The 57671-nt window shown below is 53.7% G+C and carries 57 protein-coding genes (2 of these 57 only partly in view); 17 read left to right on the forward strand and 40 right to left on the reverse strand.

Features of this window, described 5'->3' with window-relative positions:
- The 13 genes from J4377_RS15585 to J4377_RS15645 all read right to left on the reverse strand — a co-directional run.
- Positions 1–400, reverse strand: partial view of a PilW family protein gene (locus J4377_RS15585; RefSeq protein ID WP_193060809.1) — the 5' portion only. 74 nt of this gene lie to the left of the window's left edge; the window shows 400 of its 474 coding nt (coding positions 1–400); it begins with the start codon at positions 398–400; its stop codon lies beyond the left edge, outside the window.
- Between the two features lie 13 nt (positions 401–413).
- Positions 414–818 (reverse strand): prepilin-type N-terminal cleavage/methylation domain-containing protein, encoded by a 405-nt coding sequence (locus tag J4377_RS15590; RefSeq protein WP_253486104.1) that lies wholly within the window; start codon positions 816–818, stop codon positions 414–416.
- On the reverse strand, positions 819–1220 hold the full coding sequence (locus tag J4377_RS15595; protein WP_301271686.1) for a type IV pilin protein: 402 nt from the start codon (positions 1218–1220) through the stop codon (positions 819–821).
- A gap of 63 nt (positions 1221–1283) precedes the next feature.
- Positions 1284–2264: a 4-hydroxy-3-methylbut-2-enyl diphosphate reductase gene (ispH, locus tag J4377_RS15600; protein WP_038478382.1), complete on the reverse strand. Its 981-nt coding sequence runs from the start codon at positions 2262–2264 to the stop codon at positions 1284–1286.
- A 55-nt stretch (positions 2265–2319) separates the two neighbouring features.
- Positions 2320–2763: an FKBP-type peptidyl-prolyl cis-trans isomerase gene (fkpB, locus tag J4377_RS15605; protein ID WP_038478384.1), complete on the reverse strand. Its 444-nt coding sequence runs from the start codon at positions 2761–2763 to the stop codon at positions 2320–2322.
- A 27-nt stretch (positions 2764–2790) separates the two neighbouring features.
- Positions 2791–3339 (reverse strand): signal peptidase II, encoded by a 549-nt coding sequence (lspA, locus tag J4377_RS15610; protein WP_253486105.1) that lies wholly within the window; start codon positions 3337–3339, stop codon positions 2791–2793.
- Positions 3332–6163, reverse strand: a complete 2832-nt coding sequence (gene ileS / locus J4377_RS15615; protein ID WP_198361417.1) for an isoleucine--tRNA ligase — start codon at positions 6161–6163, stop codon at positions 3332–3334. The genes lspA and ileS overlap by 8 nt, the downstream gene beginning before the upstream one ends.
- Before the next feature lie 7 nt (positions 6164–6170).
- On the reverse strand, positions 6171–7208 hold the full coding sequence (ribF, locus tag J4377_RS15620) for a bifunctional riboflavin kinase/FAD synthetase (protein ID WP_120386314.1): 1038 nt from the start codon (positions 7206–7208) through the stop codon (positions 6171–6173).
- Between the two features lie 146 nt (positions 7209–7354).
- On the reverse strand, positions 7355–8932 hold the full coding sequence (gene murJ, locus J4377_RS15625) for a murein biosynthesis integral membrane protein MurJ (RefSeq protein ID WP_253486106.1): 1578 nt from the start codon (positions 8930–8932) through the stop codon (positions 7355–7357).
- Between the two features lie 109 nt (positions 8933–9041).
- Positions 9042–9308, reverse strand: a complete 267-nt coding sequence (gene rpsT, locus J4377_RS15630) for a 30S ribosomal protein S20 (RefSeq protein ID WP_009722795.1) — start codon at positions 9306–9308, stop codon at positions 9042–9044.
- A gap of 273 nt (positions 9309–9581) precedes the next feature.
- Positions 9582–10337: an amino acid ABC transporter ATP-binding protein gene (locus tag J4377_RS15635; RefSeq protein ID WP_231658054.1), complete on the reverse strand. Its 756-nt coding sequence runs from the start codon at positions 10335–10337 to the stop codon at positions 9582–9584.
- Positions 10334–11002 (reverse strand): amino acid ABC transporter permease, encoded by a 669-nt coding sequence (locus J4377_RS15640; RefSeq protein WP_232482853.1) that lies wholly within the window; start codon positions 11000–11002, stop codon positions 10334–10336. Before J4377_RS15640 ends, J4377_RS15635 begins: the two co-directional genes overlap by 4 nt.
- A 96-nt stretch (positions 11003–11098) precedes the next feature.
- Entirely contained in the window at positions 11099–11869 is a 771-nt protein-coding gene (locus tag J4377_RS15645) for an amino acid ABC transporter substrate-binding protein (RefSeq protein ID WP_253486107.1), read from the reverse strand.
- Between the two features lie 302 nt (positions 11870–12171).
- Between J4377_RS15645 and J4377_RS15650 the strand changes: the two genes are divergently transcribed.
- Positions 12172–12387 (forward strand): hypothetical protein, encoded by a 216-nt coding sequence (locus tag J4377_RS15650; RefSeq protein WP_193060803.1) that lies wholly within the window; start codon positions 12172–12174, stop codon positions 12385–12387.
- Positions 12387–13127 (forward strand): zeta toxin family protein, encoded by a 741-nt coding sequence (locus J4377_RS15655; RefSeq protein ID WP_253486108.1) that lies wholly within the window; start codon positions 12387–12389, stop codon positions 13125–13127. Before J4377_RS15650 ends, J4377_RS15655 begins: the two co-directional genes overlap by 1 nt.
- A 95-nt stretch (positions 13128–13222) precedes the next feature.
- Here J4377_RS15655 and J4377_RS15660 read toward each other — a convergent pair whose 3' ends face one another.
- The 6 genes from J4377_RS15660 to fliD (J4377_RS15690) all read right to left on the reverse strand — a co-directional run bounded on the left by J4377_RS15660 (position 13223) and on the right by fliD (J4377_RS15690) (position 20996).
- On the reverse strand, positions 13223–13822 hold the full coding sequence (locus J4377_RS15660) for a hypothetical protein (RefSeq protein ID WP_253486109.1): 600 nt from the start codon (positions 13820–13822) through the stop codon (positions 13223–13225).
- Between the two features lie 477 nt (positions 13823–14299).
- Positions 14300–14491: a hypothetical protein gene (locus J4377_RS15665; RefSeq protein ID WP_193060800.1), complete on the reverse strand. Its 192-nt coding sequence runs from the start codon at positions 14489–14491 to the stop codon at positions 14300–14302.
- Between the two features lie 96 nt (positions 14492–14587).
- Positions 14588–16216 carry a flagellin gene (locus tag J4377_RS18875; RefSeq protein WP_301271687.1) on the reverse strand — a complete coding sequence of 543 codons (1629 nt, stop codon included), beginning with the start codon at positions 16214–16216 and terminating at the stop codon, positions 14588–14590.
- 491 nt (positions 16217–16707) lie between these two features.
- Positions 16708–17895, reverse strand: a complete 1188-nt coding sequence (locus J4377_RS15680) for an IS110 family transposase (protein ID WP_253486110.1) — start codon at positions 17893–17895, stop codon at positions 16708–16710.
- 112 nt (positions 17896–18007) lie between these two features.
- On the reverse strand, positions 18008–19411 hold the full coding sequence (gene fliD / locus J4377_RS15685) for a flagellar filament capping protein FliD (RefSeq protein WP_253486111.1): 1404 nt from the start codon (positions 19409–19411) through the stop codon (positions 18008–18010).
- 232 nt (positions 19412–19643) lie between these two features.
- Complete coding sequence (fliD, locus tag J4377_RS15690; protein WP_253486112.1) at positions 19644–20996, reverse strand: flagellar filament capping protein FliD; 1353 nt, start codon at positions 20994–20996, stop codon at positions 19644–19646.
- Positions 20997–21380: 384 nt separating this feature from the next.
- Between fliD (J4377_RS15690) and J4377_RS15695 the strand changes: the two genes are divergently transcribed.
- Positions 21381–21710: a hypothetical protein gene (locus tag J4377_RS15695; protein WP_095603734.1), complete on the forward strand. Its 330-nt coding sequence runs from the start codon at positions 21381–21383 to the stop codon at positions 21708–21710.
- Between the two features lie 392 nt (positions 21711–22102).
- Here the strand turns inward: J4377_RS15695 and J4377_RS15700 are convergent, their stop codons facing one another.
- The 9 genes from J4377_RS15700 to J4377_RS15740 all read right to left on the reverse strand — a co-directional run bounded on the left by J4377_RS15700 (position 22103) and on the right by J4377_RS15740 (position 29698).
- Entirely contained in the window at positions 22103–22708 is a 606-nt protein-coding gene (locus tag J4377_RS15700; RefSeq protein WP_253486113.1) for a YqhA family protein, read from the reverse strand.
- A gap of 66 nt (positions 22709–22774) precedes the next feature.
- Positions 22775–23368 carry an exopolysaccharide biosynthesis protein gene (locus J4377_RS15705; RefSeq protein ID WP_253486114.1) on the reverse strand — a complete coding sequence of 198 codons (594 nt, stop codon included), beginning with the start codon at positions 23366–23368 and terminating at the stop codon, positions 22775–22777.
- A 49-nt stretch (positions 23369–23417) separates the two neighbouring features.
- On the reverse strand, positions 23418–23873 hold the full coding sequence (locus J4377_RS15710) for a TerB family tellurite resistance protein (RefSeq protein ID WP_095603732.1): 456 nt from the start codon (positions 23871–23873) through the stop codon (positions 23418–23420).
- 129 nt (positions 23874–24002) lie between these two features.
- Positions 24003–25016, reverse strand: coding sequence for a nucleoid-associated protein YejK (gene yejK, locus J4377_RS15715; protein ID WP_038478446.1), 1014 nt, complete (start codon positions 25014–25016; stop codon positions 24003–24005).
- A gap of 129 nt (positions 25017–25145) precedes the next feature.
- A complete protein-coding gene (locus J4377_RS15720) occupies positions 25146–25907 on the reverse strand; it encodes an ABC transporter permease (RefSeq protein ID WP_009722819.1) in 762 nt (253 codons plus the stop codon).
- Positions 25904–26839, reverse strand: a complete 936-nt coding sequence (locus J4377_RS15725; RefSeq protein ID WP_253486115.1) for an ABC transporter ATP-binding protein — start codon at positions 26837–26839, stop codon at positions 25904–25906. Before J4377_RS15725 ends, J4377_RS15720 begins: the two co-directional genes overlap by 4 nt.
- Positions 26840–26897: 58 nt before the next feature.
- Positions 26898–27176, reverse strand: a complete 279-nt coding sequence (locus J4377_RS15730) for a peptidylprolyl isomerase (RefSeq protein ID WP_009722821.1) — start codon at positions 27174–27176, stop codon at positions 26898–26900.
- Positions 27177–27470: 294 nt separating this feature from the next.
- The gene (locus J4377_RS15735; protein ID WP_253488161.1) at positions 27471–28535 is read right to left on the reverse strand and encodes a serine hydrolase; all 1065 of its coding nucleotides are present in this window, start codon (positions 28533–28535) and stop codon (positions 27471–27473) included.
- 56 nt (positions 28536–28591) lie between these two features.
- Positions 28592–29698, reverse strand: coding sequence for a heparan-alpha-glucosaminide N-acetyltransferase domain-containing protein (locus J4377_RS15740; protein WP_253486116.1), 1107 nt, complete (start codon positions 29696–29698; stop codon positions 28592–28594).
- A 92-nt stretch (positions 29699–29790) separates the two neighbouring features.
- Between J4377_RS15740 and J4377_RS15745 the strand changes: the two genes are divergently transcribed.
- Complete coding sequence (locus J4377_RS15745; RefSeq protein ID WP_253485442.1) at positions 29791–30807, forward strand: IS30 family transposase; 1017 nt, start codon at positions 29791–29793, stop codon at positions 30805–30807.
- Between the two features lie 176 nt (positions 30808–30983).
- Here J4377_RS15745 and J4377_RS15750 read toward each other — a convergent pair whose 3' ends face one another.
- The 4 genes from J4377_RS15750 to J4377_RS15765 form a co-directional block, all read right to left on the reverse strand.
- Positions 30984–31283: a hypothetical protein gene (locus J4377_RS15750; RefSeq protein ID WP_095603728.1), complete on the reverse strand. Its 300-nt coding sequence runs from the start codon at positions 31281–31283 to the stop codon at positions 30984–30986.
- Positions 31284–31583: 300 nt separating this feature from the next.
- Positions 31584–32879, reverse strand: coding sequence for a TRAP transporter large permease (locus J4377_RS15755; RefSeq protein WP_038478464.1), 1296 nt, complete (start codon positions 32877–32879; stop codon positions 31584–31586).
- The gene (locus J4377_RS15760) at positions 32876–33406 is read right to left on the reverse strand and encodes a TRAP transporter small permease (protein WP_226912500.1); all 531 of its coding nucleotides are present in this window, start codon (positions 33404–33406) and stop codon (positions 32876–32878) included. Before J4377_RS15760 ends, J4377_RS15755 begins: the two co-directional genes overlap by 4 nt.
- 108 nt (positions 33407–33514) lie before the next feature.
- Positions 33515–34495, reverse strand: coding sequence for a TRAP transporter substrate-binding protein (locus J4377_RS15765; RefSeq protein ID WP_253486117.1), 981 nt, complete (start codon positions 34493–34495; stop codon positions 33515–33517).
- 308 nt (positions 34496–34803) lie between these two features.
- Between J4377_RS15765 and J4377_RS15770 the strand changes: the two genes are divergently transcribed.
- Positions 34804–35571 carry an SDR family NAD(P)-dependent oxidoreductase gene (locus J4377_RS15770; RefSeq protein WP_253486118.1) on the forward strand — a complete coding sequence of 256 codons (768 nt, stop codon included), beginning with the start codon at positions 34804–34806 and terminating at the stop codon, positions 35569–35571.
- Between the two features lie 18 nt (positions 35572–35589).
- Here J4377_RS15770 and J4377_RS15775 read toward each other — a convergent pair whose 3' ends face one another.
- Complete coding sequence (locus J4377_RS15775; RefSeq protein WP_038478477.1) at positions 35590–36492, reverse strand: LysR family transcriptional regulator; 903 nt, start codon at positions 36490–36492, stop codon at positions 35590–35592.
- A 151-nt stretch (positions 36493–36643) separates the two neighbouring features.
- Here J4377_RS15775 and J4377_RS15780 point away from each other — a divergent pair, with 151 nt between their 5' ends.
- Entirely contained in the window at positions 36644–37849 is a 1206-nt protein-coding gene (locus J4377_RS15780; protein ID WP_095603724.1) for a CaiB/BaiF CoA-transferase family protein, read from the forward strand.
- Between the two features lie 10 nt (positions 37850–37859).
- Positions 37860–38822 carry a hydroxymethylglutaryl-CoA lyase gene (locus J4377_RS15785; RefSeq protein WP_231658032.1) on the forward strand — a complete coding sequence of 321 codons (963 nt, stop codon included), beginning with the start codon at positions 37860–37862 and terminating at the stop codon, positions 38820–38822.
- A gap of 2 nt (positions 38823–38824) precedes the next feature.
- Here the strand turns inward: J4377_RS15785 and J4377_RS15790 are convergent, their stop codons facing one another.
- The 4 genes from J4377_RS15790 to speB form a co-directional block, all read right to left on the reverse strand.
- The gene (locus J4377_RS15790) at positions 38825–40285 is read right to left on the reverse strand and encodes an aldehyde dehydrogenase family protein (RefSeq protein ID WP_253486119.1); all 1461 of its coding nucleotides are present in this window, start codon (positions 40283–40285) and stop codon (positions 38825–38827) included.
- Positions 40286–41938, reverse strand: a complete 1653-nt coding sequence (locus J4377_RS15795) for a 5-guanidino-2-oxopentanoate decarboxylase (protein WP_253486120.1) — start codon at positions 41936–41938, stop codon at positions 40286–40288.
- Between the two features lie 11 nt (positions 41939–41949).
- A complete protein-coding gene (locus J4377_RS15800; protein ID WP_253486121.1) occupies positions 41950–43332 on the reverse strand; it encodes a YjiH family protein in 1383 nt (460 codons plus the stop codon).
- Positions 43333–43467: 135 nt separating this feature from the next.
- Positions 43468–44418, reverse strand: coding sequence for an agmatinase (gene speB, locus J4377_RS15805; protein ID WP_095603720.1), 951 nt, complete (start codon positions 44416–44418; stop codon positions 43468–43470).
- A gap of 199 nt (positions 44419–44617) precedes the next feature.
- Between speB and J4377_RS15810 the strand changes: the two genes are divergently transcribed.
- The 5 genes from J4377_RS15810 to J4377_RS15830 all read left to right on the forward strand — a co-directional run bounded on the left by J4377_RS15810 (position 44618) and on the right by J4377_RS15830 (position 50378).
- Positions 44618–46036 carry a sigma-54-dependent Fis family transcriptional regulator gene (locus J4377_RS15810; protein WP_253486122.1) on the forward strand — a complete coding sequence of 473 codons (1419 nt, stop codon included), beginning with the start codon at positions 44618–44620 and terminating at the stop codon, positions 46034–46036.
- Positions 46037–46150: 114 nt separating this feature from the next.
- Complete coding sequence (locus J4377_RS15815; protein ID WP_253486123.1) at positions 46151–47281, forward strand: ABC transporter ATP-binding protein; 1131 nt, start codon at positions 46151–46153, stop codon at positions 47279–47281.
- A gap of 29 nt (positions 47282–47310) precedes the next feature.
- A complete protein-coding gene (locus J4377_RS15820) occupies positions 47311–48591 on the forward strand; it encodes an ABC transporter substrate-binding protein (RefSeq protein WP_253486124.1) in 1281 nt (426 codons plus the stop codon).
- A gap of 63 nt (positions 48592–48654) precedes the next feature.
- Positions 48655–49539, forward strand: coding sequence for a carbohydrate ABC transporter permease (locus J4377_RS15825; RefSeq protein WP_038478503.1), 885 nt, complete (start codon positions 48655–48657; stop codon positions 49537–49539).
- Complete coding sequence (locus J4377_RS15830; RefSeq protein ID WP_253486125.1) at positions 49536–50378, forward strand: carbohydrate ABC transporter permease; 843 nt, start codon at positions 49536–49538, stop codon at positions 50376–50378. The genes J4377_RS15825 and J4377_RS15830 overlap by 4 nt, the downstream gene beginning before the upstream one ends.
- Before the next feature lie 5 nt (positions 50379–50383).
- On the opposite strand, the gene mtnA is transcribed toward J4377_RS15830, so the two are convergent.
- Positions 50384–51409 (reverse strand): S-methyl-5-thioribose-1-phosphate isomerase, encoded by a 1026-nt coding sequence (gene mtnA, locus J4377_RS15835; RefSeq protein WP_095603714.1) that lies wholly within the window; start codon positions 51407–51409, stop codon positions 50384–50386.
- A 111-nt stretch (positions 51410–51520) separates the two neighbouring features.
- Between mtnA and mtnB the strand changes: the two genes are divergently transcribed.
- From mtnB to J4377_RS15850, 3 genes are read left to right on the forward strand one after another with little or no spacing between them, the layout of a single operon-like run.
- Positions 51521–52111 (forward strand): methylthioribulose 1-phosphate dehydratase, encoded by a 591-nt coding sequence (mtnB, locus tag J4377_RS15840; RefSeq protein WP_038478512.1) that lies wholly within the window; start codon positions 51521–51523, stop codon positions 52109–52111.
- Positions 52108–52794 (forward strand): acireductone synthase, encoded by a 687-nt coding sequence (gene mtnC / locus J4377_RS15845; protein WP_038478515.1) that lies wholly within the window; start codon positions 52108–52110, stop codon positions 52792–52794. The genes mtnB and mtnC overlap by 4 nt, the downstream gene beginning before the upstream one ends.
- 11 nt (positions 52795–52805) lie before the next feature.
- Complete coding sequence (locus J4377_RS15850) at positions 52806–53354, forward strand: acireductone dioxygenase (protein WP_253486126.1); 549 nt, start codon at positions 52806–52808, stop codon at positions 53352–53354.
- A gap of 258 nt (positions 53355–53612) precedes the next feature.
- Here the strand turns inward: J4377_RS15850 and mtnK are convergent, their stop codons facing one another.
- On the reverse strand, positions 53613–54875 hold the full coding sequence (mtnK, locus tag J4377_RS15855) for an S-methyl-5-thioribose kinase (RefSeq protein ID WP_253486127.1): 1263 nt from the start codon (positions 54873–54875) through the stop codon (positions 53613–53615).
- A 141-nt stretch (positions 54876–55016) separates the two neighbouring features.
- Positions 55017–55769, reverse strand: a complete 753-nt coding sequence (locus J4377_RS15860) for a DeoR/GlpR family DNA-binding transcription regulator (protein WP_253488162.1) — start codon at positions 55767–55769, stop codon at positions 55017–55019.
- A 148-nt stretch (positions 55770–55917) separates the two neighbouring features.
- Here J4377_RS15860 and J4377_RS15865 point away from each other — a divergent pair, with 148 nt between their 5' ends.
- Both J4377_RS15865 and J4377_RS15870 read left to right on the forward strand, forming a co-directional pair.
- On the forward strand, positions 55918–56898 hold the full coding sequence (locus tag J4377_RS15865; protein WP_253486128.1) for an ABC transporter substrate-binding protein: 981 nt from the start codon (positions 55918–55920) through the stop codon (positions 56896–56898).
- A 2-nt stretch (positions 56899–56900) separates the two neighbouring features.
- Positions 56901–57671, forward strand: partial view of an iron ABC transporter permease gene (locus J4377_RS15870; protein ID WP_198349466.1) — the 5' end (the start) only. Its footprint extends 930 nt past the window's final position; 771 of the gene's 1701 nt are visible here — the first part of the coding sequence; it begins with the start codon at positions 56901–56903; its stop codon lies off the right edge, out of view.

The following is a 57671-nucleotide window of genomic DNA, read 5'->3' on the forward strand; positions in this document are numbered from 1 at the left end:
GCCGACCTAATGGCAGTGACACCACGCTAACCCCATTGGTAGCGGGTGCTCCAAGCGGTTCGTCCCGCTCACAGCTAGCGCCAGCGTCATAATCAAAGGTGACCAGCGGCTGAGCCTCCTGCATATCTTGAACCGTGCAGCGACAGCCAGACTCAATCACCACGCACTGCAGGCGAAAAAAAGGCGCTCCGTTTGAGTCGGTAGCGCCGTGCCTGCGTAGGGTGTCGGTAATCGATGTCGCCGCGTAAAGAAGCGCTTCCTGATTCCGCCCCAATTGATCCACCTGCTTAAACGTATGAAAGGTGCTTAAGAAAAGCTGTCCAGCACCTAGAATCACCACCATACCAATGGCCATGGCGACCAGTAGTTCTGTTAACGTAAAACCGCGCTGCACATCCATGGCAGGCCCACCTTTACGGCTGATTGGGAAGTTGGAACACGTAGTTGAAGATATCGTCGGACTCATTAGGCTCAGTCCGCAAGCGCACCACCACATCAAACCGACAGCCTTGGCGCTCAATACGACTCTCTTGCCCCTGGGCATAGCCAAGCGCCGCCTGTTCTGCAAACCAATGGCTGTGCCATGCGGACTCAATGGTGGCTAACGGTATCGTGTCACAGTCTTGGTATGAGGAAAGTGCTGCCCATATCCGCTCTTGGGCATCTACCGCCGCGACGTTCGCTAGCGACTGCGTGTAGCCTGCACTAGCGCTTTGCAGTGCTGTCACCTGCATCGCGGCAACGCCTATTAACCCAAACGCTAAAATCACCAGCGCGATAAGCGCCTCGATTAGCGAAAGGCCGCTTTGCCTAACCATTTACCAGCACGCCTCAGGCAGGCGCTCGCCCCGCGCATTAAATTGAATATCGCTGCTACAACCGTCAGTTTGTGATGTTGTCGCCGTCAGTAAAAAACCGCCATCGTCCTCACTGCCGTCATCAGCTGTAATCGTGTAATTACCATCGGGAGAAGAGGGAGTAAAGGAGCAGTCGGCATAAGCGTATTGGCGGGAGTAACAGCGCTCAAGCTCGGCGGCGGCCTGCAACAGGCCAGCATGGGCATCTGTGCGTAGCGAACGCTCAACATAGTGGGTGTAACTGGGGTAGGCAATGCCCGCCACTATGCCAATGATAGCGACGGCAATCAGCATTTCAATGAGCGTAAAACCGTGCTGACGAGCTTCCTGGCGCCCAGCACGGTTAGCAAAAGGCAAAGGCACTGAACGCGCTCCTGTATCAGTTGGCCCATACGCTGAGTATGTCGCAAACCGATATGCTTTGCATCAGTCGCTTACAATCACCTGCTCACGCAGCTCTTTCGGCATAGAGAAGGTAATATTTTCTTCGCGGCCCTGCAGCTCAACAGGCACCTCTGCGCCAAATGTTTGAAGCTTATCGATAACACCTTTCACCAGCACTTCTGGCGCACTGGCCCCGGCGGTGACACCAATACGGCTAACACCTTCCAGCCACGCTGGCGCAATTTGGTCGGCATTATCGATTAAATAGGCAGGCGTGCCCATGCGCTCGGACAGTTCGCGCAGGCGATTAGAGTTGGAGCTATTGGGGCTGCCGACGACCAATACTAAGTCGCTATCTGCCGCTAGCTCACGCACCGCATCCTGGCGGTTTTGAGTGGCATAACAGATATCATCTTTGCGTGGCCCCTGAATCTCTGGGAACTTCTCACGCAGCGCATCAATCACCTTAGCGGTGTCATCCATCGAAAGCGTAGTTTGGGTCACAAACGCCAGCGCTGACGGGTCGTTGACGGCTAACTTCGCCACGTCCTGCTCATCTTCGACCAGGTAAATTTGGCCACCGTGGGAAGTGTCATAACGCCCCATGGTGCCTTCGACTTCCGGATGGCCTTCGTGACCAATCAAAATGCACTCTTGGCCGCGCTTAGCATAACGCAACACTTCCAAATGCACTTTGGTAACCAATGGGCAGGTCGCATCAAAGACTTTGAGACCGCGCTGCTCAGCCTCTTGTTGCACGGCACGGGAGACACCGTGAGCCGAGAAAATCACGATCACGTCGTCAGGCACTTCATGCAGCTCTTCAACGAACACCGCGCCACGTTCGCGCAATGTTTCAACCACAAAGCGGTTATGTACCACCTCGTGGCGCACGTAAATGGGCGGGCCGAAGACATCTAGCGCGCGGTTGACGATGTCGATCGCGCGATCCACGCCAGCACAAAAACCGCGCGGGTTCGCCAGCTTGATCTGTATTGGCTGAGAGGACTCTGATGACTGCATAAAAGCGCCTTGATGCAACTTGCATCGCCTGTTAAATGAAAACGAGTGCTTAAAATCAGTGTTTGGTGATGGGCGTTACGTTCAGCACATCGACTTCAAACGTCAACGTGCGACCTGCTAGCGGATGGTTAAAGTCCACTTCCACACGGTCGCCATCTATGGTTTTGACCACGCCAGGCAATTCCGTTCCCGCTTTATCGGCAAATGACATCACCATACCGATTTCTGGCGCTTCATCACCGAAATCGGCGCGCTTCAGCGTTTGAATATTTTGCGGGTTATGCTGCCCAAAGGAGTGCTCAGGCGTAATTTGAAACGACCCGCTCTGGCCTGCGGCCATCCCTTTAATCGGGTGTTCGAAACCAGGGGGTAAGTTACCGTCGCCATACTGGAACGTCGCCGGGGCTTTCTCTTTGGTGGAATCGACTACCGTGCCATCTTCCAGCTTCAGCGTGAAGTGCAGGGTAATTTCCATACCATCGTCAATTAGGTAGTCCATGGTTCCTCACTCGTCACTCTATGGCTTTCAATCACGCTGCTGTAGCGCGGCTTTCTTACGACGTCGATCACCCATTATCGACTCCCAAATTAACCCCACCGCCCCCAGCGTAATGCCGATATCCGCCACATTAAAGGCAGGATAGTACCAACCAGCGGCATGGAACGATAAAAAGTCCACCACATAGCCATGTACTAAACGGTCATACAGATTACCCAGGGCACCGCCAATAATTAGCGGCAACGCCACGGCCAGCAGTTTTTCATCCGCCTTAACGCGGGAAAGCCAGACGGTTAAGCCAATGCTGGCACCAATGGCAATCAGCGCAAAAAACCAGCGCTGCCAGCCGGGATGGTCCGCTAAGAAGCTGAACGCAGCGCCAGTATTGTGCAGCAGCGTCAGGTTGAAAAACGGCAGCACCTCAACGGGCTGGGCGTAATTCAACAAATGGCTGGCGGTGTATTTGGTCAGCAAATCTAACACGATGATCGCCACCGCTAGCCACAGCCAGCGCAGCGGCCGCCGCATTGGCGGCCGCTGGTATGGATCATTGGTGGTTGACGCAGTGTTAGGCATAGTAACGAATCTCGCCGCTGCCTTCTGGAAGATTGCTGATACAGCGACCACACAGGTCGGCATGCTCAGCATGGGTGCCTACATCAGCACGATGGTGCCAGCAGCGCTCGCACTTCTGGTGCTCGCTGCCACTAACCGCCACTTTCAAGCCTTCAAGCTCGGTGCTTTCTGCGTTAGCAGCATCCGCCAGCGGTGCTAGATGGACTTCACTGGTGAGCATCACGAAGCGCAGCTCGTCGCCCAATTTGGACAACGTAGCGTTCAGTTCATCACTCACATAAAGCGTAACTTCCGCCGCCAAGCTGCCCTTAATGACTTTGGCATTACGCGCGTCTTCCAGGCACTTGTTCACCGACTGCTTCACTTCCAGCACTTGATCCCAGAAGGCGCGGCCCAGCTCAGCGCCATCATCTAAGGTGCCAAGCCCAGTGTAGTAAGTTTCCAGCAGTACGCTGTCGCCACGCTTGCCAGGAATATGCTCGTAGATCTCCTCAGCGGTAAACGACAGGATCGGTGCAATCCAGCGGCTCAGCGCTTCAACCACATGATAAAGCGCGGTTTGCGCGCTACGGCGGGCAAGTGAATCTGTTTGGGTGGTGTACTGGCGATCCTTGATGACATCCAGGTAGAAACCACCTAATTCCCGTGCGCAGAAACCATGTACCTGCTGATACACATCCAGGAAACGGTACTCTTCATAGGCTTTTTCGATGCGCCCTTGCAGCTGTGCCGCACGGTCAACCACCCACTGATCCAGCGCCAACATATCGCCAAAGGCCACCTGATCGTTTGCCGGATCAAAACCATTCAAGTTAGAAAGCAAAAAGCGTGCAGTGTTACGGATACGACGATACACATCGGCGGTACGCTTCAAGATTTCGTCAGACACCGCCATTTCACCGGAGTAGTCGGTCGAAGCAACCCACAGGCGCAGGATATCGGCACCCAGTTTATCCATCACACTTTGCGGCGCGACCACATTGCCCAGCGATTTGGACTGCTTACGGCCCTGTGAATCGACGGTAAAGCCATGGGTTAGCAGCTGACGATATGGCGCATGACCATCAATCGCCGAACCGGTCAGTAGCGACGAATGGAACCAGCCTCGGTGCTGGTCCGAGCCTTCCAGGTACAAATCAGCACGCGGGCCACTTTCATGACCATGAGGATGCGAGCCACGCAGCACATGACGATGCGTGGAGCCGGAGTCAAACCAGACATCCAATGTATCGGTGACTTTGTCGTACTCAGCAGCTTCGGCACCGAGTAGCTCAGCGGGGTCGAGTTTAAACCACGCTTCAATACCCTCTTGCTCGACGCGTTTAGCCGCCTCTCCCATCAACTCAACCGTCTTGGGATGCAGCTCGCCGGTTTGCTTATGCAAGAAGAACGGAATCGGCACGCCCCAGTTGCGCTGGCGAGAGATACACCAATCCGGACGATTAGCGATCATGCTATGCAGACGCGCCTTGCCCCACGCGGGGGTAAATTCGGTGGCTTCGATGCCTTCCAACGCCCGTTCGCGCAGAGTTTTGCCGTCTTTACCTTGAATATCCATGCCCACAAACCACTGGGCGGTGGCCCGATAAATTACCGGGGACTTATGGCGCCAGCAGTGCATATAGCTGTGTTTGATGGGCGTGTGCGCCATTAGCGCATTAACCTCGCGCAGCTTCTCAACGATATGCGGGTTGGCCTTCCAGATCATCTGGCCGCCAAAGAACGGCAGATCATCAGCGTAGACACCGTTCCCCTGCACCGGGTTAAGCATGTCGTCAAAGCTCATGTCATGCTCACGGCAGGTGATAAAGTCATCCATACCGTAAGAAGGCGCTGAGTGAACGATGCCCGTGCTGCCCACTTCGGACTCAACGTAATCCGCTAAGTAAACCGGCGAGAGGCGGTCATAGAACGGATGACGGAAATTGATCAGATCCAGCGCTGCACCTTGTGCGGTAGCGATTACGCTGCCCGTCAGCTCAAAACGCTCTAAACAGCTTTCCACCAGCTCTTCTGCGAGCAGTAGCAGGCGATCGCCGGTATCCACGAGCGCATAGGTAAACTCAGGATGAACGTTCAGCGCCTGGTTAGCGGGGATTGTCCAAGGCGTGGTGGTCCAGATTACGACAGCCGCCGGCTTGGGCAATTCGCTTAGACCAAAGGCCGCCGCTAGCTTGTCGGCATCTTCTACCGGGAAAGCGACGTCGATGGCGTCGGATTTCTTATCGGCATATTCAACTTCCGCTTCCGCCAAGGCCGAACCACAATCAAAGCACCAGTTAACCGGCTTTAAGCCTTTGAACACATAGCCCGCATCCACCATTTCCGCCAAGGCACGGATTTCGCCTGCTTCATTGGCATAATCCATCGTGCGGTAAGGGTGGTCCCAATCACCGATGATGCCCAGACGAACAAAGTCAGCCAGCTGCGTTTCAATCTGCGCACCGGCATATTCACGGCACAGCTCGCGGGCTTTATCCGCGGCCAAATGTTTACCGTGGGTGGTTTCTACCTTGTGCTCAATAGGCAGACCGTGGCAATCCCAGCCAGGCACGTAAGGGGCATCAAAACCCGCCAGATTCTTCGACTTAACAATAATGTCTTTAAGGATTTTATTGAGAGCGTGACCAATATGGATGCTGCCGTTGGCGTAGGGAGGGCCATCGTGCAGAACAAACAGCGGCGCACCCGCGCGGGCATCGCGCAAGCGCTGGTATAGGTTCATATCCTGCCATTTAGAAACGCGCCCTGGCTCCTGCTTCGGCAGCATGCCGCGCATAGGAAAGTCGGTTTCTGGCAAGTTTAGCGTGTGCTTATAATCCATAGTCCGGTCAGCCGTCGTTAGCATCGGCGGCGTTATCCGCCGAAGAGAAATCAGAAGAAGCGGTCTCACGCCCAAGCGGGGCCGAGGCCAGCGGAAGAGAATTCATGCAGCCAGCACCCGCTGCTGCAAAGTAGCGGCGCGCTCTGGCTTGATCGTGTTCAATTTGCGTTTTTAGCGCATCAAAGTCGTCAAACTTCACTTCCCCACGCAAACGCGCGCAGGGGTAAACCGTCAGCCGCTGACCATAGAGGTCGCCTGAAAAATCCAACAGATGAACTTCCAGCGTGGGGCGTTTAGACCCCACCGTTGGCCGAAAGCCAACATTCGCCACGGCGGGATAACGCTGACCATTAGCCAGCTCGGCCACCACAGCAAACACGCCGCGCAGCGTTAATGGCTGAGGCAACAGCGGCAGGTTAGCAGTGGGCACACCAATAGTGCGCCCTAGCTGCTGGTCGCGTACCACACGGCCATGCAGCGAATACGACCTCCCCAGCAGGCGTGCAGCCACGTCAAAGTTACCGCTGGCCAGCAAGGTACGTACGCGCGAACTGGATACCCGCTCGTCATCAACTTTAAAGGTACGCGTGTGTTCAACACCAAACCCTTCCACCTGCCCGACAGTTTTAAGCAAGGTGAAGTCACCACGGCGGTCGCAGCCAAAGCGGAAATCGTCGCCCACCACCAGATGCTTCACCCCCAAGCCCTTAATTAGCACTTGATCGATAAACTCGCGCCCGGTCAGGCTGCGCAAGGCATCGTTGAAAGGCAGGCACAGCACCTGTTCGGCACCATGATCACGCAGCAAGCGAACTTTTTCACGCAGGCGGGTAAGCCGCGGCGGTGCTTGATCACCGGCAAAAAACTCCCGCGGCTGAGGCTCAAACACCACCACGGTCAACGGCACCTTCAAGCGCGCCGCATGCTCACGGCACTGCTGCAGGATCGCCTGATGGCCGCGATGCACACCATCAAAATTACCGATGGTGGCAACGCAGCCCCGATGAGCCGCTGTCAGATTGTGCAGACCTCGAATGACGTGCATGGCACCTCTTTTTTAAAAGCCTTTTTTAAAAGCGTTTGCCGTCTAAAAGCGTTTGATTATAACGAACGCGCTGATCAGGTGCAGGGGAAGATTAAGTTCGCCCTGGCATCACCTTATTTATCACCCTAACGCTGCCTGTTTGCGCATCAGCTATTCATCTTAAAGTGACGCAGCCGCAGGCCAAACGCGGTCAGCCAGGCAAAATAAAGCCCACCACCCAGCACCACTAACCCTGCTACCCAGCGAATGCGCTGCCACAGTTCAAAATCAAGCCACTCCTGCCAGTCGGGGGCAGCCAGATAAAGCGCAATACTCATCAACGCGCTACCGCCCACTAGTTGTACTGCGTAGCGTCCCCATCCCGGCTGAAAGACCAATACCTTCTGGCGATAGAGCAAATATCCCAGCAACCCAGCATTTAAAAATGCTGAAAGCGCGGTCGCCAATGCCAAGCCTGCGTGAGCAAGCGGCCAAATTAACAGCAGGTTGAACACCATGTTAGCCACCATGGCAATAATGCCTACTTTGACCGGTGTTTTAGTATCCTGACGGGCAAAGAAGCCCGGTGCTAATACCTTGATCAGCATAAATGCCACCAATCCAAAGGCGTACGCGCGTAGGCTCATGGCGGCCATTTGAATATCGGTATCGGTCATTGCCCCGTAGTGGAACAAGGTAATCAAAAACGGTTCTGCCAGCACGGCCAGTGCCAGCGCGGCAGGCACCCCCAATAGCAGCACAACGCGAATAGCCCAGTCTAGCATTGCAGAAAAGTGTTCGGTGGACTGCTCCGCATGACGTTTGGAAAGCGCAGGCAGAATAATCGTGCCAATCGCCACACCGAAGACCCCAAGCGGAAGTTCAACCAACCTATCCGAATAGTACAGCCAAGACACGCTGCCCGCCGTTAACAACGAGGCCAGCACCGTATCCAGCAGTAAGTTAATTTGCGATACCGACACGCCAAACAGCGCGGGCGCCATCAGTTTCAGAATGCGCTTCACGCCTTCGTGGGCAAAATTTGGCCACGGCGTCGGCAGCAACCCAAGGCGCAGCAAAAACGGCACCTGAAACGCTAACTGGGCAGCACCCGCAATCAACACCCCCCAGGCCAGCGCCATGGCGGGCTCTTCCATTAACGGCATTAACAGTAGCGCCGCGCCAATCAGCGAAATATTCAGCAGCACGGGGGTGAACGCGGGCACCGCAAAGCGGTTCCAGGTATTCAGCACGCTACCCGAAAAAGCGGTTAACGAAATCAGCAGCAAATAGGGAAACGTCAGGCGCAGCATGTCGGCTGTCATGGCCAGCTTTTCGGGGTCACGCCCAAAGCCGGGGGCAAATACCCACACCAACCACGGGGCGCCCAGCATCGCCAACGCTGTTATTAGCGCCAAAATAGCTGTCAGGCTGCCCGCTACTGCATTCAGCAGCTCGCGAATTTCCTGTTTACTGCGCTGGGTTGAGTACTCTGAAAGCACCGGCACAAAGGCTTGGTTAAACGCCCCTTCGGCAAACAAACGACGCAGAAAGTTAGGAATTTTAAACGCAACGAAGAACGCATCCGAGCCGTTGCCTGCCCCCAAGAAGGTGGCAACCACCACGTCGCGCACCAACCCCATCACACGCGACAACATGGTCATGGCACTGACCACTAACCCAGAGCGCATCAACCCGCGGCGCGGGGGCGACATATTTGCTTGCGGTGGCGTGTTGGCGGTCATCACTCAATCCATAGTGACTAAAACAAGAGACCCAAAGTCGCCGCTGGCAACGCGACGTATAGACACAAAAAAACCGGCCGCAGCCGGTTTTTTTATGGCGCCTGCCGGCTTACGCCGCCAGAGCCTTAATGCGCTTGTTCAAGCGGCTTTTCAGACGTGCAGCTTTCTTCTTAGAAAGAACGTCTTTATCAGCGATGCGGTCGACAACCGGCTGCATTGCCCGGAACTCTTCCATCGCTTTGCCATGATCGCCGGTGCTGATCGCTTTGATCACACGCTTGATGTAGGTGCGGACCATGCTGCGCTGGCTGGCTTTCAGGACGCGACGAGTCTCGGCCTGGCGGGCGCGCTTGCGTGCTTGCTTGCTGTTCGCCACAGGTATCTCCTTGGAGAATAAAGGTTGCCAATAAACGGCAACGGATTAACTATGTGTTTGTCGGTCGGCTTTCACCACGACATTTCCGTCAGAATCTTTCCACAATAACCAATTGATTTGGAAGCAATTAAAATACTACCAAATGGTGTAACGAGCAGTTCAAAATCTGCCCGTCCACGGGTCTTGTCTGAGAGGATGGCGTAGTCTATCACGCGTTAAGCGGGCTTGCCAGCGCTTGTCAATGCTTTTCCCGCACGGATCGCTACTCACCCGCTAAGGCAATACCTGCCCCGTTGGCGCCAGAATTTTGCGCAGAAAACGCCGCGTCCGCTCATCTTGAGGGTTGGTGAACAGCGCTTCGGGCGGCCCTTGTTCGACAATTTGCCCTTCATCCATAAACACCACCCGGTCGGCGACGTCTCTGGCGAACTGCATTTCGTGGGTCACCACAATCATGGTTTGCTGCTCGGCGGCGAGCTGTTTCATTAAGCTCAGCACCTCTTCCACCCATTGCGGATCCAGCGATGAGGTTGGCTCGTCGAATAGAATCACATCGGCATTCGCGGCCATCGCACGCCCAATGCCTACCCGCTGTTGTTGGCCACCGGAAAGCGATGCTGGGTAAGCATCTGCCTTATCGGCCAAGCCAATGCGCTCTAAAATCTCCCTTGCCCGAGCGTGCGCCTGAGCCTTAGGCAGTTTATCCACGACAATCATGCCTTCGCTGATATTTTCTAACGCCGTTTTGTTGGCAAACAGCCCATAGTTCTGAAACACGAAAGCGGTTCGTCGGCGAAGTGCCAGTATATCGGCACGACTAGCACGCCGGGCATCGACTCTTAAATCGCCTACCGTGATGTGTCCCGCTTCTGGGCGTTCTAGAAAGTTAATACAGCGCAGCAGGGTTGACTTACCGGTACCCGAGGGACCAATAATGACGATAATTTCACCCTGTTCCAGGTGCAAATCAACGTCGGTAAATACTGGCTGCTGGCCAAAACGCTTACTGACAGATTCGAGGGTGATCATCGCTGGTACGCCTTATTCAGATACGTTTCCAGACGGCGCTGACCCCAGGAAAGCGCTTCCACCACCACCCAGTAAATAATCGCCACCAGCAGAAATGCTTCCAGATAGAGAAAGCTGCCCGAGGCTTCTTTTTGGGTAGCACCCATCATTTCGGTCACCCCCAGGGTAAACGCCAGGGAAGTCGCTTTAATCATATCGATGAAGTAGTTCATCAGCGTTGGCGTTGCCACGCGGGTGGCTTGAGGCAGAATAATCCGCCGCATCAATTGAGACTGAGTCATACCGATGGACAACGCCGCTTCGGTCTGGCTACGGTCAATACCCACAATTGCCGCGCGAATGGATTCCGCCATGTAGGCCGAAAAGTGCAGCGTCAAACCAAGCACCGCGGCAGTCACCCCGTTGATGGAAATCAGCGCATTAATCAGTTGGGGCAAACCGTAATAGAACAAAAATAGCTGCACCAATAGCGGCGTTCCGCGAAAAAACGAGATAAACAGCAGCGCTGCGCCGTTCAACACCGGCACCCGCGACACCCGAATGACCGCCAAGAGGCAGGCAATAATCAGCGCAAACACCATGGCGATACTCGCCATTTGCAGCGTTAGCGGTAAATAACTCAGTAGGACCGGCAACAGGTCCCACATATACTCCACATTCAGCATGGTTATTCCAACGTTAGCTTAGTCGCAATAAGCAAAACGGCCGTGGCATTGCCACGGCCGCAAACTAAAGATAGCCGTCACGAGGTAAAGCCGCGATTATGGCTGAGTGATATCAGTATCGAACCATTTTTGCGATATTTCACCTAATGTACCGTTTTCACGCAACTCTTCCAGGGCGGCATCTACGCGGTCACGCTGAGCACGGCCCTCTTTATCATCACGAAACGGCAGCGCGTTTTCTATGATGGTGAACGGCTGGCCAGCCAATGCAAGCGGCAAGCCGCGCTCGCTGATCACTTGGCTAGCGCTAACGCGATCCATCACAAATGCATCGATACGGCCAAGCGCCACATCCTGCTCGACGTTGGATTCGTAAGTACGGATATCGATCTCATCGGCATTAGGCTGTTCACGCAGCAGTTGCTCGTAGTTAGAGCCCAGGTTCACCGCAACGCTTTTACCGGATAAATCTTCAACACTTTGAATAGTGTCGTTACCTGCCCGCACAACGACCTGGGCACCATCGTAAACATACGGAGCGGTGAAGGCGTACTTCGCTTTGCGCTCATCGGTAATGGTGATTTGGTTGGCAATGGTATCAATGCGCCCCGATTCCAACATGCCCGCCAAACCAGAGAAACTCGCTGTCACGAATTCAATCTCATCGCCAGTCACATCACCAACGGCGTTCATAACATCGACTTCAAAGCCTTTCAGCTCATCACGCTCAACAAACGTAAAGGGGAAATACCCCCCAGACATGCCGACGCGCAGCGTATCCGCGTAAGCAGCGGCAGACAGCACACCACCTACAACGCTAAGCGAAAGAACGGCAACGGCTTTTTTCCAACGGCTCACATTCGCCATATTCTTTTTCCTCTTTGGGGCACCTAAGCACCCTGCTTTAGACGTGGGCACCGGTTGCGACGTTCGTCGAATATCCACCGGTGCAATGAGGCCAAGATACCAGCAAAAAAGAAATAATAAACAGCTTTCTTAGTGTTTTTTGGAATTTAGGATCAACCGATGGTGCTATCGTGATGATGACGTGCTCAGCAGCGTTCCACCCATAACCACTCCTATCCCCATTACTATTAGTGTGCTTACACTTATACTCTAGTCCTTGTACTATACATTTATAAGGTGATTTGCAGGCTGGGGAGATAATCGTGGCAACTAAACCTGATGCAGAACAAAGATTTGCAGCACAAACAGTGCGTTACACACGTCGCGCCTACCAAGCGTCATTGAGCCGAGGCCAGAAAGTCGTGGAAATCGCCAACGGAAATCTTGTCGAAACGCGCCCCGATGGCAGCACTTATGTGTTGAAAAAAGCACCCGCTAAACACAAAATTCCTGTAGGCGTGAAGCTGAAGGTGACCTAATGGATCCAACACCAAGGTTGAGAATGTTTGCTGGCCCCAATGGCTCAGGCAAAAGCACCATTCAGAGTGTCATACCTGCACATCTGAAAGGGGTTTACATCAACCCAGATGATATTGAACAAAGCGCCAAGGACACAGGCGCTATCTATTTTGGTGATTATTCTGTCGACATTTCAAAAGCGGATATCAAACACTATTTCTATCAATCGCCTTTAACACGAAAAGCGTCTCTGGCACCTCTGCTTGAAACATTACTATTTGAAGACAACTGCCTTTCCTTTTGTAAAACCGAACCAAACTCCTATATCGCTTCAATTGCCTCATCGCTCATTCGTGATCAGCTTATCGCCTCTAGAATTAGTTTTACGTTTGAAACTGTAATGTCATCAGAAGACAAGATAGAAGTATTACAGGCATCCCGTGCAGCAGGTTTTAAAAACTATCTCTACTACATTGCCACCGACGACCCAGACATTAACGTCCAACGAGTTCACAACCGAGTAGAATCGGGAGGACACACCGTACCAGAAGATAAGATTCGTCAGCGTTACCATCGTTCACTCGACTTATTAATAAATGCCATCAAGCTTGCTGATCGAGCGTTTATATTCGATAACTCAGGTAATGAAGACATATGGCTAGCAGAAGTAACTCCGGAAGGAGAAATTGAACCTAAAGCGGAAGAGCTACCCGACTGGTTTTACCGAAGCGTTATACAGAAGCTCACTCCTGCCTATTAAGAAGCTAGCTCACGTCTGGACTTTTTCTCCGTTGCGGAAGCACCCATTCTTAGCAGAGTGAACGAGAAGGCGAGCAGCAATGATGCCTAAGATGGCTAAACCTTGGCCTTACCAGAAATAACGGCTTTAAAACCTGCCTTGGTGATTGGCTGTTGATTGGCGTCAACCACCTTGCCGCCTAAACGGGCCAATGATTTGGCAAGAGAAACCAACCGCGCAAGCTGAAGCTTGCTGGGCGAAAGGGAGCGACCACTTTCATTCACCTTAATAGTGACACCCTTAATTAAGTACTGGCTATTATCATCGGTAAACGAAGGAAGTTGCCCAGGAGGAAAGGCGTTTTCAATCACAATAGGGTTACGTGAAGACTCCCCCATCACCGTAAAAGATTTCGTACTAGGCTCATACACCGCTCCCGCAGATGCCAGCGCTACGCTTAAGCGCTCATTTAGCCCAGGGGATGGAGTTTCAAACAACACTTGCACGCCCCAAGAAGCACCTTCCTCATTCGCCAGCGTGGGAATATCTTCCGCTTTCGCTTTCGCGCCCATCGAAAGCTTTCTGGGCCGATCAGCAGTCTGGGAAGCGCCTCTAAACTCATCGCTAAGGATCAAATACATAGCGACAAAGCCACAGGTAAGGCTAACCCACATCGTACCAATCGCCACTACTAGCGTGAGCGTATAAGTATCCATACTAGTTTCTCATCCCTACGGCACCCGCAGCGCCTCCACGCCTCAATCTATAAAACACCCTGTTGTTGCTAGCACGGCCCAAAATGAGCCTGCTAAGTGATTATGGTAGAAAAGCGTGTTATCACAAGCCACCCTTGGTCTATAGCGCCTTTCAAGCTACACCAACATCACTCCCGAATGCGCTACGCCGCTATACCCAAGCCCCCGCACCATCTCTCCCAAGAGCCCCCACCGTTATACCCGAGTAATCCACCACACCGTCATTCCCGAGTAAACCACCGCACCGTCATTCCCGAGTAAACCACCGCACCGTTATACCCAGTAAACCACAGCACCGTCATTCCCGAGTGGGGTTATCGGGAATCAATTTTGACCTTTGCCCGATAATACCCAGTTGCCTGTCTCACCATGGATTCCCGCTAAGGGCATGCGGGAATGACGGATCTGGGCGTAACCTCTGTGAGTGGCAGGTGTCAGCTACCCCAACATCGCCTTGGTATGCTCACGCTGTTGCTTCACCGCACCATCTAATATACCCAGCAGCTTTTCATAATCCTCCGGCATCGCTTTATCCATGCCGGTGTCTTCAAAGCGTTGTAAAGTGGCTTGAGTGTCCGCTATGACAGTTTGCAGCTCATCGATAACGTGTTGTTGTTCTTCATTAGTCATACGTCACCTCAGTAAAAAAAACCGGCCCCCAAAGGGAGCCGGTTTAGTGTACTACTTAGTGATACAGCAAATGCTCTATCGAAACTAAGCCTCAGATTAACCCAGCAGTGAAAGAACGTTCTGCGGAATCTGGTTGGCCTGTGCCAGTACAGAAGTACCGGCTTGCTGCAGAATCTGTGCACGCGTCATATCGGCCACTTCAGTAGCGTAATCTGCATCTTCAATGCGTGAACGAGCAGCTGACAGGTTAGTTTCGTTAGTACTTAGGTTTTCGATAGCAGATTCAAAACGGTTCTGCACCGCACCCAGCTCTGAACGGAGACTATCAACTTGCTTCAATGCATTGTCTAGAGCTTCAAGTGGCTTTGCAGTGCCTGTCGTTTGCAACAAATCGGTATCGAAATCTCCACCTGCAGTTGCAACACCATTGAAGGTAGCATTTAGCGTAGCTTCTTTAAGTGTTCCATTATCATTAACCACAGCAGCCACGTTACCATCAGTTTGGAGTGCATATTCAACTCTGTTACCATCAGCGTCCTCTTGGATGGAAACATTACCCGTGGCAGTATCGAATGCTACTGCTAACACAGTGCCATCATCCATACGAACACCATATTTACCTGAATCTTCACCATTTTCTTGAATTTCCTGAACATTATAGTTTTGACCATCGATGTTCACAGCAAGATTACTGTCATTCTTAGCCAATAAATCTGTCGCTTGCGCATTTGAGAGGCCTTGCGTTAGATCAACCTCCTGAGCAGCACCGGCTGGGGCACCAGAATCAACAAAAGCAGTTGTTTTTCCATTAAAAACAGCGACCTGAACATCTTCCATGTCACCATTAGCGTTTTCAACTTGAACCTTTTCATAGCCGCCAGTGCCGTCTTGCTTCAGCAAATTGATTTGGTTGCTATTGTCTGCATCCTGAGCGACGAAATAATCACCACCATCAATTTTGACGCTATAGACAGCTTTGTTAGCACCTGTGCCAGAGTTTGTCAAGTCACCGGTAGCAGTGGCAGTAATACCAGTAGCATCATTAAAGTAATCTAAGGTTGCAGTATCGTCTGCAAGCGGCGCAGCACTAAAGTTAGTTCCATTCGTATCGAAGGCAGTGTCATCTGCAATTGCTACATTGGTAATAGCGGAGACATCGCTCTTTCTAGCAATAGAATCAGAGAACTCTACTTTTTTATCAGAAACACTGAAATCACCAAGACCCAGAGTTTCGGCAGTTATTTCTTTCAAGTTTACTTTAATGGCTTCACCATCATTCGCGCCAACTTGAATACTAACACCCTGTTCACTTGCCAGAACTTTAGTGCCGTTAAAATTTGTTTCGCCAGAAATACGATCAATTTCTTCAAGGCGTTGGTTAATTTCGTCCTGAATTGACTGCAAGTCGTCAGTAGAGTTTGTGCCATTCTGAGCCTGTACAGCCAGCTCACGCACACGCTGCAGGTTATCGTTTACTTGGTTCAGTGCGCCTTCAGCGGTTTGCGCGATGGAGATACCGTCGTTGGCATTACGCTGCGCCTGAGACAGACCGGTGATCTGTGAAGACATCCGGTTGGCAATAGCCTGACCAGCTGCGTCATCCTTGGCGCTGTTGATACGCAGGCCAGAACTCAAACGCTCCATAGAAGTCGTCAGAGCATTTTGTGATTTGGACAGGTTTTGCTGGCCAATCATGGAAGTAATGTTGGTATTGATCACTGACATGGTGTGATTCTCCTTGCATGAACACTGGCCGGAAGGCCTGCTAATCGGCCACTTTGTGCGCCGTTATTAGAATTAACGGCACGGCGGGGGGAATCTTTAGGGTGATTAGTAAAAAAAGATGTAATGTTTGGTAACTGAAGCGGGAGGGAAGTAGCACTTTTAGGGAAGTTGAGGTTGATTCACTATCTTCGCAGCTGAGATCGCGAGCTAAAGCTCCCTCCTGGTATGGATTGACCTGTCAAGGGCACGGTTATCTTTCGTTCATTCGGTTGTCCTCAATGCCTAGGGGGCAGGAAGCGAAGGGCTATCTGCGACGGTGGATCTCTCTGGTATTCGTGGGTTGGTTACCGACCTGTCATCACTTCGTCGCGGAGCTACCCTGCTCTACAAGCGAGGGTCACCCAGCCCCAGAGGGCGGGGCCTCATAGGAGGGCCAGGGGTTCTCCCACCGGCCCGACGCTCCCTGACACCTAGACACTGGAACGTGATAGTCATGCGGTTGCCCGGCTTCCGTGCGGTTTGCCCACAGCCTCACAGGCAATCGCCCACATAAACCCCGTCAATTCGCGCGCGACGGCGGTGATAACCTGCTGCTTCATCTTGCCCGTGGCCGCCAATCGACGGTAACGTCCGCAGAGTCGTTTCTGTGCTTCCCAGGCGATTGCCTGCACCGTCGGCGTGGTCTGCTCGGCTCGCTTCTCAATAATGCGCGTCTTGCGCGCGGGGAAGCGATAGCTCCAGGCGGCCTCCACCAACACACGACGCACATGACCATTACCCGTTTTAGTGATGCCTCCCTGTCGGCGACTACCGCCACTGGAGTGCTCGCTGGGCACTAGTCCCAGGTAGGCCATCAGTTGCCGCGGTGAGTCGAACCGGCTGATATCACCCAGCTCGGCCAGCACTGTCATGGCGGTAATCAGGCTGATCCCACGCATCGCCATTAGCGACCGAACCACCGAGGCCAGTGACCACTCCATTAACGCCGCTTCCATTTGCTTCTCTAACCCTGCAACGCGTCGTTGAGCCTCTCTCACGGCCTCAATGTACTCCTGTAGCACGATCTGCTGAATCCGATTATCGAAGCGGACGGTCTCGAGCCAGCGAAAATGAACCGGTATCCACTTACTTTTGCCAGTGTAGACCTTGCCGTGGCGTAGCAAGAATGCGCTCAGACGTTGACGTGCTTTAAGCTCAATGGCCTTCATATCCTCACGGGCACGTGTCAGATCACGAATGGCTTCCTGCTCAGGCGTGGGCACCCAGACCGGCGTGAGTTCGCCAGCACGTGAGAGACGGGCCAGCATGACGGCGTCTCGTCGGTCGGTCTTGACGCGATCTCCCGCACGACGAGGAATCAGTGATGGGGCAACCACTTCGCCATCATGGCCGCTGGCCTGAATCTGGTGATAGAGGCCGTAACCACAAGGGCCAGCCTCATAACTGAACAACAGAGGCTGCCCGTTGAACCGCTGGCTGAGCTGGCGAATCATCTTGTCAATGGCCTTGGATTCGTTAGGAATCTCGCCACGAAACTCGGGCTCGAGCCGCCCCGCCTCGGCGATAGAGACGGCAATGGTGGCCTTGTGCACATCCAGGCCGATATAAGCGGCATGGACGTTGCCAGCGCCGCTACGGCGTTCACCAAAGGACGGTTGATTTACGCTAGACTGTTTCATGACCTGCCTCCCTTAATAGTGGCTCTGCGTTGTTGCCTCAACCTCAACATAACCCACGAAGTTGAGGAGGGGCAGGTCAATCCATCATGTCTACAATGTTACAGCGTTAAGATTATTTCTTACGGCCTAACTGACTATCCAGGGCGTCGAACTGCTGGGTGAGGTAGCTGCTCATGCTGTTCATCTGGGAAATCATCGCATCTAGCTGGCCGAACTGGGTGCGGTAGCGGGAGATGGTGCCTTCAATGGTTTTTTCCATGCGCTCAAAACGGTCGTCCAAGCTTTTAACACGGTTTTCCGCGCCGCTAATCGCTAGTTTTACCACGCCATTGTTGCCCAGCATCTGTTCGATTGTAGTGTTTAGCCTACCCGCCATGCCGTCGCCCTCGCTTTCACCGGCAAAAAAGGCATTGAGGGCTTGAGGATTATTGGCAACTAGATCGTTTAGCACATCGTCATCAACCTTGAGCTTGCCATCTCGTTGCAGAGTGATGCCTAGCTGGTTAAGCGTCGATAACTCACCGCCTTCTACCCCGCCGGTTAATACACTGCGCAGCCGAGATTCAATGGTGCGCACGGTATTGTCTCCCACTAGCTCTCCAGCTGTTTCGCTATCACCGGTAAAGCTAGTGAGTTTGCCAATGGTGCCTTTTAAGTCGTTAAACGCTTTTACAAAGCCATTAATCGCTTCGCGCTGCTTTAGTGTATCGCGCTCAATATTAATGGTGCTGGAAGCCGTTTCGCCGTCCACGATATCGAGTTCAGCAAGATTTAGCGTTACGCCTTGAATAGCGCCTTCAATACTATTTTCCGCACTACTAATCGCAATGCCATTAACCGTAAGCGCGGCATTCTCCCCTGGGCGCTTTGTTGTCGCATCTTCAACAAAGGGGCCTGGCACCACGGTGCCACCGGCATCAACAAAGCTAAAGCTTTCAATAGAAGCGTCTGCGCCAGTGGTTTTAGAGCTAAGTGCCAGCCGGTAGCCCGTGCCATCATTGATAATCGTGGCGTTAACACCAGCTTCTTTATCAGCGTTAATGGCATCACGCATATCAGCAAGGCTACTGCCTTCTGCGATGTTGATATCGACGGTCTCACCATCGCCAAAGGTCAGCTGCAGCGCGGTCGCCCCTTGTAGATCGAGCGCTTGGTCTTTGGTATCTACCCGGCTTGAAGCCAGCGTGCCAGAGGTGGCCAATTGGCTGACCTCTACCCGGTAGCTGCCCGGCAGCGCATCAGCGGCGGCAGTCGCTTTAATGGCTTCTCCACCACCTGTGCCACGCAAATTGGCGGAAAGGCTTTGATAGAGCTTGGGGTCATTAATTTTAGCGACCGCATCTTGAAACGCGTTCAGCGACGTTTGAAGTTGACCGAACGCAGAAATTTTCGCCTGCTGCTGTTTCTTTTGAAGCGTAATCGGCGCGAGTTTGCCCCGCTCAGCCGCTTGAAGCTGATCAAGCAAACCAGTGAGATCAAGGCCAGAACCAACGCCAAGAGAGGTTATCGTCGCCATGCGGGGGTGTTCCTCAGTGCAAAAGGCTAAACCACAATACCCAGGCACGCATGCGCACGCCCGTTTATTTAATAGCACTGCTATCGGCAGAAAAGCGCACAACTTTAGCGCCTTTTCGCGCTTTCGCCGCTTTTCATACTTTTTTACTAGAAATGGGAATTTTCTAATGAAAACGCCTGCAGGAAGCAGGCGTTAGCGTAAGCGTTCAGCAACCACCAAATTACTTTAGCGGCTATTTACGCCCAAGCTGAGCGTCGAGGGCATCAAACTGCTGGGTTAGATAGCTGCTGGTTTGGTTCATCTGAGCAATCATGCTATCCAACTGGCCGAACTGGGTACGGTAGCGTGAAATGGTCTTCTCAATGGTTTGTTCTGTTCGGGTGTAGCGCTCCACTAGGGATTCCACACGATTTTCCGCCCCAGTAATGGCTCCCTTCACTGCACCGTTCGTGCCTAACAACTGGTCTAGGCCTTGGTTTAACTGGCCTGCCATACCTGAATCGTCGGCGTCACCGGCGAAGAACGCCGACAGCGCATCCTGGTTATTGACAATGGCGTTATCCAGCTCGCTTTCATCAATAGAAAGCGTGCCGTCCCGCTGTAGTGAAATACCAATATCACTAAGCATCGAGAACTCACCTTCGATACCGCCACTTAATATGCTGCGCATGCGAGATTCCACAGTGCGCACCGTATTATCGCCGTTAAGCTCGCCTGCCACGCCGGTTTCCGCATTGAAACTGGTCAGCTCGCCGATGGTGCCCTTGAGGTCGTTATAGGCATCGACAAAGCCCGTAATCGCTTCACGAACAGCGCGTGTATTCTGCTCGACTGCCACGGTGCTATCGCCCTCTTCTTGAAGATTAAGCGTCACGCCTTGAATCGCCCCTTCAACCTGATTGGTAGGGCTGGTAATAGCAATGCCATTCACCGTCAACGCGGCATCGGTGCCTGCTTGTAGGGTGTTATCGGTGTCGGCGGCGAAAGGCGCAGTGCCTGCATCGGAAAAGCTAAAGCCGGTAATAGAGGCATCCGCACCGGTTTCGCTGGAACTAAGCGCCAGCCGATAGTTGGTGCCGTCGTTCACAATAGTGGCGTTAACGCCTGAATCCTCACTGGCATTAATCGCATCGCGAATATCTTCCAGGCTGCTATTCGCACCGATGGTGACGTCTTTACTGGCCCCATCACCGAATGTGAAGGTTAACGTTTGCTCAGTGGTCGTTAGCGGCGCGTCCAGTTCGGCAACGCCTTCAGAGGCCAGCGTGCCACGGGTAGCGAGTGTATCAACGGTGACGTTATAACTACCGGGCTGCGCTTCGCCGTCTGCCGTGGCAGTAATGGCATCGCCTCCCACATTCGTGGAAAGGCTTTCGTAAAGCGCACTGTCGTTTAACTCAGCTGATGCAGTTTGAAATTTGGAAAGCGCACTTTGCAGCTGACCATAAGCAGAAATCTTGGTCTGCTGGGTTTCCAGTTGACGCTCTATAGGCTTCAGCTTCCCTCGCTCAGCATCTTGCAGTTGATCCAGCAAGCCGTTGAGGTCGAGTCCTGAGCCAATTCCGAGTGATGAAATGGAAGCCATAAGTTACTGCCCTTTTTTTAAAAAACGCCCAACACGCTGGCGCTGCTCATACGTAAGAATGTGATTTATTATTGAATACTATCGACCATTAAAGCTCAGACTTGAGCCTAATTGGCTTTTTTTACGTACGAAAAGGTAATGAATTGTAAAAGATGGCGCCTGTAAAAAGCTCAAAAAGGCATAATGCCATCCATCGGGATTAACACTTTTCTGTGTATTCTCTAGTGACTTACATGGTGAATTATCTAGATGACAGGAACATGTCAGGAAAAGGTCGGCGGTTGCTTTGACACTAACGAACCATAGACCTTGGTCTAACACCTGCATTGCTTTATAATGCACTGCAACAAGCCCATTTTGGGGCTGTTTGCAGGAGAACGACTTATGCCTTCCGAGGTGTCACAACCCGCATCCACCGTAGCGTCTGCCGCTTATCATGTGCAGCGCAGCCTACGCCACTGCCTTTCTACCGTTGCCGAGCTGCTTTACGATAACGGCCATGTGCTCGAAACCATTACCTTGCCGCAGCGTGGTCTTGCCCGACGCGAGCTGGCTCATTTGAAGGGGCATTGCCCTAGTTGGAAAACATGCCAACGGGTGCTTGAAGAGAGCGGCGCCGCTGAATTTAATGATTACGACCGCTTCGTACTGACGTCTATGGGGCGGGAGCTAATGTTTGATATGTTTGGCCAGGGAGCTGCCGACTGCGCGTAATCGCGTTTGCTTTGCTCTGCACGTTCTAAATACGACGCTCTAAATACGACGTTTTAAATACAAAGCGCCCGCAGCCCCTTGAAAAAAGAGCTGCGGGCGCTTTTCTATTGGCGTGGTGTGCTTAGCGCAGTCCAAGCAGCGATAGAATAAACAGCACAACAACGATTAGACCAATAATGTAGATAATGTTACGCATAACGGCACTCCTTGCTTTTGCGTTTAAAGGCTTGCTTCAAAGAAAGCAACACCTTGAAATAACACCTCTAGCCTAGCAGTGATTGGTTATGTTTGCGTAATTTACCCTTGGTGGGCATTAAATCGCTCTCTTAAACCGTGCCAGCAGCTACTACTGGTGTGGCCATTGAGAATATGAACAGTGAAATAACCCTTTTTTACTCATCCTTATGCCCTAGACTCATAAAATAAAGCGCTGCGGCCAGCGCCAGCACCGAAAGCGCGAGATAGATGGCTTCCAGTGGCGTTGTGAAACGGATATCCACCACGGCGCGGAAAAACTCAATAATCACCGCCAGAATCACCACGCGGGCAATTTTGTCCTTGAGTTGATCCAGTGAGCCTACGTTAAACGGGTGCTTGGGATAACGCACTTCCGCCTGATCGATACGGGAAACAAACAGCCGATAGATACCTAGCCCGAAGATCAGCAGCACAATCGCTATTAAATACACATCAACGGCGATGATGATGTCTGGCACCAGGGTGTCGTGGATATCTTGAGAGCTATCCATCAGGTAGTAGCGCAGTACGTCACCCACCACGGTTAAGATATCCAGCGTGCCAACAATAAACAGCATCAGTGAGCCCAACAGGCTTGGCACTACCGCCAGCATTACTAGAAAGCGAGAATTCCAAAGCACCGTTTCAATCCGCCGCTCCCAGGGAGATTGTTCACGGGGCGTTTTGGGCGCAGGCGGCAGTGCTGAATGTGGCGACGGTGAGTTCGATGATGATGACTCAGACGGTGCTGGATCAGACATGGTACGTGCTTACTCCTTTTTAAAAAACCGCCAGCTTAGGCGGCGCTAGGATGATCGTACGCGAACTTATAGCACGTTGATCAGCACAACCGTAAACGTAACTCCGGTGAGTAGAAAACCCAGCGAGAGCATGATGCCATCTCGGGCAACTAAGCCTAAACCAAACAGAGTAAGCGCTAAGCCCGCGCCGTTGGCGCTAAACGGAATAAACTCCATCGGCGGCATGGCTAACGCGATAAGCAGGCACATCACGGCGGTGACGCGTATCCCGATATAGCCAGTCATCCACGCTAGGCGCACACCTAGTAAGCTATCAATCCACGTGGCGGGCTTTTTCATGTAGTGAATGGCTTTATCGAATTTAGTTCGGGAAATCGAGCGTTTTACCAGCCATTTAGGTAACCAGAAAGTTTCCCTGCCGATTAATAACTGAACGGACGTGAGCAACACCAACGCCGCCATAAGCGTTGGCATACCGGGAATATCACCGATGATGGGCGCAAGTGTGATTAGCCCAGCAAGCAACAATAGTGGCCCAAATGAACGCCTGCCCACCGCGTGAACCACGTCGTCTACGCTTACATTGGCTTTTTCACGCTCCATTCGCTCCATGGTGTTAATCAGTTCGGTTAAGTTCGATGCATCCTGCCTATCATTCATTGACGTGTCAGCGCTCCCTTCCTATGGTTTAGCGTCTATCCTGGGGGCATTATTCAGCGTGGGGCGTACTTTCTAGCTTGCTGCGAATAAAGTCGCTATGGCTGACGTGCAGGAGATCTGCCAGCCGCCGGATACGGTGCTCTTCGAGTGGGTCGATACTGCCGTCTGCCCAAGCAAGCTGCCACATTAACGCTACCAACTCGCAGCGCTGCTCATAACCGTAGTGCTCTTTTATCAGGCTGACAAACTGGTAATGATCGACGGCATCATCTACTTCTGCTTCCGCCAACGTCATTAACTCGTTAACGTCGCTTTCGCTTAAGTGGTAGCGGTTGATGAGCATCTGCTTGAGCGCGGCGCGTTCAGCATCGCTTTTATCGTAGTCGGCACGCATGACTTCACAGAGCAGCGCCGCCGTTGCGAGTTCTAGCGTCAGGGTTTGATTATCACGCTGCTCAGGTTCTGCCAGCGCGCGTTGGAAGAAATTGCTAATGGCATCCAGCACGGTTTCTCTCCTGTTAATAAACCTGCCACTTCGACTGGCGATATGGCACTTAGTGCCCTTTACGCCTAAGCGCCCACCCTCTACTACTCACTATTCACCAATCGCTATTCACCAATCACGATTTACTAATCACTCCTTACGCTTCGCCAACTGCTCTTTTAGCTGCTTGGGCACTTGCTTGATAATCAGGCGATCCTGGTTTTCATCGTACTCAATGCTGGACCCGAGCAGGTGGGAGTCAAAACTGATCGATACGCCCCCAGCACGTCCGGTAAAACGGCGGAACTGACTGATAGTACGCTTGTCGGGCGGAATCTCTGGAGAAAGGCCGTAGTCAGCATTACGGATATGGTCGTAAAACGCTTTGGGCTGCTTTTCGTCCACCAGCCCCGAAAGCTCTTCTAACGTCATTGGCTCGCCACGGCGCAGCTGCTCGTTGGCGTAGTCGACCAGGGTGTCGGTTTTTTCTCGGCTGGCTTCGTCGTCGTAGTCCTCTTTTTCGACGTAATCACTGAAAGCTTTCAGCAGCGTGCGGGTTTCGGCGGGAGCATCAATGCCCTCTTCCATTCCCAACAGCGCTATCAAACCATCGGCTAGCTTTTTGCCGCCGCGGTCTTTTAAAAACGACACATATTGTGCGCTTTCAGAATCGCTCTGCCACTGGGTAAGGTTTACCCGTGCTGCCAAGGTGAGCTGGCTGGTATTAAGCTGCGCGGCGGGCACTGCTTGGTGCTCTGCGTTAATGCCAATACCTTCCCTCTGATGAACTAAGCCTAAAAACAGTGTCTCGGTATCGCCCTGGCGTAGATGTGCGAACACTAAGTAGCCGCTAACGGAGAGCTGCTCTTGCAGGGTTTGCGCCAAGCGCTCGGCAATCGCAATAGAAAGCTGGGTGAAATCCTGCTCTTCTGCCATATATGCCCGCAGCCAGGCGACCAGCGGCCCAGCCTGCTCGCCCTGCTCAGCAAATCGCCCCCACCCTTTGGCTTTGGTGTTGTAGGTATCATTTAGCGAATTCACCAAGCTTGCCATCACAGGGTCGTCGTGGGCCGCGGGTGTTGACGCAGGTGCCGCCGTGACGGTCAAACGTTCACCATCTAATGATGGATCAAGGCGGTGCACAATACTTTGCAGTAGCGGCATAAGCGGGAGTTACCTTTTATTTAAGAGCGGTTTAGCTAAGAACGATGTATCTAAGAACGATTGATTAAAAAAACAAGTTATCAAAACAGCGGTGTTGGCAAAGAACCGCTCAACAGGCAATCCGCAGGTTTAGGGCTTTAAGCGATAACCGGTGCGGAAAATCCAGGCAATGGTGGCAAGGCTAGCGGCCAGGAAGAGCAGGATCATCGCCACGCTGGCCGCTAAACTGACATCGCTAATGCCGTAGAAGCTCCAACGGAACCCACTGACCAAGTAGACCACAGGATTGGCCAACGTAACGGTTTGCCAAAACGGCGGCAGCATATCAATAGAATAGAAGCTGCCGCCCAAAAACGTCAGCGGGGTAATCACCAGCAAAGGCACCAACTGCAGCTTGTCGAAACCATCTGCCCAAATGCCGATAATAAAGCCCAGCAGGCTGAAGGTGACGGCGGTCAGCACTAGGAAGGTGAGCATCCAAATCGGATGAGCAATTTCCAGTGGCACAAATAAGCTGGACGTTGCCAGGATAATCAGCCCCAGAATGATCGATTTCGAGGCAGCAGCGCCCACATAGCCCACCACCACTTCTAAATAAGAGATGGGCGCTGAGAGAATTTCATAAATGCTGCCGGAAAACTTCGGGAAGAAAATCCCAAACGAGGCATTAGAGACACTCTGGGTAAGTAGCATCAGCATAATCAGCCCAGGCACAATAAAGGCACCGTAGCTGACCCCGTTAATCTCGCTGATGCGTGAACCAATCGCCGCGCCAAACACCACAAAGTAAAGCGAGGTTGAAATCACTGGCGACACAATGCTTTGCAGCAACGTGCGGCGGGTGCGCGCCATTTCCGCCATATAAATGGCACGAACGGGGTAGAGATTCATGGGCGCTCCTTTACCAAATCGACGAAAATATCTTCCAACGAGCTCTGCCGGGTGTGCAGGTCTTTAAAGCCAATGCCCGCCTTTTCCAACTGCGTGAGCAGCGCAGAAATACCGCGTCCGTCCTCTTCCTGACGGCCATCGTAGGTGTACACCAATTCATAGCCATCTGCAGCCAGGCTCAGCTCGTCTTGATCAAGGGACGCAGGCAACGCAGAGAGCGGCGTGTGCAGCTGCAGCGTTAGCTGCTTGCTGCCAAGCTTTTTCATCAGCGCTGCTTTCTCTTCCACCAACACAATCTCACCGCGATTAATAACGCCAATGCGGTCGGCCATTTCTTCGGCTTCTTCAATGTAATGGGTGGTGAGAATGATCGTGACACCATTATCCCGCAGCCCGCGCACCACTTCCCACATATCACGGCGTAGCTCGACGTCTACCCCAGCGGTGGGTTCATCTAGAAATAGAATGCGTGGTTCATGAGAGAGCGCTTTGGCGATCAATACACGGCGCTTCATACCACCGGAAAGGGTCATCAAACGGTTGTTGCGTTTGTCCCATAAGGCCAGCGACTTAAGCACTTTCTCGATATGCGCTGGATTGGGCGACTTGCCAAACAAGCCACGGCTAAAACTGACCGTGTTCCATACCGTTTCAAAGGCTTCGTTGGTCAGTTCTTGAGGCACAAGACCAATACGTTCGCGGGCCTGACGATAGTGGCTAACGCTATCATAGCCATCGACGACGACGTGGCCTTGGGTTGGGTTCACCAGCCCGCACACCACGCTGATTAACGTTGTTTTGCCCGCCCCGTTGGGGCCAAGCAGGGCAAAAATCTCGCCGCGCTGAATAGTTAAATCCACACGGCTAAGGGCTTGAAAGCCACCTTCGTAGGTTTTGTTCAAGCCTTCAATAGTAATAATGGGATCGTTCAAGGCGTGCTCCTCACACCGCGACAGCATTGCCGCGGTGCTTGACGGATGTTCGGCGCCATTAACTGCGGCTAGTGATTTCCAACAGGTGGTAACCAAACTGGGTTTTGACCGGGCCGTGTACTTTGTTCAGGTCACCGCTGAAAACGACCTTGTCGAACTCCGGTACCATTTGGCCGGGGCCAAAGCTACCTAGGTCACCGCCTTGGCGGCCAGAAGGGCAGCTAGAGTGCTGCTTGGCCACTTCTGCGAAATCACGACCGTTTTCGATCTCTTGCTTCAGTGTGTTGCACTGCTCTTCACTGCTTACCAAAATATGACGGGCGCTGGCACGTGCCATAACAAACTCCTAAGTAATAAAAAAAAAGAACCTACATAACCTGTTGCTGTTTCATTTTGCCATAACCGTCATCGCGGGTGCGCTTCGCTTACCACGCGCTACAAAACCTATGGCACCTACCGTAGCGCGGTGTAACGAATCTCGCGAGGTACGAGCGAATGAGGCACCCGCGTCGTTAGCCACCAAGCGCTACAACTTTCCAACGGCAGGCCGTGAAACATCAACAGAGCATTGGCTCAGTTTATCATGCTGGTACGGCGTTAGGCGCTAGCGTTAGCGTTAGCGTTAGCTTGATTAAAGGTCAGCTAACGCACCACTAAAACGTAGCGCGTCACCAACACTTGCCAAGGCGCGTTCGTGGGCGCTTACCGAAAGCGGGCCTCGGCTACAGGCGACAATTACCCAAGGTCCCTGGGCTGACGAAATGCGCGAGGCAATACCCGCATCGCAGCTACGACGGTGCTGGGTACCGGTCTTATGGGCAAAATGAATGTCACTGCCCAACCCTTGTTTCAAGCGGCGCTCGCCAGAGGAGGTGCGGCTCATTACCGCCAGCAGCGTTTGGCGCTGCTCGGTATTCAAATCCGTCATACCCCCATGGTGAAGCGAGGCTAGCACATCCCCGAAGGCGCGCAACGTGCCTACGTTCTCACCCGTGGCTTCGTAAGCATCAAAGGCGCGGTCGTAGTCAGGCTGCTCGAAGGCATCTTGGCGCACGCTAAGGGCACGGGCTAACGCTACTGGGCGCTGGCTAACGGGATGCTTGCGCAGCGCCATAAAATCTAAACCACCTAAGTCTTGGGCATCTGGATGAAACTGGCCATACACACCTTGGCGTACTCTAACGAGCTTGCTAATCGGCCCTATATGACCGGGTCTTCCTCCGCTCGCGGCCACCATGGCCTTTGCCCGTGCATTCACTGCCTCAAGCCCTACACGATCAATCAGCATATCTGAGGCGGTGTTATCGCTAACGGTGATCATCTGTTCCAACAAATAACCAATAGAAATAGGCGTGCCTGGATCATGCCAGTTTACCGGGCCTGCGCCATCCACATAGTCACTGCGCGCCAGGGTAATCCGCTCATCAAGCGATAGCCTGCCAGCTTGGCGTTCGGCCAACACCTGAGCAGCCACCGGTACTTTTATCAGCGATGCCAAATACCATGGCTCATCGGCTTTCCATGAATAGGCTTCACCACTGGCCAAATTCTGCACATACACACCCAGCTGCCCACCAAACACCTCTTCGATGGCGGCCATGCGGGCATTTAAGTCACCCTGCCAGCGGCTCTGTTTATCGACTTCATAATACCAATCTGCATGAACAGGCAGTGCTATTAACAGCGCTACGACCATGAGCCCGCGCTGTATCCAGTGTCGCAAATCGTCAACTCCCGTTAGTTTGCTCGCGCTTAGCGATGAGCCGCCATCCAGCGGGTCAACCAAATCCACAGCGCGGCACCGAGTATTAATAAGCCACCAATGCCAAGCGCCTGCGGATAGCTGTAGGCCCCCTCGCCTTCCAATAAAAAACGCAGTACTAGAAAAATCATCACGATATGGAAGATAAAGGCTTTGCGCGCATCACTACCGATGAGAGTGATCGGCAACAGTGCTTTCGCAGCGGTGGCGCCACCCGCTAAGGCAAGCCCAAGCAGCACCAACGCGCCACCCACGCTAAACAGCATAAAGTTTATCCCTGGCGGGTGTTTTCCCACATTACGAGCCACCGCCATCATCGCACCATGAACATCGCCCCCGGCGATGGCTATGCCATAAAAAGCGCCGACCATCAGCGCCCCCGACCCTGCCAGCCAAAGAATTAAACGGCGGCGTAAGGTGGCATCGAAATAGCAGCGTAACAGCGCTTCGCCGATCAATAAGCCAGACAATATTAGTGGGGCGCGGCTAAGCTGTCCCCAGGCATAGTGCTCTTCATGGTCCACCAGAAACGCTTTTAAGAGCTCGTAGCCCCCAAAGGAAAAGCCTTGTAACCACGCTGAAAGCGCCGTTAATCCTGCGATGGTCGCCAAACGTCCCCACAGTGGCGTTCGCGCCCACAGCGGCAATATTAATGGCACCCATAGCAAGGCAATGGCGTAGAAGCCGAGAATCTCTACCCAGATAGCAAACCGCCCGTAGAGCAGCGTATCAACAATATCGCTAGGCGAGCTAAAGGGGAGCATTTCGATAATAATCAGCGCTTTATACCAAAACCAAACCTCAATGGCCCTTACCCATAGCTTTAATCGCCGCTGGGGCCAATCGTCACTTTGCGTGTGAGATAAGAAGGCCACCGCCAGCGCGATGCCGAACACTAAAATAAACAGCGAGGACGAGAACTTAGTTAAAAAGTGGATAGGCACCATGCCCCAGTCGGGCACATGACGCATGCCTACTAAACCACTAACGGCATGACTGATAATCATCAGCCCAATGGCAATGCCACGCGCGAGATCAATCGCTTCGATTCGTCCTTGCGCTTTAGGAAGCTGTGGAACCTCCTTCCAGTTCAACACGTCGGCAACGTCCTTGTGGCTGATGTTAGTAATAGAACCTTGGCCGCAGAAACTGAGTGCAACACCTGAGCATTTCGCTAAGGTGTTGTCCCATGTCTTACCTCGAACTCAGCATTGAAGAACGTGCCAGCATCCAAGTGGGTCAAGCCCAAGGGATGAGCCTTCGGCACATTGCCCAGCTCTTAGGGCGAGCTCCTTCAACCATATCTCGTGAAATACGCCGTAACCAAATGGCCCAGAACGGTTACTGTGCCCGGCACGCCCAACGTCAGCGAGAAAAGCGTCGAGTAGTCTGTCGTCCTGCGCGTAAGCTTTTGCCAGGCACCGAGCGGTTTGATCTCATCGTGCATATTTTGCGGCGACGCTTGTCTCCTGAACAAATTAGCGGCAAGCTCAAGACGATGAAACTACCTGATTTGCGCGATGCCTACGTCTGCCGAGAGACCATCTACACGGCCATTTATGCCTTGCCCGTTGGCCACCTTCGCAAGGAACTGATTCACTGCTTGCGACAAGGTAAAACCACACGCAAGCCTCGCCGTGGCGAAGTGGATCGACGTGGTCAGATCCCTGACATGGTCAGCATTCACTTACGTCCGCCCGAGGTCAGTAAGCGTGAAATGCCCGGCCACTGGGAAGGCGATCTGATCAAAGGTAAGAATAACGCGTCCGCGGTAGGCACCTTGGTAGAGCTTAGCAGTGGCTATCTGATCCTCGCAAAAATGGACGATGCCACCGCCACATCCGCCGTAGCAGGCTTTAGTGCTGCTCTGAACCGAATGCCGACCACCGCTCGAAAAAGCATGACCTATGATCAGGGGCGTGAAATGACACACCATGCAAAAATTACTCAAGAAACCGGTGTTGCGATTTACTTTTGCGATCCCCATAGCCCCTGGCAACGGGGAGCCAATGAGAATATCAATGGCCTTATCCGTCAATATTTACCGAAAGGAACAGACCTTTCAGTACATAGCCAGGAAGAGCTGGATGCCATTGCCTTTGAGCTGAATATGCGGCCTCGAAAACGCTTTGATTTTAAATGTCCGATAGAAGTGATGAGCGAGCTGATGGCCAAGTACCATGAAAGCCCATCAACCATCCAATGAGTGTGTTGCACTCAGAGTCTGCATCCGCCAACTCTAACCATAGCCTATTCATTCCCTACGCCCTATCCTCACGCCCTATGTGGCATCTTTTAACGCAAAAATGCCCCGCAACTGGCGGGGCATTTCATGGTTCATCCGTGAACCGGAATAGAAGTTAATCCTTTAGCAGTCATGGGTTACCAACCGGAATCATCTTCCTCTTCAGTTTCCCATGTGTCTTGCTCTTCTTCTTCCTCTTCATAAGTGAATTCTTGCTCTTCCTCTTCGTACTCAGTAGTTACACCTTCATTAGTAGCGCCTTGCTCTTGATCAGAGTCGAAAGAGTTGTAGGCGCCTTGCTCATCCTGGGTCGTTTCTTCCTGAGGAGCGGGCTCGTAATCATCGTTGCCTTCCATGCCAGCAAAGGCCAGCGGGCTAGCGATTAAACCAAACGATACGCCTAAAATGCCAAGTTTCTTGAGAGCTTCCTTTTTCATAGTCATGCCTCCTGGTATGGCTTCGCTTTCACTTTGGTTTTCGGTAATCAAAAAATTCGATCATTTGAAAACCTTGGTTAGTGGCAAGAACGTCATGTCTTCCTAACACTTCGTTCTTGCCCAATACATTGCAGCCGCCATACCAAGCCATGCCAACAAAATAAAAAACACTTTAAATACAGAGACTTGTACAAAAATAATGCATACCAATCTAATGGCGCACCGATCTTTAATTAGCGATTTATTGTTTACCGCTGACACATGAGCCCTGTTGCATCATGACAAACGAGGTTTGGGGGATTAATACCCCATCACCCGAGGCAGCCACGTGGCAAGGCCAGGTATCGCGATCAACAATAAAATCGTGGCCAGAATCGGTAATAGGAACGGCAACACCGCTTTGACCACCTGCCCATAGCGTAGTCGCGTAATGCCCACCATTAGAAACAGCACCGTGCCAAAGGGTGGCGTGATAACTCCCACTGAAAGCGTAATGACCATCACAATGCCGAAATGGACAGGGTCTAACCCCGCGCTTAGCGCAGCAGGCACCACAATGGGAGTGAAGATCAGGATGCTCTCGATGACCGACATGAAACAGCCGATAAGCAGGAAAAACAGCGCAAAGCAGAGCAGCAACGCAATCGTCGGCATATCGATGCTGGCCACCTGTCCCGCCAACGCTTGTGGAATGCCCATGCGCACCAAAATCCAGCCGTAAAAACTGGATACCGCAATAATCAGCAGAATCACGGCGCTGAACATAAGGGTACGTTGGAAAGCATTAAACAAGTCGCGCAGGCTTAAGTCACGGTAGATCAGGCCGCCTAAAATAACCGCATAGAGCGAGGCAATGGCGCCCGCTTCCGTTGGCGTAAAGAAGCCCCCCCAAATACCACCGACAATAATGGCGGGCATCATCAAGGGCAGAATAGCGCGCTTGCCGGTTCGGACGACCTCGCAGGCATCAAACGGCGTAGGCTTAGGCATCACTACTTTGCCTGTTGCCCCGAGCATTACCGTCATTCCCATCAACAGTAATGCCATCAAAATGCCGGGCAGCAGCCCCGCCATAAACAGCCCGCCGATACTCACGTTGGCCAACCAGCCATACACTACCAGCGCAATACTGGGCGGCAGAATCGGCCCAATCACGCTAGAGGCGGCGGTAATTCCAGTGGCGTAACCCAAATCATAGCCACGCTCTTTCATGGCTTTAATTTCAATGCTGCCAAGACCCGCCGCGTCAGCCACGGCAGTACCCGACATGGTGGCAAAAATAGAGCTGGCCACTACGTTAGCGTGACCAAGACCACCTTTGGTAAAGCCTACTAATGCCGTGGCGAAGTCAAAAATACGCGTGGTTGTTGAGCCAATATTCATAATATTGGCAGCCAGAATAAACAGCGGAATGGCCAACAACGTAAAGTTGTTGAGCGTTTGCACCATCCGCAGTGGCAGTAGCTCAACGGGCAACCCTCCGGTGCCGGTGAATACCAAAGCGATAAATGAAGTAACACCGATAGCAACCACGACAGGCAACCCGATAGCCATTAGCACCAACAGGCCGCCAACGAAAATTAGTAATTCAGTCATGGTGCCGTCACCTCTTCTTCGCGGGGTGCTTCAAGCCAGAAAACCGGGCCGCGCAGCGTTTTCCAAAGGGCGATGACCGCCATGCTTGCGAAGCTAAAGAAGATACCGTAGTAGAGGTAGCTGAAACTGATACTTAACGAAACGGTTTTATTGTTGGCGCTCATATCCGACATAATCCACGCGCCCCATGCCGCGAGCAGAAAAAAGCCGCAAGAGATCAGCGAAGTAAGGCGATACTGTATATTTTTACCTAAGCTAGAAAGTTTGTGGCTGAACAGGTCAACCACTAAATGCTCACTGCGTACCCACGCAGAGATAGACCCAAAGCCAATGGCATAAATGGCCAGCAGTGACGCAACTTCTTCTGTCCAGGGCATCCCCAACCCAAGTAAGTCACGGGCTACCACTGCAGACACAATGAGCAGTAATATCGCGGCCATTAACGTCACCCCCACCCCATCGCAAAGACGGGTGGTGTAACGCAACACATAAAAAGCGATTCTATCCGGCCCGTTTCTGGGCGGCATAGCTGAATCCACGGGAACGCTCCTGAGGCTTAATAAGGCTTAAATAGGTATCTTTTAAAACTACAACGACGGCCTGATAGGCCGCCGTTGTTCATTTAGCACAAGCAATTACTGGCTTTCATTACCTAACGCATCTTCACGCACGCCATCAGCCATACCGGCCATTACACGATCAATCGCAGGCAACGCCGCTTCGCGGAAAGGTGCCACATCCGGCTCAATGATGGTCATCCCTTCATCCTGCAGCGCTTCTAGATAGAACTCGTCAAGTTCACGCTCTTGCTCTGAACCGTATTGACGAGCTACGTCGATCGCCTCTTCGATCAATGCCTGATCATCGGCTTCTAAGCCACCCCACCAGCGTGAACTGGCTACCCAGCTCCACGGAAACTGCACGTGGCTGGTCATAATGATGTGATCCTGTACTTCCCACAGGCGGCGGGTATAGGGCGAGGAGAGCGAGTTTTCATGGCCATCGACTTGACCTGTTTGCATGGCCAAGTAAATTTCCGGCGCGGGAACGTTCACTACCTGGGCGCCGATCTCTTCCCACACCTCAAGCCACACGGGGAGCGATGGCAGACGCAAACGGAAGCCGTCTAAGTCTTCAGGGCTATTGATTGCCTTGTTGGCGGTCATATGGCGTGGGCCACGGTGCTGCAAACCAAAATACTTAAGCCCGCCTTGGCTCTCAGCCTGATCAATCAATGCCTGGCCAGAAGGGCTTTCCATATAGGCGTCGACTTCGTCCCAGGTTGAAAAAACAAACGGCACGGTAATAGCGTCATACTCTGGCGCATACTGCTGGCGCCAGTTGCCGCCAGTGATAGAAATCTGGGTTTGACCTAAGTTGAGCAGTTCCAGCACCGCGTTTTCACCACCGAGTGAGCCTGCTAGAAAAGGACGCACCTCAAAACGGCCCGGTGCCTGCTCTTCTAGGTACTCGGCAAAGCGCTCGACTGCTGCGCTTTCGGAGCCGCCTTCGCTCATGGTGTTGTTAACTTGAATTTCGATCGGGTTTGCCAAGGCAAAGGGGGCCGCCGTTAGCATACCCAGGGTGGCCAGCGTGGTAAGCAATGTTGTCCGCATAGGATGACTCTCTACGGTTGTCGTTATTGGATGTGGTTATGGTTATTAAGCGTGATACCTATCACAGCATTTTTGCTGTTTGATTGATCTTGAAACAAGCAGCCAAGCGGCTCAAATCGACGTTTATGAAGGCTGACTTCGTCAAATACGATGGCTAGAAACGCCGCTATAGCGCGCTAAACTACGCACCCTATTATCAGCATACGACCAAAGATGAATACCCACTGCACCCTTAGGCTATCTCAATGGCGCTTGTCTGCTGTTTTTAGCAGCGGCTTTAACCGCTATGTTCGCCAGGAGCTTTCATCATGCACGAAACCGCACCCGTCGTGTTTATTACCGGCGCCACTTCTGGAATAGGCCTTGCTTGTGCCCACCGTTTTGCCCAAGCGGGCTGGTCACTGGTGTTAACAGGACGGCGTCAAACTCGCTTAGAGGCGCTCTATAACTCACTGAAAAACAGCGTACCTGTGCACATCGCTCAATTGGATGTCAGCAACCCACAAGACGTTGCTAACGTGGTTGCGGCGTTGCCAGAACGCTTTCAGCACGTGCATACACTGATCAATAGTGCAGGACTAGCGCTGGGTAAGGGGCCAGCACAAAACGCTGAGCTGGATGATTGGCACCGCATGATTGATACCAACGTAAAAGGATTAGTGACTGTCACGCGCCACTTGCTGCCCAAACTTATCACCGCAGGCCCCGGCTCAACGGTAATTAACCTGGGTTCTATCGCCGCTCATACACCTTACCCAGGCGGGCATGTGTATGGCGCCACCAAAGCCTTTGTAGAACAATTTAGCTATAACCTGCGCTGCGACGTTGGCCCCCAGGGCGTTAGAGTGACCGACCTCGCCCCGGGGATGACAGCGAGTGAATTTACGCTGGTTCGCATGAAAGGTGACCACCAGGTAGCCGATAGCTACTACGCAGGAGCGGAACCACTTCAGCCTGAGGATATCGCCGACCAAGCATTCCATGTAGCCTCACTTCCGCCGCATATCAATATCACGCGCTTAGAAGTGATGCCGCTTTGTCAGCAGTGGTCGGCCCCTTCGATACTGCGGGATTAAGCGCCGATTTGATGAGTTTTATAACGCTGAATGCTTTTCTGCGGTCAGCAGGTCCACCATGTGCCTTGCCGTGACAGGAAGCGTCGCGTAGCGGCGCACGCCAATAACAAGTTCACGCTGGGCCCAGGCGTCGCTCAACGGAATGCTTTTAAGCTGCAGATCACCTAGCTCGCGGTAGATCGTTTGCTCTGGTAGCACACCGACCCCCATGCCATGGTGAATCATGCGGCAAATAGCATCAAAACTACGTACCTGAATGCGCATTCGCAGCGCTCTTCCCGATAGATTAGCCTGCTCAAGCAATAGCGCTTGCAGTGACGCATCTTGCTGCAAACCGATAAAGTCGAAAGCGAGCGCTTCATTGAAGGCAATACTGCTTCGCTCCGCTAACGGGTGTTTATCAGGCGTTACTAGCACTAAGCGATCACGCCGATACGGAATTATTTGTAAGTCTGGCGCAGCCACATGCCCAGCAAAAATGCCAATATCGGTCAAGCCATCCCGTACAGCGGCAATAATTTCATTACTGACCCGCTCTTGCAGGTCGATTTTGATTTCAGGGTAGTGGCGAGAGAACGCACTAAGGTCTTGGGGGAGAAACGCAATGATTGCTGAGGTATTGGAATGAATACGCACATGCCCACGCACGCCTTCACCATATTCGCTAAGCTCTGCCTGTAAGCGTTCAACGTTGTCGAGTATGCGCCGCGCGTGATGCAAAAACGCATGCCCTGCTGGGGTTAGCTCCACCCCACGGGGCTTACGGTAAAGTAGCGTTGCTCCGACCAAGCTTTCAAGATCGCTCATTCGCTTGCTAACGGCGGCAAGGGCTAGGTGTTCGCGTTCGGCAGCCGCGGTCAAGCGGCCTTCGTCTGCAACAGAGATAAACAGCTTGAGCGTAAAAAAATCAAAGCGGCGCAACTCGGCAAACTCCTGAAAAGTAACCTGACTATGCTAGCGCATACCTTCGCCAGTCACGAAACCTTTGTTACCCATTGCCTAATTGTCTCGCCTAAGCGGCTCACGCATGCTGGTAGGCAACAATATTAACGACACGACCAGGAGAGCCTTAATGCATGCTCCCGAAGCGCGCCAGCTTCCTTTAGAAGGCCTGAAAGTCCTTGAACTTGGGCAGCTCATTGCAGGCCCTTTTGCGACCAAGCTGCTGGGTGAATTTGGTGCCGATGTGATTAAAATTGAGCCGCCCGGCACCGGTGACCCCCTTCGCAAATGGCGAATGCTTGAGGAAGGCACCTCTCTTTGGTGGCACGTACAGAGCCGTAACAAACGCTCGGTGGCGCTGGATTTGCGCAGTGAAGAGGGTCAAGCGCTGGTGCGCGAACTCGCTACCGAGGCTGATGTAGTGGTGGAAAACTTCCGCCCAGGCACATTAGATAACTGGGGGCTGGGCTGGCAAGCGCTCTCAAAACTCAACCCACGGTTAATCATGGTGCATATTTCCGGCTACGGGCAAACGGGGCCTTACCGCGACAAACCTGGCTTTGGGGTAGTGGGTGAAGCCATGGGCGGGCTGCGTTATCTCACCGGCCAGCCGGGAGAGCCTTCCGTCAGGGTAGGCGTGAGCATTGGTGATTCGCTGTCCGCGCTTTACGCTGTCATTGGCACCTTGCTGGCACTGCAAGAACGCAACCGCAGCGGCCTGGGACAAGAGATCGACGTGGCGCTGTATGAGTCGGTATTTGCCATGATGGAGAGCCTGCTACCGGAATTCGATGCCAGCGGCCAAGTGCGCGAACCTAGCGGCAGCGCCCTCCCCGGCATTACGCCTTCTAACGCCTACCGCTGCCTGGGAGGCGATTACGTATTGATTGCCGGTAACGGCGACAGCATTTTTAAACGCTTGATGGGCGTGATTGGCCGTGATGATCTGGCCAACGACCCCGCGCTAGCCCACAACGATGGCCGCAGCCAGCAGGCTGAAATGATCGACGCAGCGATTCAAGCGTGGTCTGAAGAGCGCCCAAGAGAGGCGATTCTTAAAGCGCTGGATGAGGCGCGTGTGCCAGCGGGCTATCCGTACACCGCCGAAGATATTGCCTTTGACCCCCATTACTTGGCGCGGGAAATGATTCAAACCTTCACCCGCCCCAACGGCAAACCATTAAAAGTACCCGGTGTACTGCCCAAACTTAGCGCTACCCCAGGGCGACTCGGCGATGGCGGTCCGGCGCTTGGCCAGCATACCGATGACGTGTTGGATGAGCTGGGCATTGACCAGGAAACCCGTGCCAAGCTGCGTCAAGCGGGCATTATTTAAGGAGAGCGCTATGCATAATTCCACGAGCCAACCCGTGCTCTGTCCCACAGCACCTTGTCCTACAAAAATAGAAATTAATGAAGTCGCCCCGCGTGACGGCCTGCAGATTGAAGCGCGCTTTGTCCCCACAGACGATAAGATCCGCTGGATCGACGCACTCTCCACCACCGGCCTGCGGCGCATCGAGGCCACCTCGTTTACGTCCCCCAAAGCGATTCCTAATCTGCGCGATGCTGCGGATGTTGTCACTGGTATTCAGCGCCGGGCAGGCGTCGATATCAGCGTATTAGTGCCTAACCTTAAGGGCATGGAGCGCGCGCTTGCCTGCCAGGTGGATGAGATTAATTTAGTGATGTCGGCAAGCGATAGCCATGGCCTGGCGAACCTGCGCATGACACCTGAGCAGTCGCTTGAGCAATTTGCCGCGATTGTGGAGGCCTGCCAAGGCAGCGACGTATTTATCAACGCCTCGCTTTCGACCGCCTTTGGCTGCCCGTTTGAAGGCGAGGTGCCTGAAACGCGGGTGCTTACGCTGGTGGAACAACTGATCGCGCGGGGCATTCAAGGCGTCACGCTATGCGACACCACGGGCATGGCCAACCCAGCCCAGGTGAGGCGCCTGTGCGACGCCGTGCTTGAGCGATGGCCGGAAACACCGTTCACGCTGCACTTTCACAACACGCGTGGCATGGGCTTAGCCAACGCGCTGGCGGCGTGGCAGGCGGGCATTAACCGCTTTGATGCGTCGTTAGGCGGGCTGGGGGGCTGCCCTTTTGCCCCAGGCGCTAGCGGTAATGTATGTACCGAAGACTTAGTACATATGTTTGCAGCGATGGGGGTCGATACGGGCGTCGATCTAGATGCGCTACTTGACGTTGCCACCACCCTGCCGACACTTATCGGCCACGACGTGCCCGGACAAGTGGTAAAAGCCGGGAAGTCATCCCGGCGTTATGCTATGCCCGAGCGTTAGTCTTACGCTGGCCCAATCACATGCTTCACTTCCAGGTAGGCACTTAGCCCCCAGGGGCCAAGTTCACGCCCAATGCCGCTACGCTTGAAGCCGCCCCAGGCGGTTTCAGGCAACACCAGCTGCGCGCTGTTGTACCAAATACTACCGGCTTTTAGCTGGCGACCAATGCGCTTTGCCCGCTCAGGATCACCGCTAATCACCGTCGCAGCTAATCCATAAGCGCTATCGTTGGCGAGTTTAATCGCCTCTGCTTCGCTGGTAATGCTGCGTGCGCAGAGCACGGGGCCAAAAATCTCCTCTTGCCACAAGCGGCTTTCCAGCGGCACATCACGGTAAAGCGTCGGCGCTAAAAAGTAGCCCTGCGTGGGTAACGTGCGATGGGTAATATCGCGCACTGCCGTTAGGCCTTCTTGCGCTGCCAAGTCTAAATAGCGTTGTACCGCATCGCGCTGCTTAGCGCTGGTCAACGGTCCTAAGTCGGTACCTTCGGCGAGTGGGTCGCCCAGGGTTAGCGCATCCATCCGCTCAGCTAGGGCGGTGTAGAGTGCTTCTGCTACGTTTTCATGTACCAGTAAACGCGAAGTCGCTGAACAGATTTGCCCGGCATTGAAGTAGATACCCGCCATTACCCAGTCGGCGGCTTGGGCTGGGTCGGCGTCTTCCATTACCAGGATCGGCGATTTTCCACCTAGCTCTAGGGAGACACTGGCAGTGCGAACGGCAGCAGCTTGCATGACGGCTTCGCCGACTCGGTTACTGCCCGTAAAAGAGATTTTATCCACACCTGGGTGATTGGTTAGCGGTGCGCCAATGCCCTCGCCATCGCCGTTAAGCAGATTCAGTACACCGGCTGGCAGACCAATTTCCAGGGCAATTTCTGCCAGTGCCAACTCGGGGAGCGGCGTCACCTCTGACGGTTTGAGCACTGCGGTACAGCCTGCCGCCAACGCGGGCGCCAGCTTCCAGGCGCTTGTCACCAGCGGGAAGTTCCAGGGGGCAATCAACCCCACGACGCCCACAGGGTCATGATACGTACGCGCCTCGACGCCCTCCATTTCCATACTGACCAGCTCGCCTTGGCGGGCATCCAGTGCTTTGGCCTGCTTGGCATAATAGCGATAACAGGCAATCGCGTCGTCCAGGTCAATGCCTGCTTCTGCAAGCGGTTTACCGTTATTAGTGGCTGACAGAGTGATTAGCGCTTCTCGACGGGCCTCCAACGCATCGGCAAAGCTATCTAGGTACTTTGCACGCGCAGCGCCACCCAGCGCTTGCCAAGCAGGTTGTGCTTGCTGAGCGGCTTTAACGGCAGCGTCGACATCTGCCGCGTCCCCCGCTGTGACCTGAGCAATGCGCGCTTCGCGATAAGGGTTCATCACATCGAGCATGCGCGTGCCTGCTGAGGCAACCCATTGGTTGTTGATGAACTGCTGATTGATAACTTGCTGGTTGAGTAACGGCATCTACGTATCCTGGTCGAAAATTCGGCACGCACGCTGCCAAGCAGCCGCGTCTATTTCAATGAGTAACGGGCCACTTGAAACACGCTTAGCGAGTGAGTTTGCAAGCTCCTCAGGGCTTTCTACCCGCACGCTTGGGCAACCAAACCCTTCGGCCAAAGTAAGAAAGTTGGGGGCTTTAATATCCACGCCCAAACGAGCCACACCGTTGGCATCCATATAGCGGCGAATTTCTTCGTAGCCTGCGTTGTGCCACAGCACAATCACCACCGGCAGGCGTTCCTCCACCGCAGTAGCAAGCTCAGCAAGGGTGAACATCACCCCGCCATCACCGACAAGTGCCACCACGGGTAGATCAGCGCGAGCTAACTGCGCCCCTAACGCCGCTGGCAGCCCATAGCCCAAGGTGCCGTAGCCGGTAGAGGCATTGAAGTAGCGTCTTGGCGCTGGCTGGCTGACTAAGTGGTTGCCTGCATACACCGGCGCGGTGGAGTCACCCACCAAAATCGCCTCAGGCAAGTAGTCTGCTAGGATTTTATAAAGCGGTACGAAGTCGCTAAAAGCCGGATCGTTAACCAGGTTAAGTGCGCTCAACGTAGTGGCAGTACGTTCAACACCGTGGCGCTGCAAAGGTTCGGGGAAATGAGCGAGTAGAAGCGCTAGGCTACGTCCGGCATCGCCCACTAAACCAAGCGTTGTATGCTGATTACGCACCAGTTGTTCAGGGTCGAGGTCAATTCGAATCAGTTTTCCATGGAGGTGAAAGCCACCATCAAACACGACATCGTAGTCGGTCTCGCCAAGCTCGGTACCCACCGCTAAAATCACATCGGCGTTGGCCGCCAGTTCGCGCACCGCTGGCAGGGCGGCATTCGCGCCCAAATCCAGCGGGTGGTCGCGGCCTAGTAGCCCTTTGGCGTTGATAGTCGTCACCGTGGGGGCATCAAGCTTCTCCACTAATGCTCGCGCTGCCTCTGGCGCTGCCACACAGCCACCACCTAACAGCACCAAGGGTTGCTTCGCGGCCTTTAACAAGCGGGCGGCTTCGGCAAGCCCATCCGGGTCAGGCGCTGCTCGGTAAAGCGATGGCGCTTGCCAACTGGCCGGAGCCTTCACCGGCACATTGAACAGGTCAATCGGAATTTCAATATGCACCGGGCCTGGGCGCGCACCATTGAAGATCGCAAAGGCGCGTGCAAGCACGTCAGGCAGCGTATTGGCATCTAATAGCGTGTGGCTAAAGCGTGCCACGCCGCTGATCATCTGCTGCTGGCTGGGCAGCTCGTGCAGCCGACCTTGGCCTAGCCCCAGCGTATCCCGACGGTTAACGCTGGAGATCACCAGCATGGGAATGGAGTCTGCTAATGCTTGGCCCATCGCAGTGGCAATATTGGTCATTCCCGGGCCAGTGATAATCAGACATACCCCAGGCTGACCGCTGGCGCGGGCATAGCCATCGGCCATAAACCCTGCACCCTGCTCATGGCGCGGGGTTATATGCTGCACGTCGCTGCCTTCCAGCCCACGATAAAGCTCTACCGTATGCACGCCCGGAATACCGAACAGAGTACGAACACCATAGGTTTCACGCAGCAGGTGGATCAATAGCTCGGCACAGGTCATGGTTGAGTGATTGCGCATTGCATCAGCGTTCATGACAGGCCCTCTCAGAAGAAAAATGTATGGGCCATAAAGGCGATGATGGGCAACGTAATGGCCGTGCGCAGTAAGAAAACGGCGGCTAGCTCCCAGAGCTTAATAGGGATTTTTGATTTAAGTAGTAACGCGCCAATTTCCGACATATACACCAGCTGTGTCATCGACAAGCAAGCGATCACAAAACGGGTCAGCTCGCTTTCAATATTCGTCGCCAGCACTGCTGGTAAGAACATATCGGCAAACCCGACCAACGTCGCTGGAGCAGCCGCTTGTGCTTCAGGGATACGCAGCAACTCAAGCACCGGCACCATGGGGTAAGAGAGCCAGGTAAACAGCGGAGTAAACTCGGCTAAAATCAGCGCGACAGTGCCGATAGCAAATACCAAAGGCAGCAGTGTCAAAAAGATATCAATCACGTTGAGTAGTGCTAAACGCACCAACTCTTTTGGCCCTGGCGCATCCGCTGCCCGGCGAGTTGCCTGGAGCAAGCTGTAACGAAACAGCCCTACATTTTCGGTGCGCTTCTCGCTTAACTGGCAGCCAACAGGCTCGTAGTAGTCGTTAGATTTGAGCGATAGAGGGGGAATCCGCGCCACGATGATGGCAGCAATCAGCCCTGACACGACTACCGTAAAGTAGAACTGTACGAAGAGATGATTGATATCAACAAAGTTAGTAACCAGTAGACTAAACGCGATGGAAGCCACTGAAAAGTTAGTCGCAATGACCGATGCCTCGCGAGCATTGTAATAACCCTGCTCATACTGTTGGGCGGTGATCAATACACCCACGGTGCCTGACCCCATCCAAGAAGCCGTTGCATCGATAGCACTGCGTCCAGGAAGATTAAAAATCATCCGAAACGGCTTACGCACCATGGTGCCGATAAACTCCATAAAGCCAAATTCGACCAAAAACGGGAGCAGAATCGCCGCAAAGAAGAAGAACGTCAGTAGCACCGGCGCCAAATCATTGAGCATTACGCCGCCAGTAAACGGTGCCGTCACAAATTCTGGGCCGACTTGGAAAAAGGTCATGACGACAAAGATGGCACCTAAGATGCGCATCACTACCCAAATAGTGTCTACGTCAAACATCTCTTGAAAGTGCCCACGTTGCGCCCAGTTAGGCTTTGCCACTTTAACGTAAAGCGTTATCACTACGGACAGACATAGGACTAGCATGGCAATGGCAGGTAGTGCAGAACCAAGCAGCGACTGCAACCCATCGGCCATTAGGCCCATGCCAATATTAATCGTTCCTCCCACTTGAAAAGGCACCAAAAACAAGAGGACGCCAATTAAGGAGGGAATCAAAAACTTCAGCAAATGGGCACGGTGAATTGGAGCCGACGGCTCGGCATCATCCAATTTTACTTGAGAGAAAGACATACGGTTCACCTATTAGAAGTGATTATTGGAGGTGGGCTGGTGGCGTCCTGGCAGGCAATAAGCAGCCTGCCATTTCTCTGACCATTAGCGCTTTGTCAGGTAAGCGCTTTTATTTATTAGCTATTTCAGGACAGCTTAATCACTGTGTTTCACGCCCGGCAGCACGCAGAGCATTTCGTACAGCAGTGTGGCGCCCATCAATGCGGTATTACCGCTGGGATCATAAGGAGGCGACACTTCCACTAGATCACAGCCGACGATGTTCAAGCCTGCCGCACCGCGCACAATTTCTAGCCCTTGCGCTGAGGTCAGTCCGCCCATCTCTACCGTTCCCGTTCCTGGCGCAACAGAAGGATCCAAGCCATCGATATCGAAGCTGATATAGACAGGCACATCGCCCATCTGCTCGCGCACTTCTTCCATCAAGGGAGCAAGCGAGCGATGCCAGCACTCTTCAGCGGGAACAACGCGGAAACCCTGGCTTCGGCACCAATCAAAATCTTCGGCGGCATAACCGGTACCACGAAGGCCGATTTGCACCACTTTGCCGTGGGCTAACAGGCCTTCTTCCTGGGCACGGCGAAACGGCGTGCCATGGGCAATCGGCTCACCGAACATGTGCTCGTTCACATCGGCATGGGCATCAATATGGATCAGCCCCACTGGCCCATGCTTTTTGGCAATGGCACGTAAAATGGGCAGTGTCAGGGTGTGTTCGCCGCCCAACGTCAGCGGAATGCAGTTGTGTTTAAGCACGTCATCATAAAAGGCCGTGATGATGTCCACACTTTTGGGCAGGTGAAACGTGTTGATGGGCACGTCACCTATATCGGCCACTTGTAAACTTTCAAACGGGGCGGCGCGGGTAGCCATGTTATAGGGTCGAAGCATGCGAGATTCATCACGAATCTGACGTGGGCCAAGACGCGTACCAGGGCGGTTAGACGTACCAATATCCATTGGAATACCGATAAAAGCAGCATCTAAGCCAGCGGCGCTTTCCTGGGTGGGTAAACGCATCATGGTGGCTGGCCCACCAAAGCGCGGCATGCTATTGCCCCCAAGCGGCTGGTTAAAATCAGACATACAGATCTCCTTGGCGTTGTTCATGTTGTAGCGCTGAATAACAACTACATTGCACAGAACATGCCAAGTCTCTAAACGCCCTAACAATAGGGCTTTCAGCCATTATCGATGCAGTAATGAATCAAAATCACGTACACTTAAGTCATATATGCATCATCGATGCAAAAATGAATCACAGGTTGCTCAAGAGACAATCGCTATGAGTGAAATCGATAAGTGCGTGCTAAAAACCATTGTGGAAACCGCCAACGATCACTTCTTTATCGTCAGCGGAGAGGGTCGAGTGCTTGATATTAGCCCCGGTGCTGAGGCTGTTTATGGTGCGCCCCGGGAAGAGCTGCTAGGCAATAGCGTTTATCAGCTTCAGCAAGCAGGCATCTTGAAGCCATCCATCACCTTAGAAGTGATGCGCACCCACCAGCCAGCCCAACTTATGCAGGTAACAGGCACCGGACGCCGTGTGATTGCTGAAGCCTACCCTGTCTTTGTGAATGGAAAGTTGGAGCGTGTTATCAGCCGCTCCAGAGACTTAACCGATTTACAGCTCCTACAAGACGAATATGCACTACTCCAGAAGCGCTTTAGTGAGCACTTAAAACGTAGCCAAGCAGCCCCCGATGCCGAGGAGCAAGCGCTGGACGACGCGCTGGATAACTTGCAGGCGCGAAGCCACGTTATGCGTGAAGTCGCCTTGCTTCTCAAACGGGTCGCCCCCTCAGACGCTAATGTATTGATGCTGGGAGAGTCGGGCGTGGGAAAAACCGCGTTTGCCAAACAGTTGCACCGTTGGAGCAAACGCCATAACCATCCCTTTATTGAGGTTAACTGTGCGGCCATTCCCGAAAACTTATTTGAGTCTGAGATGTTTGGCTATCAGCCCGGCGCGTTCAGCGGCGCGGCTCGCCAAGGAAAAGCAGGCTTATTAGAGCAAGCAGAAGGTGGCACGCTGTTTCTCGATGAAATCGGTGAGCTTCCCTTACTAATGCAAACCAAACTGCTAAAAGTTATCCAGGACGGAAGCCTTACCCGGTTAGGCGATACACGACCGCGCAAAGTGGACTTTCGCTTAGTTGTCGCCACGAATCAGAATTTAGCTAAACAAGTAGAAGCGGGCCTATTTCGTCTGGACCTTTACTACCGTCTCAACGTCATACCGGTCACGCTTCCCCCTTTACGCGACCGCCGAGAAGATATTCCTGATCTCGTGGAAGCCTGTTTGAAACGCCTTAACCAACGCTATGGGCGGCAAAAAATCCTGGGCAATCCAGTATGGTCAACGTTAATGGGAAGCGACTGGCCAGGTAACGTCCGCGAGCTTGAAAACTGGCTAGACAGAGCCTGGCTATCCAGCCCAACGGATCAAATTGAAGCACCTAGTCCTCACCCCTTTACGGAGCAGCCCCCTGCTAATCTAGCGCAAACGTCAACCTCTTCGTTAGTCGCCGCCTTAGCACCAGAGGAAACCCTAAAGCAGTACCTAGCCAGACTAGAGCGCGAAACACTGGAAGCGTTGAGCAAAACGCTTCCCAGCACGTACGCCATTGCTGAGCGGCTGGGGATTAGCCAATCCAGCGTGGTGCGCAGGCTTCAGCGTTATGGCATCAAAGTCACCAAGTGAATTTTCCGCTTGACACAACCGCCGTCATCAACCATCCATGTAAGTGTCATACAACGGCAACACCTTCAACACAAGCTGAACCAATAACAACCAACAGCCGGTGATGTGTGTGCTATGTCAAACCAATCGCGTATTCGCTTGGAACGCGTCACTAAACGTTGGGACGCGACTACTGCCGTCGATGACATCTCCTTCGACGTCACGCCTGGGCAATTTGTCATTCTGCTCGGCCCTTCAGGCTGTGGTAAATCCACCACGCTGCGCATGATCGCGGGCCTGGAAGAGGCCAGCGATGGGCGTATTCATATCGGCGAGCGCGACGTTACCCGTCTGCCGCCCGGCGACCGAGGGCTGAGCATGGTGTTTCAGTCCTACGCGCTGTTTCCGCATTTGAGCGTTGCCGACAATATCGTTTTTGGCCTGCGCAGCCGCAAGGTACCCAAAGATGAGCAGCGCCAGCGACTGGCCAAGGTCGCCGAACTGGTTGATTTAACCGATTACCTAGACCGCAAACCTGCGCAACTTTCCGGCGGCCAACGCCAACGGGTTGCTTTGGCGCGCTCAATTATTTCCGAACACCCGATCTGCCTGATGGATGAACCGCTATCCAACCTGGACGCTCGGCTACGCAGCGACATGCGTAGGGAAATCAAAGCACTACAAAGTCGCCTGAATATGACGGTGATTTACGTCACCCACGACCAAGTGGAAGCGATGAGCATGGGAGATCGTGTGATTCTGATGCAGCACGGCAAAATCGTCCAGGACGGCACTCCGGACGAGCTTTATAACCGCCCCGCTAGCGCTTTTGCCGCCAGTTTTATTGGCAGCCCCGCCATGAACCTGCTGCCACTAGTAGCCGGTAAAGATGGTGCCGTTATCGAAGGCGAACCAAGTACCCACGTAGCTCCCTTGGATGCCGCTGGTGGACACTTGGGCATCCGCCCGGAAGATATCGAACTGCGTATCGCCCCCGGTTCCGGCGTACCCGCTAACGTATTAAGTGAAGAGTACCTGGGAGCGGATACCATTGCTTATGTGGCAGTGGGGTCGCACACCCTACGCGTGCGGCTTAGCGGCAAGCAGGCACTGACAGGTCAGCCATGTAGCCTCTACTGGACGTCAGAGAATACACACCTTTTCGATGCTGAAGGCCTGCGGCGGGATGACCTGACGACGTTCCCCTTACCCAGCTCATCTCGCAGCATTCCTCGCCCACCGGCGGTGGGCTCTTTCCAACACTGACAGCAGTATTGACACTTGCGGAGTCTCTTATGCGTTTGCGTACCCCTTTTGCAATGACCGCTCTGGCAGCGGGCTTGTTTAGCGCCGCCCAGGTAAACGCGGATAGCGTCGATCTGACCATGTACTACCCGGTCGCAGTGGGCGGTGCACTCACCGACGTCGTTGATAATCTGGTGGAAGAGTTTGAAAGCGAATACCCCGATATCAATGTGGAAGCGATCTACGCCGGTAACTACGACGACACCCGCGTGCGCGCCATGTCGGCGATGGAAGCGGGTGAAACGCCGCAGCTGTCGGTCATGTTCTCCATCGATCTGTACGAGCTGATTGAGCAGAACGCCATCGTCGCCTTTGATGACCTGGTCGAAACCGATGAAGAGCGCGAATGGCTCGATGGCTTCTACCCAGGGCTGATGGAAAATGGCCAGTTGGATGGCAAAACCTACGGCATCCCCTTCCAGCGCTCCACCATCGTACTGTTCTGGAACAAAAACGCTTTTGAAGCCGCTGGCCTAGACCCCGAAACGCCCCCTGAGAATTGGCAAGAGATGGCCGAAATGGCCGCCACCGTGCGCGAAGCCTCCAACGGCGAGCAGTGGGGCGTGATGGTGCCATCGACTGGCTACCCCTACTGGATGTTCCAGGCCTTTGCCTTTCAGAACGGCCACCGGCTAATGAGCGAAGATGGCACCGAGGTCTACTTCGACGACCCCGCAGCGGTTGAAGCGCTGGAGTACTGGGTATCATTGGCCACCGAGCACAATGCCATGCCTAACGGCACCATTGAGTGGGGCACCCTGCGCCAGAACTTCCTAGAAGAGTCCACGGCGATGATGTGGCACACCACGGGCAACCTGACCGCGGTACGCAGCGAAGCCAATTTTGATTTTGGCGTCGCTATGCTGCCGATGAAAACCCAGCGTGGCAGCCCCACCGGTGGTGGTAACTTCTACATTTTTGAAGATACGACAGAAGAAGAGCAGCGCGCAGCGATGACCTTTATCCGCTGGATGACCGCTCCCGAGCGAGCTGCCGCCTGGTCGATTGAAACCGGCTATATGGGCGTTAGCCCCGCCGCTTACGAAACCGACGCGCTGCAAGGCTATGTGGAAGAGTTCCCACCCGCCGCGGTCGCCCGTGACCAGCTCGAACACGGCACAGCAGAGCTTTCCACTTACCAGGGTGGCCGCATTCGCCGCGCCTTGGATAACGCCGTGCAAGCAGCGCTGACCGGTCAAATGACAGCGCAAGAAGCGCTTAGCCAAGCGCAGCAAGAGGCCGATAGCGTGTTACGCCGCTACGCCCGCTAATCGTTAGCCATTTTACTGTTCGCCGGGGCGCGCCCCGGCTTTTCCAACGTGCGGTACGTCTCTATGTCATTCACCAACCACCGCAAAATGCAGCTCTATGGCGCGCTTCTGCTACTGCCCGCTGCAGTACTGCTGACGACTTTTGCTTATTTACCGACCGTGACGACGGTCATTAACAGTCTGTTTTTACCCGGCTTTCGCGGTGCACCCACTGAATTCGTAGGCCTTGAAAATTATCAAGTGTTGTTCGATGACCCGACGTTTTGGAAAGTAGCGCGTAACAACTTAATCTACGCCGTCGGTACGATTCCTACGTCTATCGCGCTGGCTTTGGGTATGGCGCTATTCGTCAATGGCAAGCTTCGCGGTCGGGGCTTTGTGCGCATGGCCTACTTTACGCCGACGATTCTACCCATGATCGCTGCCGCCAATATCTGGATGTTTTTCTATGCGCCGCAAATTGGCCTATTCAATAAACTGCTCGGTATGCTGGGCTTTTCTGGGGTGAACTGGCTGGGCGATCCAAACCTTGCATTAAGTTCGGTGATCGTGATGTCGGTGTGGAAGGAGGCCGGCTTTTTTATGATCTTCTACTTGGCGGCGCTACAGAGTATGCCACCCGAGTTAAAAGAGGCGGCTGATTTAGAAGGCACTAGCCGCTGGAGCTTCTTTTGGCGCGTCACCTTTCCACTACTCATGCCCACCACGCTGTTTGTGCTCATCAATGCGCTGATTAACTCGGTACGGGTCGTGGATCACCTATTTATCTTGACCAAGGGTGGGCCCAACAACGCCACCAACCTGCTGCTCTACTACGTCTACGAGAATGCGTTCTCGTTCTTTGACCGCACCACGGCAGCCACCATTACGGTGGTGATTCTGCTAGTGCTCGCGGTAGTGGCCACGCTTAAGTTCACGATTTTAGATCGCAGGACGCACTATCAATGAATACGACCACTGCCTATGCGCACCGCTCCCGCTTCTTCTCAATCCCAACGCTGGAAACCGTGGCCGCGTGGCTACTGGCGATTATTTGGATTTTTCCGCTGCTGTACGCCTTTTGGGCCGCCTTCCACCCTAGCGAGTTTATGGTCAACTTTGCGCTTTTCGCCCCGCTGACGCTGGAGAACTTCACTAACGCCTGGTCTCAAGCACCCTTTGCCCGCTACTACCTGAACACCTTTGCGCTGGTAACGGGAGTAGTGATTGGCCAGTTTGTGGTCTGTACCCTGGCGGCGTTTGCCTTTGCGCGCTTTCCGATTCCCGGCAAGAACGTTCTGTTTATGCTGGTGCTGATTCAGCTCTTTGTGTTCCCCGAAGTGCTGATTGTCGAGAACTACCGCATCGCTAGTGGGCTGGGGCTGATCAACACCATCACCGGGATTGGCTTACCTTATGTGGCTAGCGCCCTGGGTATTTTTCTGCTCCGCCAAACGTTTAAAACCATCCCCCGAGAGCTGGAAGACGCCGCGCGTATCGAAGGCTGCAACTGGCTGGAAATTTTGTGGAAGGTCTACGTACCGCTAGCCAAGCCTACCTATCTTGCTTATGGGCTGGTCTCGATTAGCCACCACTGGAATAACTTTATCTGGCCATTAGTGGTGACCAACTCGGTAGAGAGCCGCCCGCTAACGGTAGGGTTAGGGGTATTTTCCGCGCCCGAAACTGGGGTTAACTGGGCGACCGTTAGCGCTGCGACGCTGTTAAGCATCGCCCCGCTGCTAATTGCCTTTTTGCTCTTCCAACGCCAGTTCGTGCAGTCGTTTTTAAGAGCGGGGATTCGCTAGGATCACTATCTTTCTGCACGCCCCTGGCAGTGTTCGCCACGCACTATCGCGGCGGCATCGAAGGTGCCAGTGTCTAGCACCCAGGCGGTGACCAGCTTGGCGGGTGTAACATCAAAGGCAGGGTTCCATACGGGAGCATCGCTGGGTGCCCACACTACGTCGCCAAAGGCACCCGAAACACCGCGTATTTCGGCGCCGTCACGCTGTTCAATAGGAATCTCGGCGCCAGTGGCGCAGGCGGGATCTACCGTGGTGTAAGGGGCCACTACATAGAACGGCACCTGATGATAGTGAGCAATCACCGCCAGCATGTAAGTACCCACTTTGTTGGCGAAGTCACCGTTGGCACAAATGCGGTCGGCACCGACCATGACTTTATCGACTTTCCCCGCGGCCATTAAGCTCGCGGCCATGCTGTCAGCAATCAATTGATAGGGAATGCCTAAGTCGGCCATTTCCCAGGCGGTTAAGCGGCCACCTTGCAGCAGCGGGCGGGTTTCATCCACATACACATGCAGCGTCACACCGCGCTGTTTGGCAACGGCCAGCGCGCCAATGGCGGTGCCAACGCCTGCGGTGGCCAGCGCGCCGGTATTGCAGTGGGTCAATATGCGGTCGCCTGATTGCAAAAGGTCGGCTCCCCGCTCGGCCATACGCTGGCAAAGCGCGCGGTCTTCTGCAAACAGTTCAGCGGCACGTTCGGCCAGGGCGTTGACGCCTTGCTCAAAGCAGGCTTCCATGGCATCCAGGCAGTACATCAGGTTCACTGCGGTGGGACGCGTGGCGCGTAAGCGATCACTTACCAACTGCCAATCACTTTGCGGATGACGCGCGGCGTATTGAGCCAGCACGAAAGCGGCGCTCAAACCAATCAGCGGTGCCCCGCGAATCGCTAGGTTTTTCACCGCATGCTGCCACTCTTCTGGTGAACCACAGCGCACCCACTGTTCCGCCTGGGGCAGTTGGGTTTGATCCAAATACTCAAGGTGGTCGGCATAGACCCGTAAACTGCGTGACTGTAGGTGTGGCATTGCTGGACTCCTTGAGCACTTGAGCTTGACTAGCAGAACAACGGCGCGGCTTATCAGGCGCGAAGCTTATCATATAGAATGGCTGCTACTAGATGAGGCGACGCAGATCCTATGATGACGCTACAAACTGAACTGCTGGCCGCCATTTCATGGGCGGCGCAGCAAGGCTGGACGCCAGCCACTGGCGGTAACTTTTCCGCCCGTACCGAGGCGGGCTATCTTGTCACCGCTTCTGGCCGGGATAAAACCCGCATTCAGGCCGATGACCTCTTGCTCTGCAACCTGGATGGCAAGGTGTTATCCGGTGATGGGAAACCTAGCGCGGAAAGTGATCTTCACGCTGCGCTTTATCGGCTAGACCCGACCATCAACTGCGTGCTGCATACCCATACCCTAGCCAGCACTGTGCTGTCACGGCGCTTTCCAAACGGCATTGAGCTAAGTGGCTTCGAGATGCAAAAAGCCTTAGCGGGCAACGTGACTCATGATGCCTCGGTTCTTTTACCTGTGGTACCAAATTCCCAAGATATGGACGAGCTAGCGGAGCATGTACGCCTCGGCTGGCCGATGCCCTGGGGCTTTTTGGTGGCGGGGCACGGTATTTATGCCGTGGGCGATAGCATCGCTAGTTGCCGTCGGCACTTGGAAGCCATTGAATTTTTACTGTCCTGTGTACTTGAAGAGAGCCGGTGGTCTAAATGAGTAACCCTGCTGTTCGCGCCGTTGTCACCGATATCGAAGGTACCACCACGGATATTAACTTCGTCCATAAGGTGCTGTTTCCCTACGCCCAGGCCAAGCTGCCCGATTTCTTGCGGGCAAATGCTGACTCTCCAGAGGTTGCCGAGCAAATTAGCACCGTGCGCCGCGAAATGGGCGACGCTGATGCCACGCTGGAAGCAGTCATTGCGCAGTTGCTACATTGGATCGAGACTGACCAAAAAGTTACTCCGCTGAAAGCACTGCAAGGTATGGTGTGGGCCGATGGCTATCAGCGTGGCGATTTTAAAGGCCACCTGTATAGCGACGTCGCCCCGGCGCTGCGCCAGTGGCAGCAGGCAGGCAAAGCGCTGTACGTGTATTCGTCAGGTTCCGTGCAGGCGCAGAAGCTGCTGTTTGGCTACAGCGATGAAGGCGACTTAACCCCCCTGTTTAGCGGCTACTTCGACACCCATATTGGCCATAAGCGCGAAGCCACGGCCTACCAGCGAATTATCGCTGAGCTTGACCTGCCACCGGAAGCGGTGCTGTTCTTGTCGGACGTGGTCGAAGAGCTGGACGCCGCCAAGCAGGCGGGCATGCAAACCCTGCAGTTAGTTCGCGAAGGCACCCAGGCGGGCAACACCCACGCGTGCGTTTCCCGCTTTGATGAAATTGCGCTTTAGGAGAGCCTAGAATGTCGCAACTGAAAGTATTTGCTGATCAGAACCCTAACGATGCCCTGCTGGACATCACTGACGGCGAGCAGATAACTGCTGAGCTGAACAAGGTGGGTGTGCTGTTTGAACGCTGGGCAACGCCGGGCGAGATTGCCGACGATGCCACCCAGGAAGATATTTTAGCGCTTTATCAAGACGACATCGACCGGGTTAAAGCCATCGGCGGCTATCAAACCGTCGATGTGCTGCACATGGTGCCCACGCACCCAGACAAAGACGCTATGCGCCAGAAGTTCTTAAACGAACACCGCCATCACGAAGACGAAGTGCGCTTCTTCGTTAAAGGCCAGGGGCTTTTCTGCCTGCATATTGAAGACAAGGTGTATCAGGTACTGTGTACCCGCAATGACCTGATCAGCGTACCTGCTAACACACCCCATTGGTTTGATATGGGCCCAGCGCCAGAATTCACTGCACTGCGCTTCTTCGATAACGTGGAAGGCTGGGTGCCTCACTGGACAGAGAGCAATATCGCCGAGAAATTTGATCGCTTGGATCAGCTGTAAGTTGTGAATGGTGAATCGTAAGTTGTGAAGCGTTGGAGATAGTGCCGCCCGCGGGTGCCTCATACGCTCGTCCCTCGCGAGATTCGTTACACCGCGCTACGGGGCTTAACAATAGTTGAGTTGGGCTTATTATGTAGCGTGGCGTAAGCGTCAGCGCACCCGCGAAGCAACGCGCCAGCGTTACCGAGGTTGGCACCGAGGCGGGATCAGCCACAGTGCCATTATCGAGAAGTCCATTATATCGAGAGGGGTAAGAGTTTATAACACCTCTTGCTGGTTATACGCCCTGGCTAAATCCGCCAGTGCGGTAAGCTCACGATAGGCCTCCGGCTCCATAATCAGCGCTTGGCCCATCAGCACATTGCGTGCTTCAAGCTTAGCGCGGAGCGCGGTGTCTTCGATCTCTTCAAAGTCAGCGTTATGGGCCAACGATAAAACGCGACGGTGCATCTCAATGCCGCAATAAGCCAGTGCATCCAGGCGGATCTCTTCAAGCAGTGCATCGCAGGCGTCATCGGCGCTGTTTCCCTGCGCTTCAAACAGCGCCCTGGGGAACAGAATGCCGGTGCGTTCGGTTTGCCATAGGTGGCGAAACTCAGCGTCAAAGTGGGTAAAGCACGCTTCAATCACGTCAAGAATCCACGCTTGGTAGGCATCAAGTTCATCGGCTTGGCGGTGGGCAGGCTGACTGAAGTAGGCCATCAGGAAGTTGGCAACGACCATGCCTAGATCAAAGGCCATTGGGCCATACTGAGAAAATTCGGGATCAATCACACGCACATCTGACGCGGTGGCCATAATTGACCCGGAGTGCAAATCACCATGCAGCATGGTTTCGGTATTCGCGGTGAACTTCATCAACAACCGCTGCACCTTAGCTTTTAAGCGCGTATTACGGCGCAGCTCATCCACTACCGGCGAAAGCTCTGGCGTATGGCGGTTCATTTCGGCGCCATAATAGGGGTCGGTAAACACCAGGGATTCGGTAATCGCAGGAATCGCCACGTTGCCTGAAAAAAGCCCAACGTCAGCTTTCTTCTCAGGGCTGCTTAAGGAGAGCTCCGAGCCACGAAACGCCATGCGCGCGCAGAATTCACCGATGGTTTCGCCAAGCAGGTTAACCCGCTCACCGTTGATCAGCTTGCGACGCAGAATCGTATGCGGGTAAAGGTACTCCATGACAATCAGCGCTTGGGGCTTGTCGAAATAGAACACCTCAGGGGCGATGCCTGGCGCACGCTGGGCTTGACGTACCAGGGCGTAATACTCGAAGTGGGCGCGATAAAGTGGCAGCGGCCAGCTCTCACCGACCATACGCACATAGGGTAGCGCTTGTTTTACCACCACGCTTCCCGCACTCCCCGATACAATGAACACCAGGTTGAGATTGCCATCCCCTACTTCGCGGATCTGCCATTGCTCAGGGTTGCCGCCCACTCGGCTTGCCACTGCCTCGACACTCCCCAACCGCTGAGCCAGAGTATCTACCTCTAACGCTTGATAGGCCTGTTCGTGTGCCACCATTTTATTCCTCACGAAAAATGCGTTTTTATTTGTCACACTGGGGAATGGTTGTCAAACACCCTTCACTTAAAATGTATCAAGCACAGTGGTTAATCTTAAAAGCACTGCCCTATACCAACCAATATGCTTAAAAGGTATTTAACACAGAAACCGCACCCCCTGAGCAGCCAGAGGGCTGCGCAGCCTATCGGGTAGTGGACTATCAGTAATCACCGCATGATAGTCAGCAAGCTGGCCAGCGGCACAGCGCAGCGGTAGGTCGAATTTGGTTTTATCCAGCACCAGAATGCGATATGCGGCATGGGATAGCAGCGCTTCGCGGGCCATAACTTCGTCATCATTGTAGTCATATAAATGGCCATCACTGTCCATGCCGCCCACTGAGACAATGCCGACATCTACTCGGTAGCGTTGAAAGAAGCGCCAGGCATCGCCGCCAATCACATCTTGATCACGGCGCCGTACCCGCCCACCTGCTACCACCAGTTCGCACTCCATAGTGCACAATTTGATCAGTGCGTGCAGGTTATTGGTCATAACCTGCAGACCTTGCTTATCGCGTAAGGCGTCAGCCAGTTGCTCTACCGTGGTACCGGTACCTAAAAATAGCGATTGGTGATGCTGAACCAGCGAAGCGGCCTGGCGGGCAATCTGACGCTTACCCGCTTGATTAACAATTTGGCGCTGATCGTAGCCAATATTCTCCTGATCGGGAAATGGCAAGACTTCCCCGTGGCGACGCAATACCAACCCTTGCTCAGCCAAGACACGAACATCCCCGCGCAATGTTTGTATCGACACATCAAACTGGTTAGCTAGCGATTCCAGGGGCTGGCGACCTTGCTGGCGCACCTGTGCCAACACGGCACGGCGGCGCTCGTTTAAGCCCATTATTTTCTTCACGTTGGCGACCACCTTAGTAACGAAAGCCTTTTTTTGACAGGCGAAAGCCTACCGCCATCAAACGAAAGCGTAGTGTCACGATGTTGTAAGGCGATGACAGTAGTGTGATCAGTGTTCACCTACTGGAGGTTTTACGATGTTGAAGCGCTCACTGTGCACTGCCGTTACGCTTGCAAGCTTTGCTCTATCGTCATCACTGCTGGCTGATGAAAAATTGGTGCTCTATACCAGCCAACCGAATAGCGATGCCCAGCAAACCGTGGATGCCTTTCAGGCCGCCTATCCTGATATTGAGGTGGAGTGGGTACGCGATGGCACCACTCGCCTGATGACTCGCCTACGCTCCGAGCTTTCCGCGGGTGTCAGCAACCCAGACGTACTATTAATTGCTGACAGCATGACCATGACCTCACTCAAGCAAGAGGGCCATTTGCAAGCTTACCTCAGCCCAGAGCGGGAGGCTTATGATGAGGCGCTATACGATCCGGAAGGCTACTTCTACGGCACCAAACTGATCACCACCGGGATTGTGTATAACACCGCTGCCGAACATCAGCCGCAGCGTTGGCAAGATTTGACGGGGCCTGACTATGAAGGCCTGGTAACAATGCCAAGCCCGCTCTATTCCGGCGCAGCGCTGATTCATATGGCAGCGCTGAGCGACAACCCCGATCTTGGAATGGGCTACTACGAGGCGCTGCAAGCTAATCGTGCAGAAGCTCAGGGCGGGAATGGTGGCGTGTTCAATGCCGTTGCCTCAGGCACAAAGCCCTATGGCATCGTGGTAGATTTCCTGCCGATTCGCGAGGCCGCCAAAGGTTCACCGGTTGAGTTTGTCTTCCCCGGAGAGGGCGTTAGTGCGGTCACCGAGCCCGTCGCTATCATGCAGGGTGCCAACAACCCGGACGCCGCGCAGAAATTTGTCGATTTCGTGCTTTCCCAACAAGGCCAAGAACTCGTCAGCCAGCAAGGCTACCTGCCTGCCCACCCGGCTGTTGCGCCGCCTGAAGGCTTTCCCGCTCGTGATGCTATCCAGCTAATGCCGATCAATATTGAGCAAGCACTGGAGCAGGAAGAGACGTTGAAACAGCACTTTAGCGACCTGTTTGGCGGCTAACCATGACACCGTCGCTTAACGTTGGCAGCCAGCATCGCTGGCTGCTCAGCCTAATCACACTCACGGTGGTGCTATTAAGCCTAGCGCCTAGCCTGCGGCTACTGGCTGAGGCACTTAGTGACCTTGGCCAGGGCAGCGAATCACCGCTATGGAAGGTGCTTAACGCAGCGAGTACTTGGCGAGCGCTGTGGCACAGTGTGTATACCTCGGGCCTTGGCATGTTGATTGCGCTGGTGCTCGGTAGCCTATTCGCCTTCGTGATTACGCTGACCGACATCCGTGGCAAAGCATGGCTTGTGTTCTGCTTTATGCTGCCGATGATGATTCCTCCCCAAGTGACGGCGCTGAGCTGGCTACAGCTGTTCGGCCCCGCCAGCCCGTTGCTGAAAAGCATTGGTATGGCACCGCCGCTGGGCAGCCCCCAGCCGCTCTACTCAGCGGAAGGCATTGCCCTGCTGCTGGGAATCCAAAGCGCACCGCTGGTCTTTTTAGCACTGCGCACCTCACTGATCTCACTCCCCCGCGAGCTTATCGAAGCGGCCCGTATCAGCGGCGCGCGCCAGACCCAAGTCTGGGGGCAGATTATTTTGCCAGTCACTCGGCACGGTTTAATTGCCGGGGCGGCGATGGCGTTTATTTCTAGCCTGGGCAACTTCGGTATCCCTGCCATGCTGGGGATTCCAGCGGGCTACTACGTGTTACCGACGCTGATCTACCAGCGTATGGCTAGCTTTGGTACTGGCGTGCTGGCGGAAATGGCAGCGCTATCGTTA

This window comes from Halomonas sp. XH26 (assembly GCF_024138895.1).
GTDB classification, from domain to species: Bacteria; Pseudomonadota; Gammaproteobacteria; order Pseudomonadales; family Halomonadaceae; genus Vreelandella; species Vreelandella alkaliphila.

Bases quoted from the DNA above. Each gene is read 5' to 3' on its own strand.
- J4377_RS15745 (WP_253485442.1), top strand. From the start codon at position 29,791: ATGTCTTACCTCGAACTCAGCATTGAAGAACGTGCCAGCATCCAAGTG.
- J4377_RS15645 (WP_253486107.1), bottom strand. From the start codon at position 11,869: ATGGCGAATGTGAGCCGTTGGAAAAAAGCCGTTGCCGTTCTTTCGCTT.
- fkpB (WP_038478384.1), bottom strand. From the start codon at position 2,763: ATGGACTACCTAATTGACGATGGTATGGAAATTACCCTGCACTTCACG.
- J4377_RS15750 (WP_095603728.1), bottom strand. From the start codon at position 31,283: ATGAAAAAGGAAGCTCTCAAGAAACTTGGCATTTTAGGCGTATCGTTT.
- ileS (WP_198361417.1), bottom strand. From the start codon at position 6,163: ATGGATTATAAGCACACGCTAAACTTGCCAGAAACCGACTTTCCTATG.
- lspA (WP_253486105.1), bottom strand. From the start codon at position 3,339: ATGCCTAACACTGCGTCAACCACCAATGATCCATACCAGCGGCCGCCA.
- J4377_RS15795 (WP_253486120.1), bottom strand. From the start codon at position 41,938: ATGAACGCTGATGCAATGCGCAATCACTCAACCATGACCTGTGCCGAG.
- J4377_RS15660 (WP_253486109.1), bottom strand. From the start codon at position 13,822: ATGGATACTTATACGCTCACGCTAGTAGTGGCGATTGGTACGATGTGG.
- J4377_RS15735 (WP_253488161.1), bottom strand. From the start codon at position 28,535: ATGGTCGTAGCGCTGTTAATAGCACTGCCTGTTCATGCAGATTGGTAT.
- J4377_RS15780 (WP_095603724.1), top strand. From the start codon at position 36,644: ATGCATGCTCCCGAAGCGCGCCAGCTTCCTTTAGAAGGCCTGAAAGTC.
- J4377_RS15635 (WP_231658054.1), bottom strand. From the start codon at position 10,337: ATGATCACCCTCGAATCTGTCAGTAAGCGTTTTGGCCAGCAGCCAGTA.
- J4377_RS15810 (WP_253486122.1), top strand. From the start codon at position 44,618: ATGAGTGAAATCGATAAGTGCGTGCTAAAAACCATTGTGGAAACCGCC.
- J4377_RS15640 (WP_232482853.1), bottom strand. From the start codon at position 11,002: ATGCTGAATGTGGAGTATATGTGGGACCTGTTGCCGGTCCTACTGAGT.
- J4377_RS15850 (WP_253486126.1), top strand. From the start codon at position 52,806: ATGTCGCAACTGAAAGTATTTGCTGATCAGAACCCTAACGATGCCCTG.
- J4377_RS15705 (WP_253486114.1), bottom strand. From the start codon at position 23,368: ATGAATGATAGGCAGGATGCATCGAACTTAACCGAACTGATTAACACC.
- J4377_RS15720 (WP_009722819.1), bottom strand. From the start codon at position 25,907: ATGAATCTCTACCCCGTTCGTGCCATTTATATGGCGGAAATGGCGCGC.
- J4377_RS15700 (WP_253486113.1), bottom strand. From the start codon at position 22,708: ATGTCTGATCCAGCACCGTCTGAGTCATCATCATCGAACTCACCGTCG.
- J4377_RS15785 (WP_231658032.1), top strand. From the start codon at position 37,860: ATGCATAATTCCACGAGCCAACCCGTGCTCTGTCCCACAGCACCTTGT.
- J4377_RS15765 (WP_253486117.1), bottom strand. From the start codon at position 34,495: ATGCGGACAACATTGCTTACCACGCTGGCCACCCTGGGTATGCTAACG.
- J4377_RS18875 (WP_301271687.1), bottom strand. From the start codon at position 16,216: ATGTCAGTGATCAATACCAACATTACTTCCATGATTGGCCAGCAAAAC.
- J4377_RS15665 (WP_193060800.1), bottom strand. From the start codon at position 14,491: ATGACTAATGAAGAACAACAACACGTTATCGATGAGCTGCAAACTGTC.
- J4377_RS15815 (WP_253486123.1), top strand. From the start codon at position 46,151: ATGTCAAACCAATCGCGTATTCGCTTGGAACGCGTCACTAAACGTTGG.
- ispH (WP_038478382.1), bottom strand. From the start codon at position 2,264: ATGCAGTCATCAGAGTCCTCTCAGCCAATACAGATCAAGCTGGCGAAC.
- J4377_RS15680 (WP_253486110.1), bottom strand. From the start codon at position 17,895: ATGAAACAGTCTAGCGTAAATCAACCGTCCTTTGGTGAACGCCGTAGC.
- J4377_RS15590 (WP_253486104.1), bottom strand. From the start codon at position 818: ATGGTTAGGCAAAGCGGCCTTTCGCTAATCGAGGCGCTTATCGCGCTG.
- speB (WP_095603720.1), bottom strand. From the start codon at position 44,418: ATGTCTGATTTTAACCAGCCGCTTGGGGGCAATAGCATGCCGCGCTTT.
- J4377_RS15865 (WP_253486128.1), top strand. From the start codon at position 55,918: ATGTTGAAGCGCTCACTGTGCACTGCCGTTACGCTTGCAAGCTTTGCT.
- mtnA (WP_095603714.1), bottom strand. From the start codon at position 51,409: ATGCCACACCTACAGTCACGCAGTTTACGGGTCTATGCCGACCACCTT.
- murJ (WP_253486106.1), bottom strand. From the start codon at position 8,932: ATGACCGCCAACACGCCACCGCAAGCAAATATGTCGCCCCCGCGCCGC.
- fliD (WP_253486112.1), bottom strand. From the start codon at position 20,996: ATGGCTTCCATTTCATCACTCGGAATTGGCTCAGGACTCGACCTCAAC.
- J4377_RS15730 (WP_009722821.1), bottom strand. From the start codon at position 27,176: ATGGCACGTGCCAGCGCCCGTCATATTTTGGTAAGCAGTGAAGAGCAG.
- J4377_RS15830 (WP_253486125.1), top strand. From the start codon at position 49,536: ATGAATACGACCACTGCCTATGCGCACCGCTCCCGCTTCTTCTCAATC.
- J4377_RS15655 (WP_253486108.1), top strand. From the start codon at position 12,387: ATGGATCCAACACCAAGGTTGAGAATGTTTGCTGGCCCCAATGGCTCA.
- J4377_RS15755 (WP_038478464.1), bottom strand. From the start codon at position 32,879: ATGACTGAATTACTAATTTTCGTTGGCGGCCTGTTGGTGCTAATGGCT.
- mtnB (WP_038478512.1), top strand. From the start codon at position 51,521: ATGATGACGCTACAAACTGAACTGCTGGCCGCCATTTCATGGGCGGCG.
- J4377_RS15800 (WP_253486121.1), bottom strand. From the start codon at position 43,332: ATGTCTTTCTCTCAAGTAAAATTGGATGATGCCGAGCCGTCGGCTCCA.
- mtnC (WP_038478515.1), top strand. From the start codon at position 52,108: ATGAGTAACCCTGCTGTTCGCGCCGTTGTCACCGATATCGAAGGTACC.
- yejK (WP_038478446.1), bottom strand. From the start codon at position 25,016: ATGCCGCTACTGCAAAGTATTGTGCACCGCCTTGATCCATCATTAGAT.
- J4377_RS15790 (WP_253486119.1), bottom strand. From the start codon at position 40,285: ATGCCGTTACTCAACCAGCAAGTTATCAATCAGCAGTTCATCAACAAC.
- fliD (WP_253486111.1), bottom strand. From the start codon at position 19,411: ATGGCGACGATAACCTCTCTTGGCGTTGGTTCTGGCCTTGATCTCACT.
- J4377_RS15860 (WP_253488162.1), bottom strand. From the start codon at position 55,769: ATGGGCTTAAACGAGCGCCGCCGTGCCGTGTTGGCACAGGTGCGCCAG.
- ribF (WP_120386314.1), bottom strand. From the start codon at position 7,208: ATGCACGTCATTCGAGGTCTGCACAATCTGACAGCGGCTCATCGGGGC.
- J4377_RS15825 (WP_038478503.1), top strand. From the start codon at position 48,655: ATGTCATTCACCAACCACCGCAAAATGCAGCTCTATGGCGCGCTTCTG.
- J4377_RS15695 (WP_095603734.1), top strand. From the start codon at position 21,381: ATGCCTTCCGAGGTGTCACAACCCGCATCCACCGTAGCGTCTGCCGCT.
- J4377_RS15760 (WP_226912500.1), bottom strand. From the start codon at position 33,406: ATGCCGCCCAGAAACGGGCCGGATAGAATCGCTTTTTATGTGTTGCGT.
- J4377_RS15770 (WP_253486118.1), top strand. From the start codon at position 34,804: ATGCACGAAACCGCACCCGTCGTGTTTATTACCGGCGCCACTTCTGGA.
- J4377_RS15820 (WP_253486124.1), top strand. From the start codon at position 47,311: ATGCGTTTGCGTACCCCTTTTGCAATGACCGCTCTGGCAGCGGGCTTG.